At 60.1% G+C, this 56,892-nt stretch carries 55 protein-coding genes (2 of these 55 only partly in view); 31 read left to right on the top strand and 24 right to left on the bottom strand.

Annotation, left to right across the window (positions count from 1 at the left end; genetic code table 11):
- The 7 genes from hisH to coaA all read left to right on the top strand — a co-directional run.
- Positions 1–303, top strand: partial view of an imidazole glycerol phosphate synthase subunit HisH gene (gene hisH, locus RlegSU303_RS22855; RefSeq protein WP_131719633.1) — the final stretch only. 348 nt of this gene lie to the left of the window's left edge; only the last 303 of its 651 coding nucleotides appear in the window; its start codon lies beyond the left edge, outside the window; the stop codon is at positions 301–303.
- Positions 304–556: 253 nt separating this feature from the next.
- Positions 557–739 carry a hypothetical protein gene (locus RlegSU303_RS22850; protein ID WP_003544173.1) on the top strand — a complete coding sequence of 61 codons (183 nt, stop codon included), beginning with the start codon at positions 557–559 and terminating at the stop codon, positions 737–739.
- Positions 736–1,293 carry a hypothetical protein gene (locus RlegSU303_RS22845; protein WP_017962662.1) on the top strand — a complete coding sequence of 186 codons (558 nt, stop codon included), beginning with the start codon at positions 736–738 and terminating at the stop codon, positions 1,291–1,293. The genes RlegSU303_RS22850 and RlegSU303_RS22845 overlap by 4 nt, the downstream gene beginning before the upstream one ends.
- A 6-nt stretch (positions 1,294–1,299) precedes the next feature.
- The gene (gene hisA / locus RlegSU303_RS22840) at positions 1,300–2,046 is read left to right on the top strand and encodes a 1-(5-phosphoribosyl)-5-[(5-phosphoribosylamino)methylideneamino]imidazole-4-carboxamide isomerase (RefSeq protein WP_062939989.1); all 747 of its coding nucleotides are present in this window, start codon (positions 1,300–1,302) and stop codon (positions 2,044–2,046) included.
- Positions 2,047–2,835: an imidazole glycerol phosphate synthase subunit HisF gene (hisF, locus tag RlegSU303_RS22835; RefSeq protein WP_017962660.1), complete on the top strand. Its 789-nt coding sequence runs from the start codon at positions 2,047–2,049 to the stop codon at positions 2,833–2,835.
- A gap of 17 nt (positions 2,836–2,852) precedes the next feature.
- Complete coding sequence (locus RlegSU303_RS22830) at positions 2,853–3,176, top strand: phosphoribosyl-ATP diphosphatase (RefSeq protein ID WP_017962659.1); 324 nt, start codon at positions 2,853–2,855, stop codon at positions 3,174–3,176.
- The gene (coaA, locus tag RlegSU303_RS22825; protein WP_017962658.1) at positions 3,173–4,168 is read left to right on the top strand and encodes a type I pantothenate kinase; all 996 of its coding nucleotides are present in this window, start codon (positions 3,173–3,175) and stop codon (positions 4,166–4,168) included. The genes RlegSU303_RS22830 and coaA overlap by 4 nt, the downstream gene beginning before the upstream one ends.
- Before the next feature lie 115 nt (positions 4,169–4,283).
- Here the strand turns inward: coaA and RlegSU303_RS22820 are convergent, their stop codons facing one another.
- From RlegSU303_RS22820 to RlegSU303_RS22810, 3 genes are all read right to left on the bottom strand, one after another.
- A complete protein-coding gene (locus RlegSU303_RS22820) occupies positions 4,284–4,895 on the bottom strand; it encodes an alpha-ketoglutarate-dependent dioxygenase AlkB family protein (RefSeq protein ID WP_131708565.1) in 612 nt (203 codons plus the stop codon).
- Between the two features lies 1 nt (position 4,896).
- The gene (gene arfB / locus RlegSU303_RS22815) at positions 4,897–5,337 is read right to left on the bottom strand and encodes an alternative ribosome rescue aminoacyl-tRNA hydrolase ArfB (protein ID WP_017962656.1); all 441 of its coding nucleotides are present in this window, start codon (positions 5,335–5,337) and stop codon (positions 4,897–4,899) included.
- Positions 5,338–5,445: 108 nt separating this feature from the next.
- On the bottom strand, positions 5,446–7,056 hold the full coding sequence (locus RlegSU303_RS22810) for a phosphoenolpyruvate carboxykinase (RefSeq protein ID WP_131719632.1): 1,611 nt from the start codon (positions 7,054–7,056) through the stop codon (positions 5,446–5,448).
- Between the two features lie 338 nt (positions 7,057–7,394).
- Here RlegSU303_RS22810 and RlegSU303_RS22805 point away from each other — a divergent pair, with 338 nt between their 5' ends.
- The 12 genes from RlegSU303_RS22805 (at position 7,395) to trxA (ending at position 25,131) form a co-directional block, all read left to right on the top strand.
- On the top strand, positions 7,395–8,129 hold the full coding sequence (locus RlegSU303_RS22805; RefSeq protein WP_198293334.1) for a response regulator transcription factor: 735 nt from the start codon (positions 7,395–7,397) through the stop codon (positions 8,127–8,129).
- A 184-nt stretch (positions 8,130–8,313) separates the two neighbouring features.
- On the top strand, positions 8,314–10,104 hold the full coding sequence (locus RlegSU303_RS22800; RefSeq protein ID WP_027667952.1) for a sensor histidine kinase: 1,791 nt from the start codon (positions 8,314–8,316) through the stop codon (positions 10,102–10,104).
- A complete protein-coding gene (locus RlegSU303_RS22795; protein ID WP_131719631.1) occupies positions 10,101–10,553 on the top strand; it encodes an HPr kinase/phosphorylase in 453 nt (150 codons plus the stop codon). Before RlegSU303_RS22800 ends, RlegSU303_RS22795 begins: the two co-directional genes overlap by 4 nt.
- Positions 10,554–10,703: 150 nt before the next feature.
- Complete coding sequence (locus tag RlegSU303_RS22790) at positions 10,704–11,105, top strand: PTS sugar transporter subunit IIA (protein ID WP_003544139.1); 402 nt, start codon at positions 10,704–10,706, stop codon at positions 11,103–11,105.
- 9 nt (positions 11,106–11,114) lie between these two features.
- Complete coding sequence (locus RlegSU303_RS22785; RefSeq protein WP_003544133.1) at positions 11,115–11,390, top strand: HPr family phosphocarrier protein; 276 nt, start codon at positions 11,115–11,117, stop codon at positions 11,388–11,390.
- A gap of 157 nt (positions 11,391–11,547) precedes the next feature.
- Entirely contained in the window at positions 11,548–12,948 is a 1,401-nt protein-coding gene (gene ahcY / locus RlegSU303_RS22780; protein WP_131719630.1) for an adenosylhomocysteinase, read from the top strand.
- Between the two features lie 203 nt (positions 12,949–13,151).
- Positions 13,152–15,737, top strand: a complete 2,586-nt coding sequence (locus tag RlegSU303_RS22775; RefSeq protein WP_017962650.1) for a sensor histidine kinase — start codon at positions 13,152–13,154, stop codon at positions 15,735–15,737.
- Positions 15,734–17,251 carry a tRNA (adenosine(37)-N6)-threonylcarbamoyltransferase complex ATPase subunit type 1 TsaE gene (gene tsaE, locus RlegSU303_RS22770; protein WP_131719629.1) on the top strand — a complete coding sequence of 506 codons (1,518 nt, stop codon included), beginning with the start codon at positions 15,734–15,736 and terminating at the stop codon, positions 17,249–17,251. The genes RlegSU303_RS22775 and tsaE overlap by 4 nt, the downstream gene beginning before the upstream one ends.
- 13 nt (positions 17,252–17,264) lie before the next feature.
- On the top strand, positions 17,265–17,996 hold the full coding sequence (locus RlegSU303_RS22765; protein WP_131620098.1) for a nucleotidyltransferase family protein: 732 nt from the start codon (positions 17,265–17,267) through the stop codon (positions 17,994–17,996).
- A 3-nt stretch (positions 17,997–17,999) separates the two neighbouring features.
- Positions 18,000–21,191 (top strand): double-strand break repair protein AddB, encoded by a 3,192-nt coding sequence (addB, locus tag RlegSU303_RS22760; RefSeq protein ID WP_131719628.1) that lies wholly within the window; start codon positions 18,000–18,002, stop codon positions 21,189–21,191.
- Positions 21,184–24,735 carry a double-strand break repair helicase AddA gene (gene addA, locus RlegSU303_RS22755; protein WP_131719627.1) on the top strand — a complete coding sequence of 1,184 codons (3,552 nt, stop codon included), beginning with the start codon at positions 21,184–21,186 and terminating at the stop codon, positions 24,733–24,735. Before addB ends, addA begins: the two co-directional genes overlap by 8 nt.
- Before the next feature lie 75 nt (positions 24,736–24,810).
- Positions 24,811–25,131, top strand: coding sequence for a thioredoxin (gene trxA, locus RlegSU303_RS22750; protein ID WP_003544118.1), 321 nt, complete (start codon positions 24,811–24,813; stop codon positions 25,129–25,131).
- Positions 25,132–25,203: 72 nt separating this feature from the next.
- Here the strand turns inward: trxA and RlegSU303_RS22745 are convergent, their stop codons facing one another.
- The 10 genes from RlegSU303_RS22745 to RlegSU303_RS22700 form a co-directional block, all read right to left on the bottom strand.
- Positions 25,204–26,556: a bifunctional folylpolyglutamate synthase/dihydrofolate synthase gene (locus RlegSU303_RS22745; RefSeq protein ID WP_017962645.1), complete on the bottom strand. Its 1,353-nt coding sequence runs from the start codon at positions 26,554–26,556 to the stop codon at positions 25,204–25,206.
- Positions 26,557–26,583: 27 nt separating this feature from the next.
- Positions 26,584–27,489: an acetyl-CoA carboxylase, carboxyltransferase subunit beta gene (gene accD / locus RlegSU303_RS22740; RefSeq protein WP_131719626.1), complete on the bottom strand. Its 906-nt coding sequence runs from the start codon at positions 27,487–27,489 to the stop codon at positions 26,584–26,586.
- A gap of 139 nt (positions 27,490–27,628) precedes the next feature.
- On the bottom strand, positions 27,629–28,468 hold the full coding sequence (gene trpA, locus RlegSU303_RS22735; RefSeq protein ID WP_017962643.1) for a tryptophan synthase subunit alpha: 840 nt from the start codon (positions 28,466–28,468) through the stop codon (positions 27,629–27,631).
- A gap of 3 nt (positions 28,469–28,471) precedes the next feature.
- Complete coding sequence (gene trpB, locus RlegSU303_RS22730) at positions 28,472–29,692, bottom strand: tryptophan synthase subunit beta (RefSeq protein WP_131620094.1); 1,221 nt, start codon at positions 29,690–29,692, stop codon at positions 28,472–28,474.
- Positions 29,693–29,694: 2 nt separating this feature from the next.
- On the bottom strand, positions 29,695–30,363 hold the full coding sequence (locus RlegSU303_RS22725) for a phosphoribosylanthranilate isomerase (RefSeq protein ID WP_131719625.1): 669 nt from the start codon (positions 30,361–30,363) through the stop codon (positions 29,695–29,697).
- Between the two features lie 168 nt (positions 30,364–30,531).
- Positions 30,532–31,290 carry a M48 family metallopeptidase gene (locus RlegSU303_RS22720; RefSeq protein WP_017962640.1) on the bottom strand — a complete coding sequence of 253 codons (759 nt, stop codon included), beginning with the start codon at positions 31,288–31,290 and terminating at the stop codon, positions 30,532–30,534.
- 107 nt (positions 31,291–31,397) lie between these two features.
- Positions 31,398–31,832 (bottom strand): DUF2852 domain-containing protein, encoded by a 435-nt coding sequence (locus tag RlegSU303_RS22715; protein WP_017962639.1) that lies wholly within the window; start codon positions 31,830–31,832, stop codon positions 31,398–31,400.
- Between the two features lie 145 nt (positions 31,833–31,977).
- Entirely contained in the window at positions 31,978–33,255 is a 1,278-nt protein-coding gene (locus RlegSU303_RS22710) for a polyhydroxyalkanoate depolymerase (RefSeq protein WP_131719624.1), read from the bottom strand.
- 205 nt (positions 33,256–33,460) lie between these two features.
- Positions 33,461–34,303 (bottom strand): fumarylacetoacetate hydrolase family protein, encoded by an 843-nt coding sequence (locus RlegSU303_RS22705; RefSeq protein WP_131719623.1) that lies wholly within the window; start codon positions 34,301–34,303, stop codon positions 33,461–33,463.
- Between the two features lie 150 nt (positions 34,304–34,453).
- Complete coding sequence (locus RlegSU303_RS22700) at positions 34,454–35,407, bottom strand: glutathione S-transferase family protein (protein WP_131719622.1); 954 nt, start codon at positions 35,405–35,407, stop codon at positions 34,454–34,456.
- A 170-nt stretch (positions 35,408–35,577) separates the two neighbouring features.
- Here RlegSU303_RS22700 and RlegSU303_RS22695 point away from each other — a divergent pair, with 170 nt between their 5' ends.
- Positions 35,578–35,862 (top strand): DUF2218 domain-containing protein, encoded by a 285-nt coding sequence (locus RlegSU303_RS22695; protein ID WP_131719621.1) that lies wholly within the window; start codon positions 35,578–35,580, stop codon positions 35,860–35,862.
- Positions 35,863–35,903: 41 nt separating this feature from the next.
- Positions 35,904–36,503 (top strand): nitroreductase family protein, encoded by a 600-nt coding sequence (locus tag RlegSU303_RS22690; RefSeq protein ID WP_131719620.1) that lies wholly within the window; start codon positions 35,904–35,906, stop codon positions 36,501–36,503.
- A gap of 80 nt (positions 36,504–36,583) precedes the next feature.
- On the opposite strand, the gene gyrB is transcribed toward RlegSU303_RS22690, so the two are convergent.
- The 5 genes from gyrB to RlegSU303_RS22665 form a co-directional block, all read right to left on the bottom strand.
- Complete coding sequence (gyrB, locus tag RlegSU303_RS22685) at positions 36,584–39,019, bottom strand: DNA topoisomerase (ATP-hydrolyzing) subunit B (RefSeq protein WP_065282600.1); 2,436 nt, start codon at positions 39,017–39,019, stop codon at positions 36,584–36,586.
- 135 nt (positions 39,020–39,154) lie between these two features.
- Positions 39,155–39,532, bottom strand: a complete 378-nt coding sequence (locus RlegSU303_RS22680; RefSeq protein WP_017962632.1) for a helix-turn-helix domain-containing protein — start codon at positions 39,530–39,532, stop codon at positions 39,155–39,157.
- Positions 39,529–40,095: a Smr/MutS family protein gene (locus RlegSU303_RS22675; protein ID WP_017962631.1), complete on the bottom strand. Its 567-nt coding sequence runs from the start codon at positions 40,093–40,095 to the stop codon at positions 39,529–39,531. Before RlegSU303_RS22675 ends, RlegSU303_RS22680 begins: the two co-directional genes overlap by 4 nt.
- Entirely contained in the window at positions 40,095–41,213 is a 1,119-nt protein-coding gene (gene mltA / locus RlegSU303_RS22670; protein WP_222373494.1) for a murein transglycosylase A, read from the bottom strand. The genes RlegSU303_RS22675 and mltA overlap by 1 nt, the downstream gene beginning before the upstream one ends.
- Complete coding sequence (locus RlegSU303_RS22665) at positions 41,206–41,910, bottom strand: Tim44/TimA family putative adaptor protein (protein ID WP_231283333.1); 705 nt, start codon at positions 41,908–41,910, stop codon at positions 41,206–41,208. The genes mltA and RlegSU303_RS22665 overlap by 8 nt, the downstream gene beginning before the upstream one ends.
- A gap of 131 nt (positions 41,911–42,041) precedes the next feature.
- On the opposite strand from RlegSU303_RS22665, the gene RlegSU303_RS22660 reads away from it, so the two are divergent.
- Positions 42,042–42,548, top strand: a complete 507-nt coding sequence (locus RlegSU303_RS22660) for an FxsA family protein (protein ID WP_065282599.1) — start codon at positions 42,042–42,044, stop codon at positions 42,546–42,548.
- Positions 42,549–42,649: 101 nt separating this feature from the next.
- The gene (gene secB, locus RlegSU303_RS22655) at positions 42,650–43,132 is read left to right on the top strand and encodes a protein-export chaperone SecB (RefSeq protein WP_003544086.1); all 483 of its coding nucleotides are present in this window, start codon (positions 42,650–42,652) and stop codon (positions 43,130–43,132) included.
- A gap of 66 nt (positions 43,133–43,198) precedes the next feature.
- Here secB and dnaQ read toward each other — a convergent pair whose 3' ends face one another.
- The 5 genes from dnaQ to RlegSU303_RS22630 are packed head-to-tail and all read right to left on the bottom strand — an operon-like array spanning position 43,199 to position 46,829.
- Entirely contained in the window at positions 43,199–43,921 is a 723-nt protein-coding gene (gene dnaQ / locus RlegSU303_RS22650) for a DNA polymerase III subunit epsilon (protein ID WP_131628214.1), read from the bottom strand.
- The gene (coaE, locus tag RlegSU303_RS22645; RefSeq protein WP_029874609.1) at positions 43,914–44,525 is read right to left on the bottom strand and encodes a dephospho-CoA kinase; all 612 of its coding nucleotides are present in this window, start codon (positions 44,523–44,525) and stop codon (positions 43,914–43,916) included. The genes dnaQ and coaE overlap by 8 nt, the downstream gene beginning before the upstream one ends.
- Positions 44,525–45,382, bottom strand: a complete 858-nt coding sequence (locus RlegSU303_RS22640; RefSeq protein WP_231283332.1) for a shikimate dehydrogenase — start codon at positions 45,380–45,382, stop codon at positions 44,525–44,527. Before RlegSU303_RS22640 ends, coaE begins: the two co-directional genes overlap by 1 nt.
- Complete coding sequence (locus tag RlegSU303_RS22635; protein ID WP_131620085.1) at positions 45,375–45,974, bottom strand: Maf-like protein; 600 nt, start codon at positions 45,972–45,974, stop codon at positions 45,375–45,377. Before RlegSU303_RS22635 ends, RlegSU303_RS22640 begins: the two co-directional genes overlap by 8 nt.
- A gap of 33 nt (positions 45,975–46,007) precedes the next feature.
- Entirely contained in the window at positions 46,008–46,829 is an 822-nt protein-coding gene (locus RlegSU303_RS22630; protein ID WP_011649834.1) for a pyruvate, water dikinase regulatory protein, read from the bottom strand.
- A gap of 401 nt (positions 46,830–47,230) precedes the next feature.
- Between RlegSU303_RS22630 and hemE the strand changes: the two genes are divergently transcribed.
- From hemE to RlegSU303_RS22590, 8 genes are all read left to right on the top strand, one after another.
- Positions 47,231–48,262: a uroporphyrinogen decarboxylase gene (gene hemE / locus RlegSU303_RS22625; protein WP_131708582.1), complete on the top strand. Its 1,032-nt coding sequence runs from the start codon at positions 47,231–47,233 to the stop codon at positions 48,260–48,262.
- Between the two features lie 2 nt (positions 48,263–48,264).
- Positions 48,265–48,801 (top strand): protoporphyrinogen oxidase HemJ, encoded by a 537-nt coding sequence (gene hemJ / locus RlegSU303_RS22620; RefSeq protein WP_043294616.1) that lies wholly within the window; start codon positions 48,265–48,267, stop codon positions 48,799–48,801.
- Positions 48,802–48,998: 197 nt separating this feature from the next.
- Entirely contained in the window at positions 48,999–50,264 is a 1,266-nt protein-coding gene (gene rho / locus RlegSU303_RS22615) for a transcription termination factor Rho (RefSeq protein WP_012759538.1), read from the top strand.
- Between the two features lie 104 nt (positions 50,265–50,368).
- Positions 50,369–51,688 carry a tRNA uridine-5-carboxymethylaminomethyl(34) synthesis GTPase MnmE gene (mnmE, locus tag RlegSU303_RS22610; RefSeq protein ID WP_231283331.1) on the top strand — a complete coding sequence of 440 codons (1,320 nt, stop codon included), beginning with the start codon at positions 50,369–50,371 and terminating at the stop codon, positions 51,686–51,688.
- Between the two features lie 73 nt (positions 51,689–51,761).
- A complete protein-coding gene (gene mnmG, locus RlegSU303_RS22605) occupies positions 51,762–53,639 on the top strand; it encodes a tRNA uridine-5-carboxymethylaminomethyl(34) synthesis enzyme MnmG (protein WP_231283833.1) in 1,878 nt (625 codons plus the stop codon).
- A 25-nt stretch (positions 53,640–53,664) separates the two neighbouring features.
- A complete protein-coding gene (gene rsmG / locus RlegSU303_RS22600) occupies positions 53,665–54,282 on the top strand; it encodes a 16S rRNA (guanine(527)-N(7))-methyltransferase RsmG (RefSeq protein ID WP_131719608.1) in 618 nt (205 codons plus the stop codon).
- Positions 54,283–54,301: 19 nt separating this feature from the next.
- Positions 54,302–55,096 carry a ParA family protein gene (locus RlegSU303_RS22595; protein ID WP_011654065.1) on the top strand — a complete coding sequence of 265 codons (795 nt, stop codon included), beginning with the start codon at positions 54,302–54,304 and terminating at the stop codon, positions 55,094–55,096.
- A 32-nt stretch (positions 55,097–55,128) separates the two neighbouring features.
- Entirely contained in the window at positions 55,129–56,010 is an 882-nt protein-coding gene (locus tag RlegSU303_RS22590) for a ParB/RepB/Spo0J family partition protein (RefSeq protein ID WP_017962618.1), read from the top strand.
- 194 nt (positions 56,011–56,204) lie between these two features.
- Here RlegSU303_RS22590 and holA read toward each other — a convergent pair whose 3' ends face one another.
- Positions 56,205–56,892, bottom strand: the 3' portion of a protein-coding gene (gene holA, locus RlegSU303_RS22585) for a DNA polymerase III subunit delta (protein ID WP_231283330.1). It continues 353 nt past the right edge of the window; only the last 688 of its 1,041 coding nucleotides appear in the window; its start codon lies off the right edge, out of view — the gene reads right to left on this strand; its stop codon occupies positions 56,205–56,207.

The raw sequence follows: 56,892 nt of genomic DNA, 5'->3' as shown, positions 1-56,892 counted from the left end.
ATGACGCCGGATGATCCGGCCCTCAAGATCCCGCAGATCGGCTGGAACACGCTCGACCTGAAGCGCGAACATCCGCTCTTCGAAGGAATTCCGACGGGGTCGCAGGGACTGCACGCCTATTTTGTGCATTCCTACCATCTTGCCGCCGAAAACGCCGAGGATGTTATTGCGACGGCCGACTATGGCGGTCCGATGACCGCTTTCGTCGGGCGCGACAACATGGTCGGAGCACAGTTTCACCCGGAAAAGAGCCAGAAGCTCGGTCTGGCCCTGATCGCCAATTTTCTGCGCTGGAACCCGTAGAGCCCGAACCCGTCAAGCATTGTTCACGCAATCCCGAAGCAAAACGCTACACGGTTTTGCTGGAATTTTTCCAAGGGCTGGCTTTTAATACAGCCGCCTTATTTCCCTAGAGCATGATGCCGAACAGTGTGAGCGGTTTTCGGACGACATCATGCTCTGACTGTATAATGTAGAACAGGATTCAGATTTTAGGCCGACCCGGCCTAAAATCATCCTGTTCTAGTATGGAAACGGCGGAACAGGAGTGCGCTCGATGCCGGCTTCACGGAAATCAGGCAAGGTGTTCTACACGTTGCGGCCCTCCAGGGAAGGCTTGCCCCCCTTTTCTGATATCAAGCTTCCCGGCGGCACGGTCATCCGCCGTGTCGATGAAGCCATCCACAGGAAGGCGCTTTCCAATGCAGCCAAGGCGCTGAAAGAAAGGCTGGACCGATGATCCATGACTCTTTCCCCGCAAACGACGGTTCGAGCCGGCGGCAAAACGGGGTCAGCGCCGGCGATATCGCCGAGGCCGTGCTGGAATTCTATATCGAAGGTGAGGACGATCTGATCGGCCTGCTCGCCTACGCACTCTACGAGCGGCAAAAGCGCGATTTCGTTCTCAGCCATCGCAAGCGAAATGCCGGCCGTTCGCCCGATGAGGCCGAGCTTGCCGCCGTCAACAGCAATTATCTCTCGACCGACCTGCGCAACACGCTACGCGACCGCGCCTCGCAGATCCTTTCGAGTTATGCCGAAACCTATGTCGAGGCAATGGAGCCGCAGATCCGGCTGACCGCCGTCAACAGCGATGCGTTGCGCCAGGTGCGAAACATCGAGAAATCGATCAAGAGGCGCCTGGGCTTCTGGCGTCAGGTCCGGGCCGGCTTTGCCGTCACCCTGCTCCTCCTTTTGCTTTTCGGCGCGGCTGCCATTGCCGCTGTCTTTTTCCGATCGGATATCGTAGATGCGTGGAATGCGCTGATGGTACCGACCACTCTACGGACGTAAGACGACATGATCCTTTTTCCCGCGATCGACCTGAAAGGCGGCCAATGCGTCCGCCTGAAGCTCGGCGACATGCAGCAGGCGACGGTCTACAACACCGATCCGGCCGCCCAGGCGAGATCCTTCGAAGATCAGGGTTTCGAATGGCTGCATGTGGTCGATCTCGACGGCGCCTTTGCGGGACATTCAGCCAATGGCGATGCCGTCGAAGCGATCTTGAAGGCAACGGACAATCCCGTGCAGCTCGGCGGCGGCATTCGCACGCTCGATCATATCGAGGCCTGGCTGTCGCGCGGGCTGCGGCGCGTCATTCTCGGCACCGTCGCGGTCAGAAATCCGGCGTTGGTCATCGAGGCCTGCCGGAAATTTCCTGGTCATGTCGCCGTCGGCATCGATGCCAAGGGCGGCAAGGTGGCCGTCGAGGGTTGGGCGGAAGCCTCCGAACTCGGTATCATCGAGCTCGCCAAGAAATTCGAGGGCGCCGGCGTCGCCGCGATCATCTACACCGATATCGACCGTGACGGCATCCTGGCCGGCATCAATTGGACTTCGACGCTGGAACTTGCCGACGCCGTTTCCATTCCCGTCATCGCCTCGGGCGGCCTTGCCTCTCTCGACGATGTCAGGCGCATGCTGGAGCCCGATGCGCGAAAGCTGGAAGGGGCGATTTCAGGTCGTGCGCTTTATGATGGCCGTATCGATCCCAAGGAAGCGCTGGCGCTGATCAAGGCGGCCCGGACCAAGGAGACCGTGTAAATGACTCTCAAGGCCCGTGTTATCCCCTGCCTCGACGTCAAGGACGGGCGTGTCGTCAAGGGCGTCAACTTTCTCAATCTCGTCGATGCCGGCGATCCCGTCGAAGCCGCGAAGGCTTATGATGCGGCCGGCGCCGACGAACTCTGCTTCCTCGACATAACCGCTTCCTCGGACAATCGCGAGACGATCTTCGATGTCGTATCGCGCACCGCCGACCAATGCTTCATGCCGCTGACGGTCGGCGGCGGGGTGCGCACCATCGCCGATATCCGCAAGCTGTTGCTGTGCGGTGCCGACAAGGTCTCGATCAATTCGGCAGCGGTCAGCAATCCCGACTTCGTCACCGAGGCGGCCGACAAGTTCGGCGACCAGTGCATCGTCGTTTCGATCGACGCCAAGCGCCGGCGCACGCAGGCGGTCGGCGGCGACAATCTCAGCGCCTGGGAGATCTACACCCATGGTGGCCGCAACGCGACCGGCATCGATGCCGTCGAATTCGCGGAGAAGATGGTGGCGCGCGGCGCCGGCGAGCTGCTGGTCACCTCGATGGACCGCGACGGCACCAAGGTCGGCTACGATCTGGAGCTGACGCGGGCGATCGCCGATGCGGTGCGTGTGCCCGTCATCGCGTCCGGCGGCGTCGGCGATCTCGACGATCTCGTCGCCGGGGTGAAGGAGGGTCATGCCAATGCCGTTCTCGCCGCGTCGATCTTCCACTTCGGAACCTATTCCGTCAGCGAGGCGAAGCACTATATGTCGAAGTGCGGCATCGACATGCGTCTCGACTGAACCTTGAAAGCGGACCTATGAGCGGATTTTCCCTTTCCGATCTCGAAAGCATCGTCGCAGAGCGATCGAAAGCCTCGCCCGAGCAATCCTGGACGGCCAAGCTCGTGGCCGCCGGTCAGCCGAAAGCGGCAAAGAAGCTCGGCGAAGAGGCGATTGAAGCCGTGATGGCGGCGGTGACCGGCGACCGCGACAATCTGACCTATGAGGCCGCCGATGTGCTCTATCACCTATTGGTCGTATTGAAGATTGCTGAAATACCGTTAGAGAATGTCATGGCCGAGCTCGAGCGCAGAACCGCGCAGTCCGGCCTCAAGGAAAAGGCCAGCCGGCAGAGTTCATGAGTATCGCGACTGAGATTATCGGGGTGCCGGAAACGTTGGATCATTTCCAGTCTGAATCCTATTCGCCCTACCACTTCTTCTCTTCCGAACAATGGGCGAAATTCCGCGCCGACACGCCGTTGACGCTGGCGAGCGACGAGGTCAAACGGCTGCGTTCGATGGGCGATCCGATCGATCTCGACGAGGTCCGGCGCATCTATCTGTCGCTGTCGCGGCTGCTGTCAGCACATGTCGAATCCTCGCAGATGCTGTTTGAACAGCGCAACCGCTTCCTCAGCCTGTCTGATGTGACGAAGACACCCTTCGTCATCGGCATCGCCGGCTCGGTCGCTGTCGGAAAATCGACCACCGCCCGTATCCTCAAGGAGCTCCTGGGGCGTTGGCCTTCCAGCCCGAAGGTCGATCTCGTCACCACCGACGGCTTCCTGCATCCGAACGCCGTGCTGCAGCGGGAAAAGCTGATGCAGCGCAAGGGCTTTCCGGAAAGCTACGACACGGGTGCGATCCTGCGCTTCCTCTCGGCGATCAAGGCCGGGCGGCCGGATGTGAAGGCGCCCAGCTATTCGCACCTCGTCTATGACGTGCTGCCGGACGAATACAAGATCGTCGACCGGCCCGACATCCTGATCTTCGAGGGCATCAATGTGCTGCAATCGCGCGACCTGCCGGCCGGCGGCAAGATCGTGCCGATGGTCTCCGACTTCTTCGACTTCTCGATCTATATCGATGCCGCCGAAGACGAGATCCACAACTGGTATGTCACGCGCTTCATGCGGCTGCGCGAGACCGCCTTCCGCGATCCGAATTCCTATTTCCATCGCTATGCCTCGATCAGCGACGCGGAAGCGCTCGAAATCGCCGAGGATCTCTGGGCAAACATCAACCTGAAGAACCTGCGGCAGAACATTCTACCGACGCGTCCACGCGCCGATCTCATCCTGAAAAAGGGCAAGGATCACCTGATCGAACAGGTCGCGCTGCGAAAACTATAGCGACGGTCGTTAGAGCCTTTCCGTTTTTCTCCGAATCACGGAAACGCTCTATCGCTTTGTTTTTACGCAATTCCGGACGCAAAACCGCTGCGCACTTTTGCTGGAATTGCTCTAGTCAGGGATTGACGCGGCGGAGCGTCAGATTGATGCGGCCGCCATTCTTCAGCAGCGTCGATGTCGCCGGATGGATACGGTCGACGCCGTGGAAACAAAGCCTCCCCTCGCCGCCCAGCACGACCAGGTCACCGCTCGAAAGCTTGAAAGATAGCGTGCGATCATTGCGGCTGAGACCGCCGACGCGAAAGAGGCAGCTGTTGCCGAGCGAGATCGAAACGACCGGGGCTTTGAGATCCTGTTCGTCCTTGTCCTGATGCAAGCCCATGCGCGCTTCGTCGGAGTAGAAATTGACGAGGCAGGCTTCCGGCGGCTTGTCGTAACCCGAAACGTCATTCCAGATATCGAGCAATTGCTGCGGCATATCAGGCCAGGGTCTGCCGGTTGCCGGGTGTGTCGGCTGGTAGCGATAGCCGCACTCTTTGTCTGTCACCCAGCCGAGCGGCCCACAATTGGTCATGCGCACGGACATCGGCTTGCCGGTGTCGGGCATGGCGGGCACATAAAGCGGCGCTTCGGCGACGACGGTGCGGATCACCTCGACCAATGCCTCCTGACGCGCTCGGTCGAGATAACCGGGGAGATGGCGGATGCCGTTCAAGAGCTCCGGCATGTCACTCGCCACTGCCGCCGGGGCGGCCGCGCATTTTCTTGACTTCCGAGCGACCGGATTTTTCCTTCAGGCGGCGTTCGACCGAACCCTTGGTCGGCCTGGTCTTCTTGCGCGGCGGCGGCGGCGGCTTGGCGGCCTCGAGGATCAGTTCCTTCAGCCGGTCACGCGCATCCTCGCGGTTGCGGTCCTGGCTGCGAAACCGGCTGGCCTCGATCATCAGCACGCCATCCTTCGACAAACGCCGGCCGGCGAGCTTGATCGCATTGGTTTTGACGCGATCATTGAGGGACGGTGAATTCGCGATGTTGAAGAACAGCTGAACCGCGGTCGAGACCTTGTTGACATTCTGCCCGCCGGGACCGCCCGCCAGAACGAACTGTTCCGTCAGCTCCCATCCCGCGATGGTGATCCTGTCATCGATATAGAGCGCGTCGCTGGCCATGCGGCGTTCTATCTCACATCGGCGGCGAATTGAAAATATCGACTGTGACATGGAAAACCCGGCGATCTTGCGATGCCGGGTTTCACGTGAGTCAGAGGTTTGATCTGCTTATTCGGCAGCGACCTTTACGCCGGGGGCCGCATCACGGACGCCGCCGTCGACATGATTTTCGAACTTGGCGAAGTTCGCGATGAACATCGAGACCAGCTTTTCAGCCTGCGCGTCATAGGCTGCCTTGTCGGCCCAGGTCGAGCGCGGATCGAGAATGCCGCCATCGACGCCGTCGACGGAGACCGGCACGGCGAAGCCGAAGTTCGTGTCAGCACGGAATTCCGCCTGTCCAAGTTCGCCGCTCAGGGCGGCAGCGAGAAGCGCACGCGTCGCCTTGATCGGCATGCGCTTGCCGGTGCCGTAGGCGCCGCCGGTCCAGCCAGTATTGACAAGCCAGCATTGGACGCCATGACGGCCGATCAACTCCTTGAGCAGATTGCCATATTCGGCCGGATGCCGCGGCATGAAAGGAGCGCCGAAGCAGGTGGAGAAGGTCGCTTCCGGCTCGACGACACCCTTTTCGGTGCCAGCCACCTTGGCGGTGTAGCCGGAGAGGAAGTGATACATCGCCTGATCAGGCGTCAATCGGGCGATTGGCGGCATGACGCCAAAGGCATCGGCGGTCAGCATGATGATCGTCTTCGGATGCCCGGCACGGCCCGTTTCCGAAGCATTCGGGATGAAGTCCATCGGATAGGCGCAACGGGTGTTCTCGGTCAGCGACCCGTCGTCGAAATCCGGCTCGCGGCTTTCGTTCAGCACGACGTTTTCCAGGACCGTGCCGAAGCGCTGCGTCGTCGCGTAGATTTCCGGCTCGGCTTCGGCCGAAAGGCGGATAGTCTTGGCATAGCAGCCGCCTTCGAAGTTGAAGATGCCGTTCTCGCTCCAGCCGTGTTCGTCATCGCCGATCAGCGTCCGGGCCGGATCGGCCGAAAGCGTCGTCTTGCCGGTGCCGGAAAGGCCGAAGAAGACCGCCGCGTCACCGTCCGGGCCGACATTGGCCGAGCAGTGCATCGGCATCACGCCCTTGGCCGGCAGCAGGTAGTTCAGCACGGTGAAGACCGACTTCTTCATTTCGCCGGCATAGGAAGTGCCGCCGATGAGGACGAGACCGTTGGTGAGATCGCAGGCGATCACCGTTTCCGAACGGCAGCCGTGGCGCGCCGGATCGGCCTTGAAGCTCGGCAGATCGATGATTGTCAGCTTCGGCACGAAGCTCGAGAGCGCTGCGGTGTCGGGGCGGATCAGCAGATTGCGGATGAACAGCGAATGCCAGGCGAATTCGGTCACGACGCGGGTCGGCAGGGCATGGCCTTCCTCGGCGCCGCCGACGAGATCCTGGACGAAAAGCTCCTTGCCCGCGGCATGCGCCAGCATATCGTCGCGCAGCACGGCGAAATGCTCCGGCGAGATCGGCTTGTTATTGTCCCACCAGATTTCGCCATCGGTATTGATATCGCGAACGACGAACTTGTCGCGCGGCGAACGGCCCGTGTGCTGGCCGGTGAGAGCCCGCAGCGCACCCTGAGCGGTCAGTTCGGCTTCGCCCCGGCGGATCGCTTCTTCATAGAGCGCGGCGGCGGAAAAGTTGTAGCGAACGCTTGCTGCGCCGCCCAATCCACCCGTTGCCAGCTCTATTGCCGGGTTATGAACTCCGAACATTTCCATGGCTAGTTCCCTTCACTCAGGCTCGTTGCCGATTAAAACTAATCGCGAAAATACGGGTAGAAATTTTAAAACACAAGATGGAAAACTTGAGAAAATGCAGTGATATCAAACAATTAATCGATTTAAATTTATCGTCTTAATTTTAAATCGTTTGAATAGATCGCGTTTAAAGATTCGGACGCACTACCTAAAATTGCTCGCGCATTTTACGACAATCTTCCCCTTTATCTTTGCCACAATTTGTTCCACCTTTATCCTCCATAAGCGCATCCGGTCACTGAGACCGCCTGGGGAGAGCAAATCCGGGAGATTGCGCACTGATGACGGAGACCAACACCATGCCGACAATCGCGCTCGTTGATGACGACCGCAACATCCTCACCTCGGTGTCGATCGCACTGGAGGCCGAAGGATATAAGGTCGAGACGTATACGGACGGTGCTTCGGCGCTCGACGGCCTGCTGGCGCGACCGCCGCAGCTGGCGATCTTCGACATCAAGATGCCGCGCATGGACGGCATGGAACTGCTGCGCCGCCTGCGGCAGAAGTCGGATATTCCCGTCATCTTCCTCACCTCCAAGGATGAGGAGATCGATGAACTCTTCGGCCTGAAGATGGGTGCCGATGATTTTATCACCAAACCTTTTTCGCAACGTCTGCTGGTGGAACGCGTGCGCGCCGTCCTGCGCCGCGCGTCAAGCCGCGAAGCCGCCGCCGCCGGCACCGGCCCCAGCGGCGCGCCGAAGACCGGTGCGGTGCAGCAGGCCCGCTCGCTGGAGCGCGGGCAGCTGGTCATGGACCAGGAACGCCATACCTGCACCTGGAAAGGCGAGGCCGTGACGCTGACGGTGACCGAATTCCTGATCCTGCATTCGCTGGCGCAGCGCCCCGGCGTCGTCAAAAGCCGCGACGCGCTGATGGACGCAGCCTATGACGAACAGGTCTATGTCGACGACCGGACCATCGACAGCCACATCAAGCGGCTGCGCAAGAAATTCAAGATGGTCGACACCGACTTTGATATGATTGAAACACTCTACGGAGTGGGATACCGCTTCCGCGAAGCAGCCTGAGCCCCGAGCGGCGCAGCGCGCTCCTGCATAATCGCCTAAGTCGGCATCGATTTAAGGATCAAATTATGCAGCAGTTCAAAATGTCACAGCGTCCTTTGCGCGTCTGAAAAGACGCGCGGCGCTGTTAGAAATGTTGAGGGCTGCGGGCCGGTCCATCCGGCTCCGCCCTTCGAAAGGGCTGTTATTGGCACAGTTGGTGCAGGAAAGGGATCTCGACGATGCGGAGGGCGTGAGCACCCGTCGCGTCCGAGGCCGCCGTTGGTCGCATCCCTTCACGCTGATCCGCCGCATCTTCGGCAATGCCGTCTTTTCGAGCCTGACGCGGCGCATCCTGTTCTTCAATCTCGTCGCGCTGGTGGTGCTCGTCGGCGGCATCCTCTATCTTAACCAGTTCCGCGAGGGATTGATCGACGCCCGCGCCGAAAGCCTGTTGACGCAGGGCGAAATCATCGCCGGCGCCGTTTCGGCCTCCGCGTCGGTCGATACGAACTCGATTACCATCGATCCGCAGAAGCTGCTCGAGCTGCAGGCCGGCCAGAGCATCACCCCGGTGCCGAACGACGAGGATCTTGAATTCCCGATCGATCCCGAAAAGGTCGCGCCGGTTCTGCGCCGGCTGATCTCTCCGACGCGCACGCGCGCCCGCATCTTCGATGCCGATGCCAACCTGCTGCTCGATTCGCGCCATCTCTATTCGCGCGGCCAGGTGCTGCGCTTTGACCTGCCGCCGGTGGAGGAAGAGAAACAGACCTGGAGCGAGTGGTTCGCCACCCTATTCAACAAGGCGTTACAGCCCGGCAATCTACCGCTCTATAAGGAGGCGCCGGGCGGCGACGGCTCGATCTATCCCGAAGTGATGAATGCGCTCACCGGCGTGCGCGGCGCAGTCGTGCGCACCACCGAAAAAGGTGAGCTCATCGTTTCCGTCGCCGTGCCGATCCAGCGTTTCCGCGCCGTGCTCGGCGTGCTGTTGTTGTCGACACAGGCGGGCGACATCGACAATATCGTTCATGCCGAGCGGCTTGCCATCATGCGCGTCTTCGGCGTGGCGACACTCGTCAACGTGCTGCTTTCGCTGGTGCTGTCGTCGACCATCGCTAACCCGCTGCGCCGTCTTTCGGCAGCGGCCATCCGCGTCCGCCGCGGCGCCAAGACGCGTGAGGAAATTCCCGACTTCTCTGCCCGCCAGGATGAAATCGGCAACCTTTCCATCGCATTGCGCGAGATGACGACGGCGCTCTACGACCGCATCGATGCGATCGAGAGTTTCGCGGCCGATGTCAGCCACGAGCTCAAGAACCCGCTGACCTCGCTGCGCAGCGCCGTCGAAACGCTGCCGCTTGCCAAATCCGACGATTCCAAGAAGCGGCTGATGGACGTCATCCAGCACGATGTCCGCCGCCTCGACCGGCTGATCAGCGATATTTCCGACGCCTCCCGTCTCGACGCCGAACTCGCACGCGTCGATGCCGGCTCCGTCGACATGGAGGTGCTGCTGCGCGACCTCATCGAGGTTTCGCGTCAGGTCAGGAGCACCAAGAAGCAGGTGGAAATCGAATATGCGATCGAACGCAAGCCGAACGTCAAGACCCGCTTCGTCGTCAACGGCCACGATCTACGCATCGGCCAGATCATCGCCAACCTGATCGAGAATGCCCGCTCTTTCGTGCCGGAAAAGGGCGGCAAGATTACTGTGCGGCTGGTGCGGACACGCTCGCGCTGCGTCACCACGATCGAAGACAACGGCCCCGGCATCCAGGCGGAAAATATCGACCGTATCTTCGAGCGCTTCTATACGGACCGGCCGGAGGCGGAAGGCTTCGGCCAGAATTCGGGGCTCGGCCTTTCGATCAGCCGCCAGATCGCCGAAGCGCATGGCGGTTCGCTGAGAGCCGAAAACATCACCGATGCCGAGAGCGGGCATATACTCGGCGCGCGCTTCATCCTCTCGTTGCCAATCGGCGCCGCAGCATGACCGAGGCAGGTTTCAACGTCCATGCGACGGCGATCGTCGTCGGCAAGACCGGGCTGCTGTTCAGCGGCCCCTCCGGCTGGGGAAAATCGATGCTGGCCTTCACCTGCATGACCGAGGCGCGCCGGCTCGGGCTTTTCACGGCGCTGGTCGCGGACGATCAAGTTCTTCTCTCAGCAGAGGCCGGCGCGGTGATCGCCACGTGCCCGCCGTCAATCACCGGGCTGATCGAACTTCGCGGCACCGGGATCGTTCGTCAGGACCATATTCCCAAGGCGACCATGCATTATGCCGTGCTTCCGGGCAGCGCCACCGGTGAAAACCGGGTGCCTCCCGAGGGCGAAGTGGTGAGCCTTGCCGCCGGTTTTTCGCTTCCCGCATTGCGGTTGCTCACAGACGTTTCCTCACCCCTTGCGATCCTGATGGCGAAAGTGCCGGATATCGGGCGCTGAGGCCTTCCGGATTGGTCAATCTGCCTTATATATTCGCATTTTTATCTTGCACTTCGGCTTTTCATAGCCAAGATGTGCCCCCACCGGTGGACGTAATTGCTGCATTGCGATATTGGGGCCACCGTTTGCGTATATGGGAGCAGTAATATCATGATCGGACTTGTGCTTGTCACTCATGGCAAGCTGGCTGAAGAGTTTCGTCATGCTGTCGAGCACGTCGTCGGTCCTCAGAAATTCATCGAGACGGTCTGTATTGGCCCCGAAGACGACATGGACCAGAGACGGCAGGACATTCTGGAAGCCGTTTCCGGTGCCGATGATGGCCACGGCGTCGTCATTCTGACCGACATGTTCGGCGGCACACCGTCCAATCTCGCCATATCAGTCATGAGCAGCGGCCATACCGAGGTCATTGCCGGCGTCAACCTGCCGATGTTGATCAAGCTTGCCGGGGTGCGCGGCGAGAACAACATGGAGAAGGCACTGGTGGAAGCCTCCGAAGCCGGGCGGAAATATATCAATGTCGCGAGCCGTGTGCTCAGCGGAAAATAACGGGCATTCATGACATCGCTCTCCCGGGAACTCCTTATCATCAACAAGCGCGGTCTTCATGCGCGCGCTTCCGCCAAATTCGTGCAGATGGTCGAGACCTTCGATGCCGCCATTACCGTTTCCAAGGATGGAATGACGGTCGGCGGAACCTCCATCATGGGCCTGATGATGCTTGCGGCAAGCCCCGGTTCGAGCGTCGTCGTTTCGGCGAGCGGAAGCCAGGCCGAGGAAGCGCTGGAGGCGCTGGACCAGCTGATCCAGAACAGGTTCGGCGAGGAGATGTGAGCTCCGATCGCGTTCATATAAACATATAAAGACTTCTTTATATCCTTATTGCCATCACCGGCGAAGCCTGCTAAACGGCGGACATGCCGTGCGCTTGCACGTGGGTTATCTTCGCGCCTGCGCCAATTTTGAGACGTTTTTCAGCCTGGAGGCCTCTATGAGCACTGAAAAAGATTATGTCGTCGCCGATATCGGGCTTGCGGATTTCGGCCGCAAGGAAATTACGATCGCCGAAACCGAAATGCCGGGGCTGATGTCCTGCCGCACCGAATTCGGCCAGACAAAGCCGCTGAAGGGCGCGCGCATCACCGGCTCGCTGCACATGACTATCCAGACGGCCGTGCTCATCGAAACGCTGGTCGCGCTCGGCGCCGAAGTCCGCTGGGCCTCGTGCAACATCTTCTCGACGCAGGATCATGCCGCTGCCGCGATCGCCGCTTCCGGCGTACCTGTCTTCGCCATCAAGGGCGAATCGCTCGAGGATTACTGGGTCTACACCGACAAGATCTTCCAGTGGGCCGATGGCGGCCTTTCCAACATGATCCTCGATGACGGCGGCGACGCCACCATGTACATCCTGCTTGGCGCCCGCGCAGAAGCCGGCGAGGACGTGCTGTCTCATCCGCATTCCGAAGAAGAGGAAATCCTCTTCGCCCAGATCAAGAAGCGCCTTGCCGCTTCGCCTGGCTGGTTCACCAAGCAGCGCGACGCGATCAAGGGCGTCACCGAGGAAACGACGACCGGCGTCAACCGCCTTTACCAGCTCAGCCAGAAGGGCCTGCTGCCCTTCCCGGCGATCAACGTCAACGACTCGGTCACCAAGTCGAAATTCGACAACAAGTATGGCTGCAAGGAATCGCTGGTCGACGGCATCCGTCGCGGCACCGACGTCATGATGGCCGGCAAGGTTGCCGTCGTCTGCGGATACGGCGACGTCGGCAAGGGTTCTGCCGCTTCGCTCTCCGGCGCCGGCGCCCGCGTCAAGGTGACCGAAGCCGATCCGATCTGCGCATTGCAGGCTGCGATGGACGGTTATGAAGTCGTTCTGCTCGAGGACGTCGTTTCCTCGGCCGATATCTTCATCACCACCACCGGCAACAAGGACGTCATCCGCATCGACCATATGCGGACGATGAAGGATATGGCGATCGTCGGCAACATCGGTCACTTCGACAACGAGATCGAAGTCGCTGCATTGCGCAATCTCAAGTGGACCAACGTAAAGCCGCAGGTCGACCTGATCGAATTTCCCAAGGGCAACCGCATCATCCTTCTTTCGGAGGGCCGTCTGCTCAACCTCGGCAACGCCACCGGCCATCCGTCCTTCGTGATGTCGGCTTCGTTCACCAACCAGACGCTGGCGCAGATCGAGCTCTTCACCAAGCCCGACCAGTATTCCAACCAGGTCTATATCCTGCCGAAGCATCTCGACGAGAAGGTCGCACGCCTGCATCTCGACAAGCTCGGCGTGAAGCTGACTGAGCTTTCTGAGGAACAGGCTGCCTATATCGGCGTCTCGCCGAAGGGCCCGTTCAAGTCCGACCACTACAGATATTGATTTGATCGTTAATATCCACAAGATGTAGAAGCCGCGGCATTGACAAATGCCGCGGCTTATTTTTTGGACGCTCCCTTCCCGCAGATTCCCTTCCGAAGTATTGTTTTAAGACTTGATTCGTGGCGCCGGACCCTGTCCGACCGCTGCGAAAATGGGATGTCTTGTCGTAATGCGGCACATTGAAGGACGGAGACATACCGCGGATGTCGGAAATAAGAAGCAGCCTGCCCGGTCAGGCGGATGATGGCGTTCGCGCCGATCGCCGCCCGCTCATGGCAGGCCGAGGATATAAATCTGCAACGGCACACGAGGCCGCAAAGCAAGAGCACGGACCACTGGCGCGCTTCCTGAAAAGCTGCGCCGCCGGCACGGCGCTTGCCGCGCTGGCGCGGCCGGCTCTGGCACAGGCGGAGCAGCAGGCGGCGGCCTCGGCTCACCTCTTCACATCCTCGCAGGTGATCGGTGTTTCCGTCGTCATCGGCGTCATATCGGCAGCGCTGCTGTCGACGCTGTGGCTGGTGCGTCAGCGCGGCAATCTGGAAAACGAGAGCCGGGAAATCCGCTCGGCGCTCTCCGATGCCCAGCAGCGCATTTCGCAATACCAGGCTCTGATCGCCGACAAGAACCGGCGGATCGTCATCTGGGACGGCAATGCGCGCCCCGAACTGCTCGGCCAGCTTCCGCCCGAGACCGGCGCGCCGCAGGACGGCGAATTCCTGGCCTTCGGCCTGTGGCTGAAGTCACGTTCGGCTTCCGAGCTGGAAAAGGCGATTGACCGGTTGCGCGACGAGGCGCAGAGCTTCGACATGGTGGTCGAAACCATCCGCGACGAAATCCTCGAGGCGCAGGGCCGGGTTTCCGGCGGGCGCGCGTTCGTCCGTTTCGTGGCGCTCAACAATCTGCGCGCCGAGCTCGCAGAGCTCAGGATCGAGCGCGACCGGCTGATGACCTCGATCTCTGCCTTCCAGACCATGCTCGACGCGATCGACATGCCGGCCTGGCAGCGCGATCCGGTGGGCCGCCTGACCTGGGTCAACCAGGCTTATGGCGAGGCGGTCGAAGCGCGATCGCCGCAGCAGGCGATCAATGAAGGCCGCGAGATGCTGACGACCGTCGCGCGCGAACGAATTCGTGCCACGACGACGCCGGAATCGCCCTTCCACGACAAGATCTCGACCGTCGTGCGCGGCAATCGGACATTCTTCGACGTCGTCGACGTCAGGGTTCCCGGCGGTTCGGCTGGCATCGCGATCGATGTATCCGACATAGAGGCAGTGCGCGCCGAGCTGGAACGGACGCTGAAGAGCCATGCCGAAACGCTCGACCATCTCGCCACGCCGGTTGCCATCTTCGACGGCGAGCGGCGGCTGCAATTCTACAATCAGGCCTTCGTCGCGCTCTGGGAACTGGATATCGCCTTCCTCGAAGGCCGGCCGGACAATAGCGAGTTGCTCGAGCGGCTGCGCGCAGCCAAGAAGTTGCCGGACCAACTCAACTGGAAAAGCTGGAAGGAAGCCGCGCTTTCCGTTTATCGCGCGCTCGACACGCAAACGGATCTTTGGCACCTGCCCAACGGACAGACGTTGCGGGTCTTCGCCACCGCTCATCCGCAGGGCGGCGCCACCTGGGTGTTCGAAAATCTGACCGAGCAGGTCGATCTCGAAACGCGCTACAACACGCTGGTCAAGGTGCAGGGCGAAACGATCGACCACCTTTCCGAAGGGGTGGCGGTTTTCGGTCCTGATGGACGCATCCGACTTTCCAACCCGGCCTTCCGTGCGCTCTGGGGGATCACCGAAACCGAAGCCAAGCCCGGCACCCATATCCGTGCGCTGGGCGAGGCCTGCGCGCCGTCCTATGACCGGCCGGACGGCTGGAAGACCTTCGCGGAACTGATCACCAGCTTCGACGACGAACGCCGCTCGGGCCAGGGAACGCTGGAGCTCTTCTCCGGCCTCGTGCTCGACTATGCCGTCATTCCGCTGCCGAACGCGCAGACCATGCTGACCTTCGTCAACATGACGGACAGCGTGCGTGCCGAGCGCGCGCTGACCGAGAAGAACGAAGCACTGCGCAAGGCCGACGAGCTGAAGAACGACTTCGTCCAGCACGTTTCCTATGAACTGCGTTCGCCACTGACCAACATCATCGGCTTCACCGATCTCCTGCGCACGCCGGGCGTCGGGCCGCTTACCGAACGGCAGGCCGAATATATCGACCACATCTCGACCTCGTCCTCGGTTCTGTTGACGCTCGTCAACGATATTCTCGACCTTGCGACCGTCGATGCCGGCATTATGCGCCTCAATTATGCGGATATCGATCTCAACGATCTGCTCGACGACGTCTCGATGCAGATCGCCGATCGCCTCCACGAAAGCGGCGTGGCGCTTGAAATTACCGCGCCCGCCTATCTCGGCTCGATCGTTGCCGATCCGCAGCGGCTGAAACAGATCCTTCTGAAGCTTCTGTCCAATGCGGCGAATTTCTCGCCCGAGGGCACGTCGATCTCGCTGGAATGCCACCGCGAAGGCACGGATTTCGTTTTCTCCGTCAGCGATCGCGGCCCCGGCATCTCACCTGACATGATCGCGACCGTCTTCGACCGTTTTGCCACGGGAGCGAAAAGCGGCAAACGCGGCGGCGCCGGCCTCGGCCTCTCGATCGTCGACAGCTTCGTCAGTCTGCATCATGGCGATGTGACGATCGACAGCGAGCCGGGCAAGGGCACGACCGTCGTCTGCCGTATCCCCTCGGTCGATGTACCGCATTCCGCCGCCGCCGAATGACGACCAGTGATGCGATCTCGCTTTTCCTGAAAGACGAGGCGGCCACCATCCGCCTCGGTGAAGACCTGGCGCTGGCCCTGAAGGCCGGCGATTGCCTTGCCCTTTCCGGCGATCTCGGCGCGGGGAAATCCTCGCTCGCCCGCGCGATCCTGCGCGCCATGGCCGATGACGAGGGGCTCGAGGTCCCGAGCCCGACCTTCACGCTGGTGCAATCCTACGATCTGCGCATCGCGGTTTCGCATTTCGATCTCTACCGGCTCGGTGATCCGGCCGAACTGACGGAGCTTGGCTTCGACGAGGCCTTGCAGAACGGTATCTGTCTCGTCGAATGGCCTGAGATGGCGCAGAGCGAACTGCCCGCGCAGCGCATCGCGCTGACGCTAGCGCATGAAGGCAGCGGCCGCCGGGCAACAATCGAAGCCGCCGGCGCGCAAAATACACGCATCCGCCGCGTCCTGGCGATCCGCGATTTCCTCGATACCGCCGGTTACCCCGCAGCGAAACGCCGATTCCTGACCGGTGATGCCTCGCTGCGCGCCTATGAGGCGATCTATCCGCAAGCCGGGAACCGACGCATCATCCTGATGGACTGGCCGCCGCTTGCTGAAGGCCCGCCAGTTCTCGACGGCAAACCCTATCCCAAAGTCGCGCATCTTGCCGAAAACGCTTATCCCTTCGTGGCGATCGCCGATACGCTGCGCAAGGACGGTTTTGCGGCGCCCGAAGTCTACAAGGTGGATTATAACAAGGGTATCCTGCTGATCGAAGATCTCGGCAGCGAAGGCGTGCTGGATGCCCACGGACAGCCGGTTATCGAACGCTATCGCGAAAGCGTTGCCTGCCTGGCCAGGCTGCACGCCCTGAAATTTCAGCGGGACATCCCCGTTGGAAAGGGCCATATCCACCATATTCCTGATTTCGACCGCACGGCGATGAAGATGGAGGTGCGGCTGGTGCTCGACTGGCACCTGCCCTGGAAGCGTCAGGGCGCACCCGCAACGGAAGCCGAACGCGCGGATTATCTGGCGATCTGGGATGCGCTCATCGACGAGCTCGCAACGGCCGAGAAGAACCTGCTGCTGCGCGACTTCCATTCGCCGAACATCATCTGGCGCGAACATGAAAGCGGTATTCGCAAGATCGGCCTCATCGACTTCCAGGACGCGATGATCGGCCCCACGGCTTATGACCTTGCCTCGATCGTCCAGGATGCGCGCGTAACGATCGAGCCGGATCTCTTTCGGCAGCTGATGGACGATTATCTGACGCTTCGCCGCGCGCAAGGCGGTTTCGACGAAGCCGGATTTATGAAAGCCTGGGCAATCATGTCTGCGCAGCGCAACTGCAAGCTTGCCGGCCTCTGGGTGCGCCTGTTGCAGCGCGACGGCAAGCCGGGCTATCTGAAACATATGCCGCGCACGCTTTCCTATCTGAACGTCGCGCTCGAGCATGAAACGCTTGCCCCCTTGCGCGATTGGTGCGCAAGGGCTGGAATAGGCCAGAGCGAATCATAAGTTCCGGATCAGAATGACCATCAGACAAGCCATGGTACTGGCCGCGGGTCTCGGAACCCGCATGCGCCCGATCACCGACAAGATCCCGAAGCCGCTGGTGAAGATCGACGGCAAGCCGATGATCGACTACGCTCTGGATTCGCTGGTGGCGGCCGGCATCGAACGCGCCGTTGTCAACATTCACCACCACGCCGACCAGATGCTCGAACATCTCGGGAATTATCACGGCCTCGATATCGTCATATCAGACGAACGGGACGCACTGATGAATTCCGGCGGCGGACTGGCGAAGGGGCTGAGACTGCTTGGCCGCGACGATATCTTCGTCATGAACGCCGATCTGTTCTGGATCGGCGAACAGCAGGGGCGGCCGACAAACCTGGAACGCTTAGCCGGGTTCTTCGATGCCGAACGCATGGATATGGCGCTGCTTTGCGTTGGGATCGAGCATACGACGGGTCACAATGGCAAGAACGACTTCAGTCTCGCGGCCGATGGCCGGCTGACACGTTATCGAGACGATCCTTCCAACCCCGTCGTCTATGCCGGTGCGATCGCCATGAACCCGTCACTGTTCGATGATGCACCGAAGGATGCCTTCAACCTCAATATCTATTTCGACAGGGCGATCGCGCGCCGACGGCTTTTCGGCATGGTGCTCGAAGGCCACTGGCTGACGGTCGGTACGCCCGACGCGATCGGCGAGGCGGAGGAAACGATCCGGCGATTGCGGACGTTTGCGTAAGCCATGGCGGAGCGGCACCAGCTACGCATCCTGACGATCCCGGCGGGCCTCTCCTTCCTGAAAACGCTGGCGACGACACTTTGCGACGGCCGATTGACGCCGATTTTCCGGCACGACGCCAATGATCCACTATCGCTTGCCAAAGTGACGATCTACCTGCCGACCCGGCGGGCCGTGCGCGTGCTGCGCTCCGAATTCGTCGACCTGCTCGGCGGCCGTTCGGCGATCCTGCCGGTGATCCGTCCGCTCGGCGAAACCGATGACGATAGCGGCTATTTCGACGAGGCGCTGCCGGCAACGATCGATCTCGTCCAGCCGCTGTCGAATACCGCCCGTCTGCTGGAGCTTGCGCGTCTGATCCTTGCTTGGCGGAACAAGCTGCCGGAGATCGTCCGCCACATCCATTCGGACTCGCCGCTCGTCGCGCCGGCAAGCCCGGCGGATGCGATCTGGCTCGCCCGCAATCTTGCCGAGCTGATCGATTCCATCGAGACCGAGGATCTCGACTGGTCGGAGCTGTCGAAACTCGATACCGGCGATTATGCCGCCTGGTGGCAGTTGACGGCGGAGTTCCTGCAGATCGCCAGCGCCTTCTGGCCCGAGCGGCTGTCCGAACTCGGCAAATCCTCGCCGGCGCGGCACAGAAACGCCATTCTTCGGGCGGAAGCAAGCCGGCTTTCGGCAACGAAACCCGCCGGGCCGATCATCATAGCCGGTTCGACGGGTTCCGTTCCCGCCACCGCCGATCTCATTGCCGCCGTCGCCCATCTGCCGGAAGGCGTAATCGTGCTTCCGGGTCTGGATCTCTCCATGCCCGAAAGGCACTGGCAGATGGTCGCGCCGGAACCGGCGCCAGGCCAACATGCCAATCCGGCAAGCCGGAGCCATCCGCAATATGGTCTGTCGTCGCTGCTCAAGCGGCTGAAGCTGACGCGGGCCGACGTCACGCTCCTCGACAGACCGGAGGCCGATCGTGAGCGGCGTGCCGAAATCCTGTCGCGGGCCCTTGCCCCGGCGGAGGCGACCAGCGAATGGGGAGCTTGGAAAAACGACCTGCCGGCAGGCGCACTGTCTTCGGCCTTCTCTGACATCTCGCTGATTGAAGCCGCCAATGAGCGCGAGGAAGCAACCGCAATTGCCATCGCGCTTCGGCTGGCGCTGGAAAGACCGGGACAGGACAGCGAGAGCCGGGCAGCACTCATCACTCCGGACCGCAATCTCGCGCGGCGGGTGATGGCCGAGCTTTCCCGCTTCGGCATCCTCGCCGACGATTCGGCGGGCACACCGCTTTCGGCCATGCCGCAGGGCACCTTGCTGCAATTGCTGCTGGAGGCAGCGCTGCGGCCGGGCGATCCGGTGGCGATCGTCTCACTGCTCAAACATCCGCTCGCCCGCTTCGGCCTGGAGCGCGCTGCATTGATTTCTACCACCGAGGCGCTCGAGTTGCTGGCACTGCGCGGCGGCGTGGCAGAGGTGGATATCAGCACGCTGGGACCGCTTCTCGCTCACCAACTTGCCGAACAGGCCCTGGACAGGCACACGCCGCAATGGCGAAAAGCGCTTTCCCGTGAGGCCGCCGACGCCGCATACGACCTTGCCCGACGGGTCACACAAGCGACCGAGCCTCTGGCTTCGGCGCTGATGCGGGAGCGGCCGGAAGATCGGGGAAGAACGGTGCGCTTCACATTGTCCGAGTGGGCGGAACGCACCGGCCGTTCGCTTGAAGCTGTCGCGGTCGATCCGCAAGGCAATCTCGCCGATCTCTGGTCGAACGAAGCGGGAGATGCCCTCGCCGCCCTGCTCAGTGAAGTGATCGACACGGACGGCCAGATGGAGGCCGACGGACCGCAATGGATCGACATCATGGCAGCCCTCGCCGCCGGTCATGCGGTGAAGCCACGGGCGCTCAGCCATCCGAGGCTCTTCATCTTCGGCACGCTGGAAGCCCGCCTGCAGAGCGTCGATACGCTGATCCTCGGCGGCCTGAACGAAGGCACCTGGCCGGGACAGACCGCCAACAATCCCTTCATTCCGCGAATGATGAAGACGGAAATCGGCCTCGAGCCGCCTGAACGGCGCATCGGCCAGCTGGCACATGATTTCGAGATGGCAAACGGCACACGCCATCTGATCTATTCGCGCGCGCTGCGCCAGGGCTCGACGCCGACCGTTGCCTCGCGTTGGCTGCAGCGGCTGCTGGCGCTCGGCGGAGAGGCGTTCGAAGCGGAATTGAGGGGTCGCGGCAATCGGTTTCTCCAATGGGCCGCTCTTATCGATCGAGGAGAGGGCCAAGCGCCGGCGCAACGCCCCTCGCCGAAACCGCCGCTGGCGCTGCAGCCGAAATCCTATTCCTTCAGCGAAGTCGGCCGGCTGCGCCGAGATCCCTATGCCATCTATGCCCGGCGCATCCTGCGGCTCGACCCCGTCGACCCGTTCAATCGCGATCCAGGGGCGGCCGAACGCGGGACGCTCTACCACAAGATCATCGACCGGTTCATCCGCGAAGCCCATATCGCCGGCACGCCGGATGGGGCAGCGGCGATGGAGCACGTCCTTTCCGAGCTTTTCGACATGGAAAAGTTGCCGCCGCATATCGATGCCGTGTGGCGGCCGCGCTTTCGCGCGGTGGCCCGCGCCTTCCTCGAATGGGAAGCTGGACGCCGGCATGGCATCCTGAAAACGCTGACGGAGGTGCGGGGCGGCATGGAGCTGGAGCCGATCAATATCCGGCTCACCGGCGTCGCAGACCGGATTGACATAACGGGACCAAACTCGGCCGATATCATCGACTACAAGACTGGCTACAATCCCTCGCCGGCGCAGGCACGCGTGCTTCTCGATCCGCAGCTGGCACTCGAAGCGGCGGCGTTGAGCGCCGGCGCTTTTCGCGATACCGGCAGCCTCGTGCCGCAGGATCTTCTCTATGTGCGTCTGCGTCCGGGAAGCCGCTTTCAAGTCGATACCGTCAACAACGAGAGCTCGGCGCGCAGCGACAAGGCGAAATCGGCGATGGATCTCGCCGCCGAATCGATCGACCAGCTGGTCAAATTCGTGGGCTTGCTGCAATCCAGCAAAAGAGGCTTTACCTCGCGGCTGATCCCGGCCCAGCAATTCGACTTCGGCGGCGACTACGATCATCTTGCCCGCGTCTCCGAATGGTCGACGGCCGAAGCCGAAGAGGGCGGCGATGAGTGATGTGACCGCCCTTCCCAACGACGACGATCCGGGCGCCTGGATCGGCTGGACGACGATCCAGCAGGCGATTGCCTCCGATCCGCTGCGTTCAGCATGGGTCTCGGCCAATGCCGGTTCCGGCAAGACGCATGTGCTGACACAGCGCGTCATCCGGCTGCTGCTATCAGGTGCGCGGCCTTCCGCCATTTTATGCCTCACCTACACCAAGGCTGCGGCGTCGGAAATGTCGAACCGCGTCTTCGAACGGCTGGCGGAATGGGTAGTGCTTGACGATGAAGACCTCCGCCGTCGCATCATACAGATCGAAGGTATGGCTCCCGACGGACTGAAGCTTGCCGAGGCTCGCCGGCTGTTTGCCAAGGCGCTGGAAACGCCCGGCGGACTGAAGATCCAGACGATCCATGCCTTTTGCGAGGCACTGCTGCACCAGTTCCCGCTGGAAGCCAACGTTGCCGGACATTTCTCGGTTCTCGACGATCGCGCGGCGGTGGCGTTGCTTTCCGATGCGCGCCGGGCGCTGCTGACGGCAACGGCGCCTGACGAAGACAGCGCCCTTGCCGAGGCATTCGCCTACGTGCTCAATCTCGGCGACGAATCCGGACTGGAGAACCTGCTTGGCGACATCGTCGCCAACCGCAATGCCATTCGTCGTTTCACCGCGACGGCCGAACAGCAGGGCGGCGTGGACAAGGTTCTGCGCAAAAGGCTCGGCCTTGCCGTCGGCGACACGGAAGACAGGATCGCGGCGCAATATTGGCCTTTGCCGGAGCTTTCGGGCAGCACACTGGAGCTCTATCTCTCGCTTGCCGACCAGAAGGGCGGCACGAAGGCGCAGGAAGTTGCTTACGGCCTCAGGCTCGCCGGGCGGGAGCGCGATGACGCAAGGCGCGCGCAATTTCTCGAGAAAATCTTTCTGACCGTGAAGGGCGAGCCGAAGGCGGACTCGCAATTTTTCGTCAAGGCCATGCTTGCCGAGGCGCCGCAGCTTGCGGAGGCCATCGCCATTGCCCGCGCACATGTCGAAGCAAGCCGCGACCGGCTGAAACTGATGCGGATGTACGGCGCCACGCATGCAGCGCTCGTGCTCGCCGATCGGCTGAATCACGACTATGAGGAGTTGAAGAAGCAGCGCAGCCAGCTCGATTTCGAGGACCTGATCACCCGCACTGCCGACCTGCTGACGAAAAGTGGGGTCGGCCCCTGGATCCACTACAAGCTCGATCGGGGTATCGATCATATCCTCGTCGACGAGGCGCAGGATACCAGCCCGATCCAGTGGAGCGTCATCCAGTCGCTCGCCGAAGATTTCTTCTCCGGCGAAAGCGCCCGGCCGACCGTGCGCACGCTGTTTGCCGTCGGCGACGAAAAGCAGTCGATCTACTCCTTCCAGGGGGCGCGGCCCGAGCGTTTTTCCGAGGAGAGCGACCGGACGCGGCGGCGCGTTTCCGACAGCGGCCAGAGTTTTTCCTCCGTGCGGCTGCCACTGTCGTTCCGCTCGACCTCAGACGTGCTCGAGGCGGTCGACCATATTTTCAAGACACCCGAGAATGCGCGCGGCCTCAGCGCGCTCGGCGAACCGGTCGTGCATCGTTCCAGCCGCATCGGACATCCCGGCGCCGTCGATCTCTGGGAGATGGTTGCGCCGGAAGCGGTGGTGAAGGAGGAGGACTGGACGGCGCCCTTCGATGCGACGCCGGAAAGCGCGCCGGCCGCAATCCTCGCGCGGCGGATCGCCCATTCGATCGGCACGCTCGTCGGCCGCGAAACGATCGTCGACAAAGGCAAGGAGCGCCTGATCGAGGCGGGCGACATCCTGGTGCTGGTGCGCAAGCGCGACGCCTTCGTCAATGCGTTGACGCGCGCGTTGAAGCGCCGCGGCGATATTCCCGTCGCCGGTGCGGACAGGTTGGTGCTGACCAGCCATATCGCCGTGCAGGATCTGCTGGCGCTCGGCCGTTTCCTGCTTCTGCCGGAAGACGATCTTTCGCTCACCGCCGTGCTCAAGAGCCCGCTTTTCGATCTCTCCGAGGACGACATCTTTGCGATCGCCGCGTTGCGCGGCGACAATGAAAGCGTCTGGAGCCATCTCAAAAGCTTCGCCGCCGACGGCACCGAGCGTTTCCGCGCTGCCGTCGAGAGACTGGAGCTGTTTCTCCGGCAGTCCAGGAGCCTGTCGGTCCATGATTTCTATGCGCGCGTGCTGGGCAGCTATGGCGGGCGGCGGCAATTCCTTGCCCGTCTCGGCACCGAGGTCAGCGATATTCTCGACGAATTCCTGACCTTCACGCTCGACCATGAGAACTCCGGCCTTCCCGGGCTGCAATCCTTCATCTCGACGCTGGAGCTCGAAGCCCCTGTGATGAAGCGCGAGCAGGACAAGGGGCGCAACGAGGTGCGGATCATGACGGTGCATGCCTCCAAGGGTCTTGAAGCACCGATCGTTTTCCTTGTCGACGGCGGTTCGAAGGCCTTCACCCATACCCATCTGCCGAAGCTTCGCCTGATCGAGACCGGCCCCGACGAGCCGCCGATGCCCGTCTGGGTTCCTGTCTCCGATCTCGCCAATTCGCTGACCCAGGACGATGCCGCACGTATCCAGATGCTAGCGGAAGAGGAATACCGCCGGTTGCTCTATGTCGCCATGACGCGCGCCGCCGACCGGCTGGTCGTCTGCGGCTATCGTGGCGTGCGTGTGAATAACGACACCTGGCATATGATGATTTCGACGGCACTGCGCGACGACCATCCGCATGTGGAGGCGACCGCATTCTCCGGTCCCGATGGGGAATGGCCGGGCGTCAAATGGCGCGTGCCGCGGGTGGAACGACGCTTCGAGCGTATCGATAGCACCAAAGAACGCGGCAGCGAGGAGACCTTGCCCGACGGTCTGTTGCGGCCGTTGCCGCCGCAGGCTGAGCTGCCCCGGCCGCTCAGTCCTTCCGGCGCCGGGACGATCATCGATGAAGACGAGGGCGGTCTGCTGGTCGTCTCGCCGCTGTTCGGCGAGAAGGAACGCAGCGATCGTTCGCTGGAAAAGGGCAGGCTGATCCATCGCATGCTGCAGGCGCTTCCCGAAATTCCACTTGGCGAACGGCCTGACGCGGCGAGCCGTTATGCCGACAGGGCGGCTCGATTCTGGCCGGAAGCCGAACGGCGCAAGCTTGTCGATTCGGTTCTGAAACTATTGGACGAGGAAGGTCTGCAGGCTGTTCTCGGTGCGCAGGCCCAGCCCGAAGTCTCGATCATGGGGACATTGACGCTCGAAGACCGGCGCTATGCCGTCTCCGGCCGCATCGACCGGCTTGCCGTTCTTGCCGATCGCGTCGTCATTCTCGACTACAAGACCAATCGGGTACCGCCGGCAACAGAAGAAGCTATCCCCTTCGCGCACCGGGCACAGCTGGCGATCTATCGCGAGATCCTCGCGCCGCTCTATCCTGATAAGCGTATCGATTGCATGCTTGTCTATACCGAGAACGCTTCGCTCTACACGCTGAGCGAAAAGGCGCTCGGTTTGGCGCTTGCAGCGGTCAAGACAAAGTGAAATACCGGACATTGAAAGTTCGGCACCGCACCATCACATGTGGTTCAACACCCAATTCCGTTAAAGGAGCAGCCCATGGCTACCGTGAAAGTCGATATCAATAACTTCCAGTCGGAAGTTCTGGAATCCGCAGAACCCGTCGTCGTCGATTTCTGGGCCGAATGGTGCGGCCCGTGCAAGATGATTGCACCGAGCCTCGAAGAAATCGCCGTCGAGATGGAAGGCAAGGTCAAGGTCGCCAAGCTGAATATCGATGAGAACCCGGAACTCGCTGCACAGTTCGGTGTGCGCTCCATTCCGACCCTTGCAATCTTCAAGGGCGGCGAAGTTGCCGATATCTCGGTCGGCGCAAAGCCGAAGACGGCTCTTTCGAACTGGATTTCGAGCGCTGCCTGATTAATATCGACGAATTTATATCACATTGACGAAAAAGCCCGGCTCGACCGGGCTTTTTTCATTTCGCAGCCTTCATTTTGGCGGCGTGCCGTTGTCGGCAAGCACGTCGCCGACAAGATAGAGAGAGCCGCCGACCAGGATGCGCGGCGGCAATGCCTCCGGATCGGCGACGGCTTTTATCGCTTCCAGCGCATCGCCGACCGTCGACATCGGTTCGGCAACCAAGCCGGCATCATAAGCGGCATTCGACAATATCACCGGGTCGACCATCGCTTCGCTGCCGCGGATCGGCACGCAGAAAACCTTCTCGACTAAGCCGGCAAAGGCCTTGAAATAACCGACCGGATCCTTGGTGTTGATCATGCCGATAATTAGAAAAAGCGGCCGAGACTGGCGCTCCTCGAAAGTGGCCATGGCTTCGGCGATCACTTCGCCGGCACCGGGATTATGCCCGCCATCGATCCAGATCTCGGCGCCGGCGGGTGCATGCGGCAGCAGCCGGCCCTCGCTCAGGCGCTGCAGCCGGCCCGGCCATTCGACCGAACTCATCGCCTTTTCCATCATCGTCTCGGTGACAGTGAAACCCGCCGCCTTGACGGCACGAATGGCAGCGGCGGCATTGGCATATTGATGGCGGCCGGGAAGGCGCGGTAGCGGCAGGTCGGCAAGGCCGAACTCGTCCTGGTAGACGAGCCGGCCATATTCCTCATGCGCCATGAAATCCTGCCCGAAGACGGCGCTCGGGCAATGCAGCCGTTCGGCCGTCGACATCAGCACGTCGAGCGCTGCGTCATATTCCTGATGGCCGATGACGACGGGAAATCCCGGCTTCATGATGCCGGCCTTTTCGGCCGCGATCAGCTCGACCCTGTCGCCGAGATAGGGTTGGTGATCCAGCGAGATCGGCATGATCACCGAGACGGCCGGATCAGAAATGACATTGGTCGCATCGAACCGGCCGCCGAGACCGACTTCGATGATCGCGGCATCGGCCGGATGTTCGGAAAACAGGATGAAGGTGACCGCCGTCAGGATTTCGAAGACGGTAATGTGCTGTCCTGCATTGGCATCGGCCACGCGACGCACGGCCCCGGCAAAGACGGCGTCGTCGACAAGCTGTCCGCGTCCGCCCTTGACGCCAATGCGGTAACGCTCGTGCCAATTGACGAGATGCGGCGAGGTGTGCACGTGAGCGCTGTAGCCGCCGGCTTCGAGCAGGGCGCGGCAAAAGGCGGTGACCGACCCCTTGCCGTTGGTGCCGGCGACATGGATCACCGGCGGCAGTTTCCTGTGCGGATTGCCGAGTTGATCGAGAAGACGAGTGATGCGATCGAGAGACAGATCAAAACCCTTGGGATGCAATCCCATGAGCTTGTCGATCTCCTGTGCTGCCTCGCTCACCGCGGTTTGGCCTCTGGGTATCAATTCGGCACCCCGCCTGTTTGTCGGTTATCAGGCGCTCGCCGCCAGGGCGATCGCGCCGCCATTCATGTCGTTCGCCGCCGAAACCGGCTTCTTCGTCAGGATCTTCAGGAGACGCGCCAGCGTTTCCGGAATATCGTGGCGCTTGACGACCATATCGACCATACCATGCTCCAGCAGGTATTCGGCGGTCTGGAAGCCTTCGGGCAGTTTTTCACGCAGGGTCTGCTCGATCACGCGCTTGCCGGCAAAGCCGATTTCGGCGCCGGGCTCGGCCAGATGAATATCGCCAAGCATGGCATAGGAGGCCGTGACGCCACCTGTCGTCGGGTTGGTCAGCACGACGATATAGGGCTGGCCGGATTCCTTCAGCATGTCGACGGCAACCGTCGTGCGCGGCAGCTGCATCAGCGACAGGATGCCTTCCTGCATGCGCGCACCGCCGGAAGCGGGGAACATCACCAGCGGGCACTGCTCAGACGTCGCGCGCTCGAAAGCCTTGACGATCGCCTCGCCGGCGGCCATGCCGAGCGAACCGCCGATAAAGTTGAATTCGTGCACGACGGCCACGAGTTTCAGTCCTTGCACCTTTCCGACACCGGCGAGGATCGTATCCTCCTGTTCGGTCTTCAGGCGGCTGTCGCGCAGGCGATCGCTATATTTCTTCGAATCGCGAAACTTCAGCGGGTCCTGCGCGACCTTCGGCTGCGGCAGCGATTCGAACTCGCCATTATCGAAAAGATCGATTAAGCGCGCCTTGGCCGGCATCTTCATGTGATAACCGGACGCCGGAATGACCCATTTGTTGCCTTCCAGGTCCTTGTGGAAGACCATCTCGCCCGTTTCCGGGCACTTGATCCAGAGGTTCTCCGGCACTTCGCGACGGCCCAGCATGGAATTGATCCGCGGGCGAACGTAGTTGGTGATCCAGTTCAACTCGAATACTCCTGATAGTCTAAAGCGCGTCGCGATCTTTCAGATTCGCTGAACGCCTTAGGTCCTAGTTTCCCGCATGTCGTTGCCGCAAAACCGCTGCACACTTTGCGCGACATGCTTTATTGCCAATGTGGGCAAACTATTCGGCAGCAACAAGGCGCGCCGAACGTGTTCCCGTGGAAAGGCCGCGCACCAGCGTGGCAACCGCCTGAACCGTGTCCGCCGTTGCCTTTCCGTCATGCGTCAAGCTGGTCGCAACCTGATTGACGATCGCGGTGCCGACGACGACGCCGTCGGCCGAACCGCCGATGACCTTTGCATGTTCCGCCGTCTTGACGCCGAAGCCGACGCAGACGGGCAGCTTGGTGTGCTGCTTGATGCGCTCGACCGCGCCCGAAACCAGCGACGGATCGGGCAGCGCCGAACCGGTGATGCCATTCATCGAGACGTAGTAGACGAAGCCGGAGGTGTTCTTCAGGACCTTCGGCAGGCGCTTCTCATCGGTCGTCGGCGTCGCCAGGCGGATGAAATTGATGCCTTTGCGGATGGCCGGAATGCAGAGCTCGTCATCCATCTCGGGCGGCAGGTCGACGACGATCAGGCCGTCGATACCGGCGGCAAGCGCGTCATCGAGGAATTTCTCGACGCCGTAAATATAGATCGGGTTGTAGTAACCCATCATCACGATCGGCGTCGCATCGTTGGTCTTGCGGAAATCGGCCGCCAGTTGCAGCGTCTTCTTCAGCGTCTGGCCGCCTTTCAGCGCCCGCTGACCGGCCAGCTGGATCGCCGGGCCGTCGGCCATCGGATCGGAAAAGGGCATACCGAGCTCGATGATGTCGGAGCCTGCCTCCGGCAGCGCCTTCATGATGCCGAGCGAGGTGTGGTAATCGGGATCGCCGCCCATGAAATAGGTCACAAGCGCCGGACGGCCCTCGGCCTTCAGCTCGGCAAAGCGTTTGTCCATGCGTGCGGTCATCTCTTACAGTCCCATTCCCAGAATCTTGCCGACGGTGAAGATATCCTTGTCGCCGCGGCCGGAGAGGTTCATCAGGATGATCTCGTCCTTGCCCATCGTCGGTGCGCGTTTGATCACCTCGGCAATCGCATGCGAGGGCTCGAGCGCCGGGATGATGCCTTCGAGGCGGGTCAGGGTCTGGAAAGCCTCGAGCGCTTCGTGATCCATGATCGGCACATAGTCGACGCGGCCGGTATCGTTCAGCCAGGAATGTTCGGGGCCGATGCCGGGATAATCGAGACCGGCCGAAATCGAATGGCCTTCCTTGATCTGACCGTCACCATCCTGCAGCAGGTAGGTGCGGTTGCCATGCAGCACGCCCGGCGAACCGGCGGTGATCGAGGCGCAATGTTCGTCGCCCTGCAGACCCTTGCCGCCGGCTTCGACGCCGACGATCTTGACAGAGGGATCATCCAGGAAAGGATGGAAAATGCCGATGGCGTTCGAGCCGCCGCCGACGGCAGCGATGACGAGATCCGGCAAGCGGCCTTCGGCTGCCAGCATCTGCTCTTTCGCCTCGATGCCGATCACCGACTGGAAATCGCGGACCATCTCCGGATAGGGATGCGGACCGGCTGCCGTTCCGATCAGGTAATAGGTATCCTCGACATTGGTGACCCAGTCGCGAAGTGCCTCGTTCATGGCGTCCTTCAGCGTGCCGCTGCCTGCCGTGACCGGCTTGACTTCCGCGCCGAGCAGCTTCATGCGGAAAACGTTCGGCGCTTGACGCTCGACGTCGGTGGCGCCCATATAGACGACGCAGGGAAGGCCAAAGCGGGCTGCAACGGTCGCGGAGGCGACGCCGTGCTGGCCGGCACCGGTTTCGGCAATGATGCGGGTCTTGCCCATGCGCTTGGCGAGCAGGATCTGGCCGATGCAGTTGTTGATCTTGTGCGAGCCGGTATGGTTCAGCTCCTCGCGCTTGAAATAGATCTTTGCGCCACCGAGTTCGGCCGTCAGCCGCTCGGCGAAATAGAGCGGGCTCGGGCGGCCGATATAATGCGCGCCGAGATGCTTCAATTCGGCCTGGAATGCCGGATCGCTCTTTGCCCTGTTCCACTCGTCCTGCAGGTCGAGGATCAGCGGCATCAGCGTTTCGGCGACGAAACGACCGCCATAAATGCCAAAACGGCCATCCTCATCGGGGCCGGAACGGAAGGAATTCGGTTTAGGCGTCTCGTTCACTCTCAACTCCCTGAGGCCATCAGCGGCGCATTCGCCTTTTCGACCGCGTCAAAAAATTCATCGATCTTCGCGACGCTTTTCACGCCAGGCGCAGTTTCGACTCCCGAGGAGACGTCGATACCCGGTGCCTTGGTGACGAAAAGCGCCTCGGCGACATTGTCCTTGTTCAGCCCGCCGGAAAGCATGTAGTCGACGCTGCCGTCAAGCCAGCTGAGAAGGCCCCAATCGAAGGAAACACCATTGCCGCCAGGCAGTTCCGAACCCTTCGGCGCTTTGGCGTCGAAGAGGAAACGGTCGGCGATACCTATATAGGCCTCGACGCGCTTCAGGTCGTCTGCCGTGCGGACCGAAAAGGCCTTCATCACAGGCAGACCATAGACCGCCTTTATGGTCAGCACATGTTCGGGGCTCTCGTTGCCATGAAGCTGGAGCATATCCGGCTTCAACAAAGATACGATCTCGTCGAGTTCGTCATTGGTCGGATCGACGACGACGGCGACGATCTTCGCCTTGCCGCGCGCAGGTTCGGCCAGTTTTGCCGCCAGGTCCGGCTCAATATAGCGCGGGCTCTTTTCGAAGAAGATAAAACCGATATGGGTCGCACCGCGTTTCAGCGCGCGATCGACAGCGTCAGGCGACTTCAAGCCACAGATCTTGATATCCGGTCTCATGGCAGCGAAGTGACACGAAATGCGGAAAGAGTCGAGCCAATTTGCGACGGACGCTGAATTTAGCGCGGCTCTCGGCTGGAGCGCCGCGCGTCCAAAGGACGCTCTAACACTTTAAATCTGCGCATAATCCTTTCCGAAAAACCGATTCCGATTTTCGGGGTTTATGCGCTAGTCGAAATCGATGGCATGCAACTGGCTGCCATGCCGCTTGAGCCAGGATTTCGCCTCGTCCATGCCGGGGCAAAGTTTGCCACAGAGGGCCCAGAAGTGCGGGCCGTGATTCATTTCCTTGAGGTGGGCGACCTCATGGGCGGCGAGATAATCGATCACCGACGGCGGCGCCATGACGATACGCCACGAAAAGCTCAGATTTCCTTCAGACGAACAGGAGCCCCAGCGGCTACGGGTATCCTTCATCGAGATCGAACGGATCGGCGCCCGGATCGTTGCGGCATGCATCGTCGCCAGTCTTGCGAGATCGGCGCGGGCCTCCTTCTTGAGAAAGGCAGCAATGCGCCGTCCGACATGTTCCGGCATGCCGCTGACGCGCAGCACCGGCCTGCCGTCTATGGAAACCACCTCCGTCAGCCCGCGCAAGCTGCCGCTATGCTGGATGCGGTGAGAAACGCCGCGAAGGAGGATTTCGCCGCCGTCACGCAGGCCGGTATCGGTCGAAAACTTGGCAAGCTTGGTGAGCAGCCAACCCTGGTGACGATCGAGGAAGGCATTGACCTCGCGCGTGGCAAGGCCTTTCGGCACCGTCATCTTCAAGGCGCGGCCACCCGGCTCGATGCGCAGCGTGATGCGTGTCGCCCGGTCATGCTGCTTGATCGTCAGCGGCATGAGCCGGCCGGCAACGTCGAGCGTGCGCATTTCGGGCGGAGCCGGCTTTCGCGCCTTCGACCTTGTTTTCAGAAGCGAGAACATGCGTGTTTTCTATACGATTCGCCGGCAAATCTAAATGATCGCCGGAAGGGCAGACATGGAAAAACCGGCATCGCGAGATGCCGGTCATCAATTCATCGTTCAGGCGTTTACGGCGTCTGATATTCAGCCACCGGGCCGTTGTCATCGCGCTTGGCGTTCCTGCGGTCGCGCATGAAGCGGTCGAACTCTTCCTGATCCTTGGCGCGGCGGAGCTCGCGGAGATAGGAGTCGAATTCCTCGCGCATTTCGTCAAGCTTGCGGCGCTCTTCCTCCATCCGGTCGAGTTCGGCCTTGCGCCAGTCGTCAAAGGCGACGTTGCCGGTCGAAAAATGCGGGCGGTGACGGCCATGCGGTCGGCGGCAGGAGGCAAAGAAGCCATCGGTCGCCTGGTTGACGTCACGCTTGAAGCCGCGCAGACGGTCGCCGAAGATGATGTAGGCAAGCATGGCAAGACCCAGAGGCCAGAAAACCATGAAGCCGAGAATCATCAGGGCAATGGTAGCCGGAGTCCAATCCGGTCGAAGCAATGCTGACTGGTTCATCGTGCGGGTATCCCTCGCTTTCCGCGCCCGGCAGAATACCGAACGCTGAAATCGATGTGGTTACCGCAATAACCGCCTTCAAGACGATTGCCCGCGAAATCGGACAAGACCTTGAATCCGTTTTGCTAATTCAGCTATCCCTGATTCAGCCCGTCCGGCCGCCCTTGATGACACGCGGGATCGGAGGCTTGACGGCGGAACGTGAATGCTGGCGGACGAAATTGATGATGCGCGGCGCGATCTCGCGGCGGAAACGCGAGCCGTTGAAAACACCATAATGGCCGACATCCGGCTGAAGATAGTGCATGCGCATATCTTCGGGAATGTTCACGCAGATGGTCTGCGCCGCCATTGTCTGGCCAACCCCGGAGATATCGTCATTCTCACCTTCGACGGTCAGCAGCGCCACATTGCGAATTGCCGCCGGATCGACGCGTTTGCCGCGATGCATCAGTTCGCCCTTCGGCAGCGAATGCTTGATGAAGACCTCCTCCACCGTCTGTAGATAAAATTCGGCGGTCAGATCCATGACCGCGAGATATTCGTCGTAGAAATCGCGATGTCTTTCCGGCTCGCCGTCGTTCTTCACGAGATGCATGAAGAACTCCTTGTGCGCGACGAGATGGCGATCAAGATTCATGGACATGAAGCCCGAAAGCTGCAGGAATCCTGGATAGACCGGACGCATGAAGCCCGGCTGCGGCCAGGGCACGTTCATGATGACATTGTCGGAGAACCACTGCAGCGACCGCTCCTGAGCGAGCTTGTTGACCGCCGTCGGGTTGATGCGCGTGTCGATCGGGCCGCCCATCAGCGTCATCGATGCCGGCGAAAGCGGATCCCTGGCTTCTTCCATCACGGCAGCGGCTGCCAGCACGGGAACGGAAGGCTGACAGACGGCGACGACATGCGTGTCGTGACCGAGGAAATGCAGCATCTCGATGACGTAGTCGACGTAATCGTCGAAATCGAAGGTGCCTTCCGTCATCGGCACCATGCGGGCGTCGATCCAGTCGGTAATGTAGATATCGGCGCTCGGCAACAGCGCCTCGACCGTGCCGCGCAATAGCGTGGCATAGTGGCCGGACATCGGCGCGACGATCAGAATACGCGGATCATTGCCGCGGGCGGCTGGAACACTGCGGGCGAAATGCAGGAGATTGCAGAAGGGCCGCGACCAGACCACCTCTTCGCGGACGGAAACCGTCTTGTCACCGATCGTCGTCTGCTTCAGTCCGAATTCCGGTTTCCCGTAGCGGCGCGTCGTACGTTCGAACATTTCGAGACTTGCCGCCATCGTCCGACCCAATGGCGTGTGGGAGAACGGGTTCAGCGGATTGGCATAGGCAAATCGCATGATATCGGCCGCGGCGCGAAACGGCGCCATGGCGGCATGGTTCAATTCATAAAGCTGATAAAACATTGGAAGGCGCCACCTTTCTCTGTCGAAAAGATGACACCGATTGAGAGGCATCGACTCTTTTCGTAACGCGGGCACGTCGCGCAGACTAACAGGTTTTTGTTGCACAGCAACATTGACGCACCAGACCCACACAAGAAATGCCGGAGAATTGATCCCCGGCATCATAATCGACCTGAAAACTTAAGTTTCTCAACAGGAAGCGTCGTTAACGATCCGCTACGAAGGTCTGCTTCTGCGTGCCGAGACCTTCGATGCCGAGTTCGACCACGTCGCCGGCCTTGAGATAACGCGGCGGCTTGAGGCCCATGCCGACGCCCGGAGGCGTGCCGGTCGAGATTACGTCACCGGGATGCAGCGACATGAACTGGCTGAGATAGGAGACGAGGAACGCAACCCCGTAAACCATCGTTTTCGATGAACCGTTCTGCATCTTCTGGCCGTTGACCGTCAGCCACATGCCGAGGTTCTGCGGTTCGGCAATTTCATCCTTGGTCACAAGCCAGGGGCCGATCGGGCCAAAGGTGTCGCAGGACTTGCCCTTGGTCCACTGACCGGAACGCTCGGTCTGGAAAGCGCGCTCGGAAACGTCATTGGAAACGCAATAACCGGCGACATAATCCAGCGCTTCGGCTTCCGTCACATATTTGGCGGTTTTGCCGATGACGACGCCGAGCTCGACTTCCCAATCGGTCTTTTCCGAACCGCGCGGGATGATGACGTTGTCGTTCGGTCCAACGATTGCGGATGTTGCTTTCATGAAGATGATCGGCTCGGGCGGCACGGTCGCACCGGTTTCGGCAGCATGATCCGAATAATTCAAGCCAATGCAGATGAACTTGCCAGTGCCCGCGACGCAGGCGCCGATGCGACCGGGTGCGATTTCCGGAAGGCTCTTCTGATCGATCGCCGCAATCTTTGCAAGGCCTGCCGGGCTGATCGCTTCGCCGCCGATATCGGCGACATGACCGGAAAGATCGCGAATTTTGCCATCGGCATCGAGAAGCGCTGGTTTTTCACTGCCTGCTTCGCCAACACGCATCAGCTTCATGGAATTCCTCCTCATTGAAAACGGATTTGCAGCCACCTATGAACGAATTATTCATCGGTGTCATTACGGCTTTGCCGGGAAGCGGTACGGCTTCGCCGCGATTCGGATGATTTTCTGCCGAAAGCCGCCCGTACCCGCCGGCATCATGCTCTAAAAAATTTCCGCCAGATCCGGGCCGGAGGGAATGATCTTCGTTGGATTGAGGCTTTCGATCGAATAGTAGCCGCGCTTGATATGATCGAGATTCACCGTTTCACCGATGCCCGGCCAATCCAGCATTCGGCGACAGAAGGCGCGCAGATTGGCATAGTCGGAAAGCCGGCGCAGATTGCATTTGAAGATGCCGTGATAGGCGACGTCGAAGCGCACCAGCGTTACAAAAAGCCGGATATCGGTCTCGGTGGGGTGATCGGCAAAGAGAAAAGACCGGCCCTCGAACTGCTGCTCGGCCCAGTCGAGGCAGGAAAACACGTCGGCAAAGGCTTCTTCGTAGGCGATCTGCGTGGTGGCGAAACCGGCGCGGTAGACACCGTTGTTGAGGGCAGGATAGATGCGATCGTTGAAAGCATCGATCTCGGTGCGCCTCTCCGCTGGATAAAGATCGATCGGATTTTTTGCCAGACCGCCGAAGCCGCTGTTCAGCATACGCAGAATATCGGCGGATTCATTGTTGACGATGGTCTTTTTCTGCTTGTCCCAGAGAACCGGTACGGTGGCCCGGCCGGTGAAATCGGGTGCTGCCCTGGTATAGATTTCATGCATATAGGTTACGCCGTTGACGTGATCCTCCGTCGCGCCGGGATAGTCACCGAAGCGCCAGCCCTGCTTGCCCAGCAGCGGCTCGACGACCGAGACCGAGATGATATCTTCCAGGCCCTTGAGCTTGCGGCCGATCAGGGTGCGCGAGGCCCAGGGGCAGATATAGGCGACATAGAGATGGTAACGGCCGGCGCTGGCTTCAAAGCCGCCTTCGCCGGTCGGCCCGGCGCTACCATCCGGGGTCACCCAATTGCGGAAACTCGAGGTCTGGCGGACGAAGCCGCCCTTTTCGTCCTTTGCCTGAACGGGCTGCCAGTCTTCCGTCCATTTTCCGTTCACCAGCATGCACAACTCCCCGATCGATTGACGAACTGGTTCATTACCCCGCTTCGACGCCGGCGTGAGGCCGCTTTTATGAAGACAGTCTGTACACCCAAACTGCGACGATGCTGCGCTTGCCAAGCCGGTGAAGCAGGAAATATGTCTCTGCTTTACAAGATGACGTGGAGCTTGAAATGCATCTCTCGAAAGCCGTCGTGCAGACCGAACATGCGAGCCGCTACCTGCAGCAGCTCTGCAAACACTGGAGCCATAAATTCAGCGTCGAATTCGATCCTCAGAAGGGCCGGGTGCCGTTCAGCGATACGGCCGAGGTGACATTTGCGGCCGACGATGCGGCGCTGACCATGACACTTTCCGTCGCCGATCCCTCGCAACAGGAAAGGATGCAGCACGTCATCGACGATCATCTGAAGCGCTTCGCCTTCCGCGAAGAACTCGACATCGTCTGGACGAACTAAGCCGACCCGATCCAAATTCTTCCCCAAGCCATGGAACAAGCATGACGAAGAGCAATAGCCGCGAATCGGACTATCCCATCGATTCGATCTTTCTCGACCGCTGGTCGCCGCGCGCCTTCACCGGCGAAATCATTGAGGAAAAGCAGCTGCTCAGTCTGCTCGACGCCGCCCATTGGGCGCCGTCCTCTTCCAACCAGCAGCCCTGGCGCTTCATCTATGGCCTCAAGGGATCGGAGCATTGGGAGAAATTCGTCGCCTTGCTCAACGATTCCAACCAGGAGTGGGCCAGGCATGCATCAGCGCTGATCTTCGTCGTGTCGCGCGCCTTCACTGGGGCTGCCGGCTCGGCTGAGGAAAAGCCGAGCTACACCCATTCCTTCGATGCGGGTGCGGCCTGGGGATACTTGGCGCTGCAGGCGCGCCTCTCCGGTTTTTATGCCCATGGCATGGGCGGCATCAAGCATGAGGAGATCAGGCAGGCTTTCGCCATTCCCGAGGGATACCGGGTCGAAGCAGGCGTCGCCGTCGGCCGCCTGGCCGACAAGAGCGTTCTTTCCGAACGCAATCAGGCGCGCGAATTCCCCAGCCAGCGCAAGCCGCTCTCCGAGGTCGCCTTCAACGGGCGCTTCGTCGCGAATTGAGCGAAGCCAAGGCAGATATCGGGCAAACGAAAGCCCCGCCATCCTAAAGATAGCGGGGCCATTTATTTCTGCAATATCAACTAGATATCGAGGTTTGCAACGCTCAGCGCATTCTCCTGGATGAATTCGCGCCGCGGCTCGACTTCGTCACCCATCAGGCGGGCGAAGAGACCATCGGCGTCGGTGGCGTCGTTGACCCTGACCTGCAGCAGCGAGCGAACATTCGGATCAAGCGTCGTTTCCCAGAGCTGCTCGGCATTCATCTCGCCAAGACCCTTGTAGCGCTGCATGGTGAGGCCCTTGCGGCCGCTTGCGAAGATCGCATCCAGCAAGGCGCGCGGGCCAGAGATTTCGACGTCGCCTTCGCGGCGATGCAGCGACGGCGGCGTCTGATAGATTTCCTTGAGGCGTGCCGTCAGCTGGTCGATGTGACGGGCATCCGAGGAACCGATCAGCGCCATGTCGAGCACGACGAGTTCCCTGACACCGCGGACCATGCGCTCGAGGCGCAGGCCGCCATCACTTGTCAGATCGCCCCGCCAGCCGCGCTCGGTTTCCTCGGCGATGATGTCGAGGCGTCCAGCCACTTCGTTTGCCAGCGCCAGCGCTCTCCCCGGGTCGCTGGCGAGCTCGGCGTTGAGGGCGCCAGCAATCGCCGCTTGTTCGACGGCGGAACGATTGTAGCGCGAATGGAGATTGTCGAGCAGCGTGCGCATACGCAGAGCATCGAGGATGACCTCGCGCAGATCCTGGCCGGCGCGAACTTCGCCGCTACCAAGCCTCAGCGAAGCATCTTCCAGGCCCTGGCTGATGAGATATTCTTCGAGCGCCTTCTCATCCTTCAGATACTGCACCGACTTGCCGCGCGAGACCTTATAGAGCGGCGGCTGGGCGATATAGAGATGACCGCGCTCGATCAGTTGCGGCATCTGGCGGAAGAAAAAGGTCAGCAGCAGGGTGCGAATATGGGCGCCGTCGACGTCAGCGTCGGTCATGATGATGATCTTGTGGTAGCGCAGCTTTTCGACATTGAACTCGTCTTTGCCGATGCCGGTACCGAGCGCAGTGATCAATGTGCCGATTTCCTGGCTCGACAGCATCTTGTCGAAACGGGCGCGTTCGACGTTCAGGATCTTGCCGCGCAGCGGCAGGATCGCCTGGTTCTCGCGCGAGCGGCCCTGCTTGGCCGAGCCGCCGGCAGAATCGCCCTCGACGAGGAAGACTTCGGATTTTGTCGGATCACGCTCGGAGCAGTCGGCGAGCTTGCCCGGCAGCGAAGCGATATCGAGTGCGCCCTTGCGGCGTGTCAACTCGCGGGCCTTGCGGGCGGCTTCGCGTGCGGCGGCTGCCTCGACGACCTTGCCGACGAGGATTTTGGCTTCGCTCGGATGTTCTTCGAACCAGGTGTTGAGCGCCTCGTTGACGAGACTTTCGACAACAGGACGGACTTCCGAGGAAACCAGCTTATCCTTGGTCTGCGAGGAGAATTTCGGATCCGGCACCTTGACCGACAGAACCGCCGTCAGGCCTTCGCGGCAATCTTCGCCCTGCAGCGTTACCTTTTCCCTTTTGGTGATGCCGGAACTGTCGGCATAGGAAACGACCTGGCGCGTCAGCGCCGCCCGGAAGCCGGCCATATGCGTGCCGCCATCGCGCTGGGGAATGTTGTTGGTGAAGCAGAGCACGTTCTCATGATAGCTGTCGTTCCACCACATCGCGACCTCGACGGTGATGCCGTCCTTTTCGCCGCGGATGGCGACAGGCTTGTCGACAAGCGACTTCTTGGCGCGGTCCAGATAGGCGACGAAAGCCTCGAGACCGCCGTCATAACGCAGTTCTTCCTGCTTGATATCGGAATGGCGCTTATCGGTCAGCAGGATGCGAACGCCTGAATTCAGGAAGGCAAGTTCGCGAAGGCGATGCTCCAGCGTGCCGTAGTCGAACTCTGTCATGGTGAAGGTGTCGGTGCTCGGCATGAAAGTTACTTCCGTGCCGGTCTCATTCGGCGCGTCGCCCGTAACCTTCAGCGGAGCATCGGCCACACCATGGGTGAAGCTCATTTCGTGAATCTTGTCGTGACGGCGGATCTTCAGCTTCAACCAGACGGACAGGGCGTTGACGACGGAGACGCCGACGCCATGCAGGCCGCCGGAAACCTTGTAGGAATTCTGGTCGAACTTACCGCCGGCATGAAGCTGCGTCATGATGACTTCGGCCGCCGACACGCCTTCACCGGTGTGAATGTCCGTCGGGATGCCACGACCGTTGTCGGTGACGGTCACCGAACCATCCGGATTGAGAGTGACGGTGACGACGTCGGCATGGCCGGCAAGCGCTTCGTCGATCGCGTTGTCGACGACTTCATAAACCATATGATGAAGGCCGGAGCCGTCGTCTGTATCGCCGATATACATGCCGGGGCGTTTGCGCACGGCATCGAGGCCCTTCAGAACCTTGATGGAATCTGCGCCATATTCGGTGCTTACGCCGTTTTCCGTCGCGGATGTATCGCTCATTCTGTCGAGATTTTCCCTGTTGTCGTAAAGCTGCGCCGCGCCTTGCGAATCACCGGCTTTCTTCACTCTCGTATATAGGTTTTTTGAACCCACTTCCCAATGGCAAGCCCCTAAAACAAGGCATAAAACAGGGGATTATGACGCTTTTCCGTCGCCTTTGCCGCCTTTTTCGAGAAGAGCCGATAACCGGCCTATCTCTGCACTGTCAAGGTTGCGAATCCGCCGAGCCAGCCGGTTGGCAAATTCGGTATATTCCGGCGGCAGGCCGGAGGTGTCGATCACGACGCGCGGGTCCGAGGAGCGGGCGAGCAGGAACAGTTCCTCGGCCTCATCCCAGATGATGTTGAAGTAACCGGCGATGCGCTGCAGCAGATCGAATGTCGGCAAACCACGCTTTCCATGTTCGAGCGCCGAAAGATAGGCAGGAGAGACATTCAGCGCTTCCGCCATCTCCTTCTGCGAGACGCCCTTGCGCGCCCGCAACCTGCGAACCGCCTCTCCGAAGGGTGTCATGGCCTTTCCCCATGCCGTCGCGACAGGCGAATGTAGAGCGCGCCCTCACCGCCATGATGCTGTGCGGCCGACTCATAGGAGGAGATCAGGTAGCGAAATTCCGGCTTCGAGAACCAGAGAGGCACTGCCCGCTTAAGCGCGCCGTCGCTGCCCATCGAGCTGCCCTTGCCCGTGATCACAAGCACATGGCGCATGCCGCGCTCGTGGGCGCGGATCAGAAAATCGAGAAGGATGGCATGGGCCTCGCTCTGCACCAGCCCGTGCAGGTCGATCCGCGCTTCGAGCGCCAGCCGACCCTTGGCGATCTTCCGCTTGACCGGCTTTTCCAGCGGATGATGCACCCCGGCCGATGGCTTTGCCATTGACGGTGCTGTCGGCTGCAGCGGCGTAGGTGTCGCGGGCGTCTGCTTTTCCTGTTCCCGTTCGGCCGCCGCTTCGGCTTCGGCAAGAAAGGCATCGAGTTCGGTCAACGCCCCCGCCTTGCCGGGCATCGGCCGCGTGCTGCGGGCGACCTTGCCCCAGAGGATCCTCTCATCCGCGCTGAGCTTGCGATCCCTGGCCATCAGTCGAATCGTCCAGCGGCGGCATTGGGAATGAGGATGACGAAATCGGCCTCGTTGCGGACGGTGCCGGCACTTTCCCCGGCGATATCCCCCGAACCGGTAAAGATATCACCCCGCGCCGGCCCGACGATCGCCGAACCGGTATCGAGCGCCAGCATCAGCCTGCGGAACGACCGGCCCTGGTCGAGATGGGTGAGGCTGTCGGCGCGAATGAAAAAGGGAAAGCCGAAGGTATGGATCATCCGGTCGACCGCAAGCGCGCGCCCAGCGAGAAGCGGCACCTTGGCGGCCGCGATCGGACCTGCCTGCGGATCGGCAACCGGTGCATCACGGAAAAAAATATAAGAGCGGTTATGCCATAACACTTCATCGACGCGCTCGGGATTGCGCGCCAGCCAGGCCCGGATCGCCTGCATCGAAATCTCGGCCCGATCGATCTCGCCGCGCTCGATCAGCAGCTTGCCGATCGCCGAGAAAGCATGGCCGGCCTTCGCCGCATAGGTGATGCGGCCGATACGACCATCCTCATAGCGTAGGCGGGCAGCACCTTGCACATGCACGAAGAAGACATCGACCTTCGACTTCGCCCAGGCGATTTCGAGGCCGCGGCCCTCGAGAAATCCCTGATCGATGGCGCGGCGGTCCGGATAGGCAGTGACGTGTCCCCCATGCAGACGCCCGAAAGCATAGGCCTTGTCGAGCCCGGCGGGCCGATTGGCGTCGTCGAGATCGATCAGATCGTCCGGACGCCGGTAGAAAGGAAAACGGAAAATTTCGTCCGGCCGATCCGACACGTCGATATCAGGTTCGTAGAAGGCGGTGACGAAACCGGAATTGCCGTCCTTGCGGCGAATCAGAAAGGGCCGGCAGTGCGTCTCGAAAAAGGCGCGCGCCGATTCCGGAGATGACGGCGTGAATTCTTCGGCGGCGGCGAGAAGCGGAAGGAGGTCTTCCGAGCTCAGGCCCAGCGATCCGGTGCGGTACGGTTTGACATCGGTGATCTGCCGCCGGCAGCTTCGCATGACTTCAAAAAGGCCGGAGGGATCATCATCCTTCCAGCCTTCCAGAGTGTCGAAGCTTATGGCCTGCAGGACGAAGTCCGATGCGTGGTCACTCATGTTCCGATTCGGTCGCCACGAGTTTCCAGTTCGGATCGCGCGAGCGGGTGTCGCGAGCAAAGGTCCAGACGTCGTTGACCTCGGCGACGTTTTCGGCTTCGCCTTCGATCAGCACATCCGCCTTGTCGTAGGTGGCCGATATCAGCTGGCTGGCGATGCGCACGGTGATCTGCGCTTCGCTGCCCTTCGTCTCCGCATGGGTGATTTCGGCCTTATCGATGCCGACGAAAGTGGACTTCACCTTCTCGCCCCGAGCTTCGCGCTCGCCGATCGCCGCATCGAAGCCGTCATAGACTTCGCGCGACAGCAAGTTCTTCAGCGTTTTCCGGTCGCCATCGGCATAGGCGATGACGATCATCTCGTAAGCCATGCGGGCGCCGTTCAGAAACTCCTTCGGGCTGAAGGCGGGGTCGGCCTTGTTCAGCGCACGCAGCGATTCGTTGAGCGGCGTTCCGGGCGCCGCGAAAGCATCGATGGCGGCGAAGCGATCTTCATCCTCCGTCGTCGCATCGCGCCGCGGCAGCGTCACGACCTTGCCGGCATCGGCGGCTTCGGCCGGAGCAGCATCCCGCGGTGTATAGAGATCGCGCGGCGGCTTCTCATTTCCTGTACGGCGCCCGAGCACGGAGCGGAGCTGAAAGAAAATCAGCACAGCCGCTACCAGGAAAAATAATGTGATGAAGTCGTTCGAACTCATATCGTATCGCAGCCGCCGTTAACATCTCTGATTTGTACTCCCATATAGTCTGCCTATACAGATGATTCAAATGATGGCTGGCATCTTCGCCGGCGCCAAGAGGAGACCGGCGAGCCCGGGACATGACGGACATGCGTTTTTCGATCCTGCCGGCCTTCATTCTGCTGCTGCCGTTCGCCGAAATTGCCGGTTTCGTCGTCGTCGGCCAGGCTATCGGATTGTGGCTGACGCTTGTTCTCGTCATGCTGGGTTTCGTTCTCGGCGTGGTTCTGCTGCGCCGGCAGGGCATCGGTATTTTGCGCCGCATGTCGAGCGAAGGACGAAATGGGATGATGCCGGGCCGCGACCTGCTGCGGCCGGCGATGAACGTTATCGCCTCGCTGCTCCTGATCATTCCCGGCTTCCTCACGGATATCATCGCGATCCTCATTCTCATTCCGCCGGTGCGCGATCTCGTCTGGCGGGCGATCGCCAAACGCTTCGTCGTCGTCAATGCCAAGGGCGGCTCTTCCTCCGGTCCGCAATCCGATTTCCGCGACCGCAAGCCGAACTCGAAGGTGGTCGATCTCGACGAGGAGGACTATCATAGGGAGCCGGATCGCAACTCGCCGTGGTCCGGCAAGCATCTTAGCGATTGAGGCACTGCGGCTGATCAACCGAGCCAAGCGCCCAGGGTTGTAAGCCCTTCCCTGAAATGTTAGATGGCGGCACCATTCCCATGCCCCTCGAGGAAAAGCCAATGGCAGACGATAACAACAGCAACGGTGCGGCCAACCCCACCCTTTCGATCCTTGCGCAATATACCAAGGATCTGTCCTTCGAAAATCCCGGTGCGCCGCGTTCGCTGCAGGCCCGCGACAAGGCGCCGACGATCAACATTAATGTGAACGTCAACGCCAACCCGCTTTCCGATACGGATTTCGATGTCGTGCTGTCGCTGAATGCCGAAGCCAAGGACGGCGACAAGACGGTTTTCCATGCCGAACTCACCTATGGCGGCGTTTTCCGCGTTGCCGGTTTCCCGCAGGAACACATGCTGCCGGTTCTCTTCATCGAGTGCCCGCGCATGCTCTTCCCCTTCGCTCGTCAGATCATCGCCGACGTCACCCGCAATGGTGGTTTCCCGCCGCTGATGATCGACCCAATCGACTTCACGCAAATGTTCGCTCAGCGCGTTGCCGAAGAACAGGCCCGCGCCAAGGTTCAGGCCGTTCCGAACTGACCGGCTCTTTCTTGTCTGAGACGCGGATGCCCGGGCTGGTCCCGGGCATTTTCAATTGAGGACGGTTTAATCGAGGTTGGCGTATTTCGCCCAGACGCTTTTTTCGCCGAGCTTGGCGACGAGCGCCTCATGCGCCTGCTCCTCGATTTGGCTGAGGCGCGGGGCGAGCGGCCGCGGCCGCTCGAGCACTGAAGCAATCACCACGTCGTCTTCCATTGCCGTTTCGCCGTGGCGAGCCTGGCCCGATGTTCCTGATATGCTCAGGCCAAAGGCCGCCTGCCGGCCGCCGATCATCTCGATATAGACTTCGGCAAGCAGTTCGGAGTCGAGCAGCGCGCCGTGTTTGGTGCGGTGCGAATTATCGATGCCGTAGCGCCGGCAAAGCGCATCGAGCGAATTCGGCCCCATCGGGTGTTTGCGCCGCGCCATCGACAGCGTGTCGAGCACCCGTTCCGGCAGGATTGGCGGCAAACCGATCCGCGCGAATTCGGCGTTGATGAAGCCCATATCGAAGGTGGCGTTATGGGCAATCCACTTCGCATCGCCGAAGAAGGCGAGGATTTCTTCGGCAACGTCCGCGAAAGGCTGCTTGTCCTTCAGGAATTCATCGGTAATGCCGTGCACGGCGAGCGCATCCGGATGAACCTTCTGATCTCCAGGATTGATGAAGATATGAATCGTGTTGCCCGTGGGGAAATGATTGAAGAGCTCGATGCCGCCGATTTCGATGATGCGGTCGGCGCGGTTGTCGAGGCCGGTTGTTTCCGTATCGAAGATGATCTCACGCATTCCGGAAATCTCCCTTGGCAATCCGCGTTTTCAGGTCGGCGACGATCTCGAACACCCGTTCCCTCGTCGTCGCGATACTGTGACTGGTGTCGATCAGATAATCGGCCCGCCGCCGTTTTTCCGTGTCCGGTGTCTGGCGTGAAAGAATCATGTCGAATTTTTCCTCGGTCATGCCTTCGCGCGCAAGCACCCTTTGGCGCTGAATCTGTGGATCAGTGCTGACGACGACGATGACATCCACTCTTGCCTCGGCGCCGGTTTCGAAAAGTAATGGAATATCGAGCAATACCATGTCGGCGCCGGCGGCACGTTGCCGCTTCAGAAATTCCGTCTCGCGTTTGCGAACCAGCGGATGGACGATCGCTTCCAGGCGTTTGAAGCCGTCAGGATCAAGAGCGAGCTGGCGGCCGAGTTCACGCCGGTCGACTGCTCCATCCTTCATCGTGCCGGGGAAAGCGGCATTCACCAGGGGCGCAGCCTCGCCGGCATAGAGATCGTGGACTACGGCATCCGAATCATTCACCGGGATTCCGGCGTCGGCGAAGAGCTTTGCCGCTGTCGATTTTCCCATTCCGATGGAGCCGGTGAGGCCGATCTTCAGCATCAGTGTGCTTCCATATCCGCGATGATGAGCGCGCGCAGCGCCGCGTCGACGATGGGACGCTGGCCGAACCATTTCTCGAATCCGGGCACGGCCTGGTGCAAGAGCATGCCGAGACCATCGACGATGGGAAATCCTTGCTCTTCGGCCTGCGTCAGGATCGGCGTCTTCAAGGGCACATAGACGATATCGGTGACAACGGCATCGGCTGCAAGAGGCGAGAAGTCGAGTTGCGGCGCCGGCTCGCCGTCCATGCCGAGCGAGGTGGTATTGATGAAGAGGCCGGCCCCTTTCATGACTTCGGCAAGCGCCCCGGCCGGATGGGCCTGGACACGCGGGCCAAAACGATCCGCGAGCTCATGCGCGCGTTCGACGGTGCGGTTGACGACGTGGATTTCCTTGAAACCGCGATCACGGACCGCCTGGATAATCGCCCGGCTGGCGCCGCCGGCGCCAAAGACGACGGCCGTGGAATGCCGGTCCCAGCCCGGATGGCGTTCGTCGAGATTGGCGATGAAGCCCTGACCGTCGGTATTCGTCGCATGCAGGGCGCCATCCTCCCGCCAGAGTGTGTTCGAGGCGCCGAGTTCGGACGATAGCGCGTCCGGCTTGTCGGCGAGCCGGAACGCCAGTTCCTTGTGAGGAATGGTGACATTGCCTCCGGTAAAACCGGAACTACCATCCTTCAACGAGTGAATGAAATCAGCAAAGGCCTCGGGTGCCACTTCATGAGCGCGGTAGCTGCCCGGCAGGCCGAGCGTCTTCAACCAATATCCGTGGATCAATGGCGAGCGCGAATGCTTGATGGGAAAGCCGGCGACAAAGGCCCTCGGCCCCAATGTTTCACGTGAATCACCCATCGATCGCTCCGAGTTCTCGCAATTTTTTTAAGAGCGGCAGCATCGGCAGGCCGAGAATGGTGAAATAATCACCCTCGATCTTTTCGAAGAGCTGGATGCCCTCCCCCTCCAATTGATAGGCGCCGACGCTGGAAAGCGCGCTTTCGCCAACCCGCGCCAGATGTCTGGCGATGAACTCCACCGTCAGCGGCCGCATCGTCAATTCCGCATGCGCAAGATGTTCCCACAAGACCACGCCGTGGCTTACGATCGCTACGGCGCTGTTCAATCGGTGGGTTACGCCGGAAAGAGCTTGAAGATGGCTAGCCGCGTCGGCCATGTCTTTCGGCTTGTGGAAGACGCTGTCACCGAGCGACATTGTTTGATCCGAACCGATGACCAGGCTATCCGGAAAACGGCTGCTGACTTCTTCGGCCTTGGCCCTGGCCAGCACGAGGGCCACGGCATCAGGCTTAGCGCCGGCTTTTTCCAGCGGCGCTTCGACGGCCCGTTCATCGATCCTTGCGGCATGCGCCTCGAAGGACAGACCGGCATTTTCCATCAGCATCCGGCGAAAGGGGCTCGACGATGCAAGGATGAGTTTCGGCGTCATGGGTTCCTCGGCGTGCCGGCTTTTCGTCAGCGCTTAGCGCAGCTTCGGCCGCAGGGCAACGATTGCCGCGGCTGTTTCCTCGATTGAGCGGCGGGTGACGTCGATCAACGGCCAGTTATGACGGGCGCAAAGCGAGCGGGCATATTTCAGCTCCTCCGAAATCGCAGCGCGATCGGTGTAGTGTTCGCGATCGAAGCCCTGCGTCACCCCGAGCACACGATTTTCCCGCACCTGGGAAATACGGTCGGTGGTGGCGATCAGGCAGACGATCAGCGGTTTGCTCGCCACGAAGAGGCTCTCGGGCAATGGCACGCCATAAACGATCGGAATGTTCGCCGTCTTGATGCCTCGGTTGGCAAGATAGATGCTGGTCGGTGTTTTCGACGTACGGCTGATGCCGATGATCACGACATCGGCATCGTTGTAATCGTCGGGCATTTGGCCGTCGTCGTGATCCATCGTGAAATTAAGCGCTTCAATGCGCGCAAAGTAGCCGGCATTCATCACATGCTGGGCCCCGACACGACGGCGAGACGGGGCGCCGAGATAGATCTGGAAGGCATTCATCACCGGCTCCAGCACATTCACCGAGGCGACTCCCATCTCGATGCAGCGCTCATCGATGAGGCTTGCAAGCTCCCGGTCGACGATGGTGTAGAGCACGATGCCGGGTGCGTCATCGATCGCTTGGAGTACCGGCAGCAGCTGCTTGCGATTGCGGATCAGCGGATAGACATGTTCGATCGGCTGCGCCGATCTGAACTGCGCCGACGCGGCGCGCCCGGCGGAGATCAGAGTCTCTCCCGTTGAGTCAGAAATCAGATGCAGATGAAAGAAGTTCGTTCTGTTCTCCACGCTATTTTCCGCTGCCTGTTGAAAACACTGGATGAAACAGAGCTACGGCCACGAGGCAGTCTCGGGCAAGGGAAAACATGCCTCCTTATCCACATTTCGGATTCTGCGGATCGGTTTCGATTGGCCCTGTGGAAGATGGGGAAGAGATCTATTTCCTTAAAGCTCGTCCACAGCCTATCCACAGCTATGAGAAAAGGGGCCGATCCGGAAGGATCTGGAATCACTTTCAGATTCGGCTTCTACCCGAAATTCGGGCGAGATGGACAAATTCTTCCGATGTTGTTTTGCCGGCGCGCGACAAATGGCATCGGCAGTGGATGGATTTTAATCCTTGATAGTCACCGACTCTAAGAAATAGAAACCTTTTAAAATATCTTTGTTTTATTATAGGGAAGAAGCGCTTGAGCGATATGCGCCGAAAGATCATGAGGGTTTTGAGTGGCGAGAGCCTCTCCCCTCCTCCTCTCTGGCTGATGAGACAGGCAGGACGTTATCTCCCGGAATATCGGGAGACGCGGGCAAAGGCAGGGAGTTTTCTTGATCTCTGCTACACGCCTGAGCACGCCGTCGAAGTGACATTGCAGCCTATCCGTCGCTATGGCTTCGATGCGGCCATTCTGTTTTCCGACATCCTGGTCATTCCGGATGCAATGAAGCGGAATGTACGGTTCACCGAGGGTCGTGGCCCGGAGATGGATCCGATCGATGAAGCGGGTATCGGCAGTTTGAACGGCGAAGAGGTTGTCGACTATCTCAGGCCGGTTCTGGAGACGGTGCGGCGGCTACGTGAAGAACTGCCAGTGGAGACGACGCTGCTCGGCTTCTGCGGCGCGCCATGGACGGTAGCGACCTACATGATCGCCGGTCACGGCACGCCAGATCAGGCCCCTGCCCGTCTCTTCGCCTACAAGCATCCCCGCGCTTTCGAGCATCTGCTGATGCTGCTTGCCGACGTATCGGCCGATTATCTCGTCGCACAGATCGATGCCGGCGCCGATGCCGTGCAGATCTTTGATTCCTGGGCAGGTGTTCTCGGCGAGAAGGAGTTTGAAGCATTCGCGATCAGGCCGGTTGCGCGGATGATCGCTTCGGTCAAATCACAACGGCCACATGCTCGCATCATCGCTTTTGCCAAGGGCGCCGGCTACCAGCTGAAAACCTATCGCCAGAAGACGGGCGCAGATGCAATCGGCCTCGACTGGTCGGTTCCGCTGGCCTTTGCAGCCGAACTTCAGAAAGACGGACCGGTTCAAGGCAACCTCGATCCGATGCGCGTCGTTGCCGGCGGCCGGGCGCTGGAGGAAGGCATCGACGATATTCTGCAGCATCTCGGCAATGGTCCGCTGATCTTCAATCTCGGTCACGGCATTACACCGCAGGCCGATCCCGAGCATGTGCGTCTGCTGGTGGATCGTGTGCGAGGCGGGGCGTGACGATGGAAAAGCAGACCGATCGAAGGTCTGGCGCTTACGCCCGGCGTCGGGCTCATTTTGCGCTGGCCTTCTTCGCGCTGATGGCGGTCGGACTTTTCGCCTGGAATCCCGATAATCTCTACCTCTGGATCAAGGCGCTGCATATCATCGCGGTCATTTCCTGGATGGCCGGGCTGTTCTATATGCCGCGGCTGTTCATCTATCACACCGATGCGGAGCCCGGCTCGGTGCAATCAGAAACCTTCAAGGTGATGGAGCGCCGGCTGCTTCGAATCATCATGACGCCGGCGATGATGTTGACGTGGATTTTCGGCCTCTATCTCGCCTGGTCGGTTTATGGATTCCAGGGCGGCTGGCTGCATGCCAAGATCGGTCTCGTCGTATTGCTGACCGCTGTTCATATGTTCTTCAGCCGCGCCGCCGGAGCGTTTGAGCGGGATGAAAACCGCCGCTCGGCGCGTTATTGGCGGTTCATGAACGAGGCCCCGACAGTGCTGATGATCCTGATCGTCATCCTCGTCGTGGTGAAGCCGTTCTGAGGAAGATCGTCCTCAGGTTAAATTTGCTTCATTTTAAGCAGCCCTCTTGCGGCAGCGATTGCGAGTCGCTATTTTCCGCGCATCTCATCTACGTGGCATGTGTGTAGAGTTCAGTCGTCTGCGAGCCCTTTCGCGGTACCGAATACGACCCAACATCGCCTTTCCCCTTTGAAATTAAAAAGAGTATTGGTCACTTCATGGCTGAAATGAAGCTTCAGGAACTTAAGAGTAAATCCCCGACGGATCTGCTGGCATTTGCCGAATCGCTCGAGGTCGAGAACGCAAGCACGATGCGCAAGCAGGAACTGATGTTTGCGATCCTCAAGATGCTTGCCAGCCAGGATGTCGAAATCATCGGCGAAGGTGTCGTCGAAGTACTGCAGGACGGTTTCGGCTTCCTGCGGTCGCCCAATGCAAACTACCTACCGGGCCCGGATGATATTTATATCTCCCCCTCGCAGATCCGCCGTTTCTCGCTGAAAACCGGCGATACCGTCGAAGGCCCGATCCGTGGACCAAAGGAAGGCGAGCGCTATTTCGCGCTGCTCAAGGTCAACACCATCAATTTCGACGATCCCGAACAGATCCGGCACAAGGTCCATTTCGACAATTTGACGCCGCTCTATCCGAACGAGCGCTTCAAGATGGAACTCGATATTCCGACGACCAAGGATCTGTCGCCACGTGTGATCGACCTCGTGGCGCCGCTCGGCAAGGGCCAGCGTGGATTGATCGTCGCGCCGCCGCGTACCGGTAAAACCGTGTTGTTGCAGAACATTGCGCATTCGATCACAGCCAATCATCCGGAGTGCTATCTGATCGTCCTGCTGATCGATGAGCGCCCCGAAGAAGTGACCGACATGCAGCGCTCGGTTCGCGGCGAGGTTATCTCCTCGACCTTCGACGAACCAGCCGTCCGTCACGTGCAGGTGGCTGAGATGGTCATCGAGAAAGCCAAGCGCCTTGTCGAACACGGACGCGACGTTGTCATCCTGCTCGATTCGATCACCCGCTTGGGCCGTGCCTATAACACGGTCGTTCCCTCCTCAGGCAAGGTCCTGACTGGCGGTGTGGACGCCAACGCTCTGCAGCGGCCGAAGCGCTTCTTCGGCGCGGCGCGTAACATCGAGGAAGGCGGCTCTTTGACGATCATCGCGACGGCGCTGATCGATACCGGCAGTCGCATGGACGAAGTGATCTTCGAAGAATTCAAGGGCACGGGCAACTCCGAAATCGTCCTCGATCGCAAGGTCGCCGATAAGCGCATCTTCCCGGCGATGGACATCCTGAAGTCCGGTACGCGCAAGGAGGACCTTCTGGTTCCGCGCCAGGATCTGCAGAAGATTTTCGTGCTCCGCCGCATCCTTGCTCCGATGGGCACGACCGATGCGGTCGAATTCCTGATCGACAAGCTCAAGCAGACGAAGAACAATTCCGACTTCTTCGAATCGATGAACACATAATCCTTAGCCGGATTCACCCCTTAAAGCTGGAGGCATCTCGCGATGCCGCCAGCTTTTCTATTTGAGAGGAATCGATTTCGATTCCAACCGATGAACGAGGCGATATGGCCATGTTGAACGATACCATATATGCACTATCGAGCGGCGCCCTGCCTTCGGGTGTTTCTGTCGTTCGAATCAGCGGCCCGCTGACCAGAGACATATTGGTGAAGCTCGTCGGATCCGTTCCGGCAGCCCGGTATGCGTCTTACCGAACGATTCGGACTCGTAACAATAAGCCGATCGATAGCGGCCTGGTGCTGTTTTTTCCTGCTCCGAATTCGTTTACCGGCGAGGATGTTGCCGAGCTGCAGATCCACGGCAGCAGAGCCGTGCTAGCGGCGCTGTTTCAGGCCCTTGGCGATATTCCGGGCGTGCGGATGGCGGTCGAGGGTGAGTTCTCCCGCCGGGCTTTCGAGAACGGCAAACTTGATCTGGTCGAGGTGGAAGGGCTGGCCGATCTCATTGGCGCCGAGACCGAAATGCAAAGACGCCTTGCGGTCGAACATAGCGCAGGCGGGCTTTCCGCAATTTACGATTCGTGGGCGGAACGATTGACGCGCGCCCGCGCGCTGATCGAGGCGGAACTTGATTTCCCCGACGAGGATGACGTTCCAGGGTCGGTATCGGATGCGGTCTGGGCCGATATGGCGAAGCTTCGCAGCGATATCGAGGATCACCTGGCGGCAGCTTCGGCCGGCGAGATTATCCGAGACGGCTTCAAGGTGGTCATCGCCGGTGCTCCGAACGCTGGAAAATCGAGCCTGTTGAACGCTTTGGCGCGTCGAGACGTCGCAATCGTGACGGAGATTGCCGGAACCACCCGCGATGTCCTGCAGGTTGATCTCGACATTGATGGTTACCTGATCAAGCTCTATGACACTGCGGGTCTTCGCGAGGCGGACGACAAAGTCGAAATGGAAGGTGTGCGGCGCGCGCGCGTGGCACTACGTGATGCCGATCTTGTCCTGCTGCTCATCGACATGACGAAACCTCTGATTCCCGACGACTTGGAGCAGTCCTCTCTGCATGTTACTGTCGGGACAAAGAAGGATCTGACCGAAATCGCTTCGGGTCGGTATGATCTGCAGATTTCGACCGCGACGGGTGACGGTCTGCCGGAATTGCGGCGGTTGATCGGCGATATCGTTGAGAGACGTTTTGCCGGCCTGTCTATGGCAATTCCCAGCCGGCAGCGGCATAAGGATTCGCTCACGAAATGTTTGGCGGCGCTTGATGCGGCCACATCGCAGCCGGATGTGAATCTTGAACTGCGGACCGAGCAGCTGCGAATTGCCGCGGAGTATTTGGGTAGAATTACCGGACGAGTGGATGTCGAACAATTGCTCGGGGTGATCTTCTCGGAGTTTTGTATTGGCAAATGATTCACGTGAAACCTTTGGAGCCAAAGGCCTGCACGGTTTCACCTCAAACGCCTGCCGGATATGGAGTCTTGAATTGACGGATAATGTCTTCGACGTGATTGTGATCGGTGGCGGCCATGCGGGGTCGGAGGCTGCCAGCGCAGCTGCGCGCCTCGGGGCAAAAACCGCTCTGATTACGCATAGGCGGGACACGATCGGGGTCATGTCCTGTAATCCGGCGATTGGCGGGCTGGGCAAGGGCCATCTTGTTCGGGAGATCGATGCGATGGACGGCCTTATGGGTTGGGTCGCCGACGTTGCAGGCATTCAATTCAGGATGCTCAACAAGAAGAAAGGCGCGGCTGTCCGAGGACCGCGGACGCAGGCTGATCGAAAGCTCTATCGCCTGGCGATGCTGGCGGCGATCGAAGCGACGCCGAACTTGGATATCATCGAGGCCGATGCGTTTGATCTGGACGTTGTCGATGGTTGCGTTGCCGGCGTGATCATGAAGGATGGTCAGGCCCTGAAAGCGCCGGCGGTGGTTTTGACCACTGGAACGTTTCTGCGCGGTCTTATTCATATCGGGTCGGAAAAGACACCGGCCGGGCGTGTCGGTGAGGCGCCGTCGATCGGATTGTCTGCGACTCTCGCCCGCCTTGGGCTGCGGCTGGGACGTCTGAAGACCGGCACACCCGCCCGGCTGGACGGAAAGACGATCGACTGGCAATCCATCGGTCGACAGGGGGCTGACGAGGAGCTTGTCCCCTTTTCCTTTATGACAGACACGATTACCACGCCACAAATCGAATGCGGGGTCACCAGGACGACCGAAGCGACCCACCGCATCATTGTCGACAACATCATGCGCTCGGCAATGTATTCTGGGCAGATCGAAGGCGTCGGGCCTCGTTATTGCCCGTCAATCGAAGACAAGCTGGTGAAATTCGGAGAGCGGGATGGACATCAGGTCTTTCTCGAACCCGAGGGACTGGACGATGACACGGTCTATCCGAACGGGATTTCGACCTCCTTGCCGGCGGAGGTGCAGGCCGACTTCATCAAAACCATTCCCGGCCTCGAAGCGGCAAGAATACTGCAACCGGGCTATGCGATCGAATATGATCATGTCGATCCGAGAGAGCTGACTCCATCGCTGGAGGTCAAACGGCTGAGAGGCTTGTTTCTGGCAGGCCAGATCAACGGCACCACCGGATATGAAGAGGCGGCCGCGCAGGGGCTGGCAGCGGGGCTGAATGCCGCATTGCGAAGCAGCGATTCGGATCCGTTCCATTTTAGCCGGACGAGTTCTTATATTGGCGTCATGATCGACGATCTCACGTCGCGAGGCGTTACGGAGCCGTATCGAATGTTTACATCGCGTGCGGAGTATCGGCTGAGTTTGCGGGCTGACAACGCCGATATGCGCTTGACGCCGCTGGCCATGCGGCTTGGCTGCGTCAGTGACGCGCGCATACAGCGATTCACATCCTATCAAGCAGAGATCGAAACCAGTCGGGCGCTGTTGCAGTCGCTGGCGGTTACACCGAATGAGGCGCGTCGCGCGGGCTTGAATATCAATCTCGATGGGCAGCGCCGAACCGCGTATGATTTATTGTCCTATCCGAATTATGATTTCGCCGCGCTCCGGCATGTTTGGCCGGAGAAGCTCGACATGATTGGACGGAAAGTTGCGGAGGCGCTGGAAATCGAGGCAGGCTATTCGGTTTATCTCGATCGACAAGCCTCGGCGATTGCCGATCAGCAACGCGACGAGGAGCGGCAGATACCGCTTGATTTCAGCTATGACGCACTGTCCGGTCTCTCGAACGAGCTGAAGGTCAAACTCAGTGCTGCTCGCCCCTTCAATATCGCCCAGGCTGCAATCGTTGAAGGGATGACACCGGCGGCAATCGCGTTGCTGCTCGTGCACTTGCGTCGACTATCCTCTGCCGAGCGCCATAGCGCTTGATTACAAGATTTGAGAGTCTTTCAGAATGGAATTAAACGGTTTGCGTGTTTCACGTGAAACACAGGAACGGTTGCAACACTTTGCAGCGCTGTTTCAGAAGTGGGCAAAAGCAATCAATCTGGTGGCGCCGTCGACACTGGATGATCTGTGGCACCGGCACATCGCTGATAGCAGCCAGGTCTTTCAGATTCATCCTCAACCGATTACCTGGGTTGACCTCGGCAGTGGGGGCGGCTTTCCCGGCATTATTACGGCGATTTTTTTGGCCGAGCTGCAAGGTGGATGGGTCCATCTGGTCGAAAGCAACCATAAAAAGGCAGCGTTTCTGCGGACAGCGCTGCGGGAGACACATGCGCGCGGCAGCGTCCATAGCATTCGAATCGAAGATGCTTATACGGAGGTTGGTGAATGTGGTGCGATTTCAGCGCGCGCCCTTGCGGATCTTGATGGGCTCATCGGTTATTCATCCCCCTGGATGCTTGGTAAGGAAAATTGTCGTGGCTTCTTTCACAAAGGCCGGGATTACCTCAGGGAAATTGACAAAGCACGTGGTCGGTGGGAATTCGATCTGTTAGAACATAAGAGCGCCGTCGAGCAGGAATCTGTCATTTTGGAAATATCAAATCTCCGGCGCTTGGTTTAACAGATCGGATATTGCGGCAATGGCTGGCGAACGACATCGGATTATCACCATCGCAAATCAGAAAGGTGGCGTTGGCAAGACGACCACAGCAATCAATCTGGCAACGGCACTTGCTGCTATCGGCGAGCGCGTCCTGATCGTCGATCTCGACCCGCAGGGCAATGCCAGCACAGGCCTCGGTATCGATCGTCGTGATCGCAAGCTTTCCTCCTACGATCTGATGGTCGGTGATCGCGGGATTCCCGAAGTGACTCTCGAAACGGCGGTTCCCAATCTGTTTATCGTCCCGTCGACGATGGATCTTCTTGGCATCGAGATGGAAATCTCGCAGCAGAGCGATCGGGTGTTTAAATTGCGGAAAGCGCTGTCGTCGCCCGAAGCCATGGCGTTTTCTTATATTCTTCTGGATTGCCCGCCGTCGTTCAATCTGCTGACGATGAATGCTATGGCGGCGGCGCATTCGGTCTTGGTGCCGCTGCAATGTGAATTTTTTGCGCTGGAGGGGTTGAGCCAGCTGCTTGAGACCGTCAGCCAGGTTCGGCGGACGGTGAACCCGCGTCTGGATATTCAGGGTATTGTCTTGACGATGTTCGATGCGCGCAACAATCTTGCCCAGCAGGTTGTCAATGACGTGCGTACGCATCTCGGGGACAAGGTTTACCACACGTTAATTCCGCGCAACGTCCGGGTTTCCGAGGCTCCGTCCTACGGAAAGCCGGCTATTCTCTATGACTTGAAGTGCGCGGGCAGTCAGGCCTATCTGCAGCTGGCCTCCGAGGTCATCCAGCGAGAACGGCAAAGACTGGCCGCGTGATGTCATTTTAGGGGTGTAGGTGAGTGTAGATCATGAATGACGATGTATCAAAGAGGCGATTGGGCCGCGGCCTTGCGGCGCTGATTGGTGAAATGGATCAGCCTGTCCCGGTGGAAGCCGAGCGGACTATCAGCGCCGACAGAATGATCCCGATCGAGTTCGTCAGCCGCAACCCCCGCAATCCCCGTCGGTTCTTCGATGACTCGGAGCTGCACGATCTCGCAAGCTCCATTCGTCAACACGGTATCGTTCAGCCGATTGTTGTGCGGACGATGTCGCGGGATCGATATGAGATCATCGCCGGCGAACGACGCTGGCGCGCAGCGCAGCTTGCCGGGCTGATCGAGATTCCGGTCATTATCCGTGATGTGGATGATAAGACGGCGTTGGAAATCGCCATTGTTGAAAACGTGCAGCGCGCGGATCTCAATGCCCTCGAAGAGGCCTTGGGCTATGAGCAGCTGATCGCGGAATACGGCTACACCCAGAACGACCTCGGCGAAATTATCGGTAAAAGCCGCAGCCATGTTGCCAACTCGTTGCGCCTGTTGAAATTGCCTGATCCGGTTCGCGATCTGCTTGCTGCCGGCAGTCTATCGGCTGGCCACGCGCGCGCACTGGTTTCGACATCCGATCCGGCAAGTCTTGCCCGTACGATCGTTGCCAAGGGCATGTCGGTGCGTGATGCGGAAAAGCTGGCGCAAAACAATATCAAGGCCCAATCGGAGCCGCAGCAGGCGGCCTTGCGGCGAGATCAGAAAGATTCAGACACGCTGGCGCTGGAACGGACACTTTCCGATGCGCTCGGCCTTGATGTTGCGATCAATCACAAGGCAAGCGGCGGTCAGATCAAAATTTCCTATAAGTCGCTAGAGCAGCTCGAGGAAATCTGCCGCTTGCTCGAGAGGCGCTAGAACAGGATGATTTTAGGCCGGGTCGGCCTAAAATCTGAATCCTGTTCTACATTATACAGTCAGAGCATGATGTCGTCCGAAAACCGCTCACACTTTTCGGCATCATGCTCTAGAGCACCGACGCTTTAACTCCTTGAAACAACGCATCGTGTTTCCGAAAATCGGTTATGATTTTTTGGGCCGACGTGCGCTGGTCAGGCGGATTTCCGGCCTGATTGAAGGGTGGTGGACAGAAGCGTTTGCATCGCCACGCTGTCTTCCAGCACCTGCCGCCGTCTGGTTTGCAGAATAGCGGCCTGTAGCCGATTGGATTCACGGGCGATGCTTTCCGCGGTCCACTGGCGCAGCGCCTGTTCGATGATCGGCTTGCGGCGGAAATGCAGATGCCGCCCCATTGTCTGCATGATTTGAGGCGGCTGCAGCCGTTTTTCATCCATTTCGGCGCGCATCGAATCCAGAAGCTGGAACTGCTTCAGGCATGCCTGCAGCACGAGAAAGATCGCGGTTTTCGAGCTGCTGATTTTTTGCATGGCGTGCAGAAAAGCGTTGAGATCACCGCCGAGGATGGCATCGACGGCGTCGTCAACCGAGATGGCGCTGGCATCGCCGATTATTTCGGTAACGTGATGTTCTTCGACCGTATCGAAGCCTCGGCAGTAAAGGGCAAGCTTGCGCACCTCGTTTCGGGAAGCGATCCTGTCGCCGCCGATCAACGCGATCAGCGCTTGTCGCGCGGGCGGCGTAATGCCGAGCTTCTCTGCACCGAGCTCCGTGTCGATCAATGCATTCAGGGCGCGGCTGTCATCGGCGTAGGAGGGGATCGTCATGACGGATCGGGCGGCTTCCGCGGTCTTGCGCAGCAGGGAACCCTTCTTGAGGTCA

This window comes from Rhizobium sp. SU303 (genome assembly GCF_021052345.1).
Classification (GTDB): domain Bacteria; phylum Pseudomonadota; class Alphaproteobacteria; order Rhizobiales; family Rhizobiaceae; genus Rhizobium; species Rhizobium laguerreae.
Note: the sequence above shows the minus strand (reverse complement) of the source record. Positions and strands in the feature narration are given on the sequence as shown.

Bases quoted from the DNA above. Each gene is read 5' to 3' on its own strand.
- RlegSU303_RS22850 (WP_003544173.1), top strand. From the start codon at position 557: ATGCCGGCTTCACGGAAATCAGGCAAGGTGTTCTACACGTTGCGGCCC.
- RlegSU303_RS22845 (WP_017962662.1), top strand. From the start codon at position 736: ATGATCCATGACTCTTTCCCCGCAAACGACGGTTCGAGCCGGCGGCAA.
- hisA (WP_062939989.1), top strand. From the start codon at position 1,300: ATGATCCTTTTTCCCGCGATCGACCTGAAAGGCGGCCAATGCGTCCGC.
- hisF (WP_017962660.1), top strand. From the start codon at position 2,047: ATGACTCTCAAGGCCCGTGTTATCCCCTGCCTCGACGTCAAGGACGGG.
- RlegSU303_RS22830 (WP_017962659.1), top strand. From the start codon at position 2,853: ATGAGCGGATTTTCCCTTTCCGATCTCGAAAGCATCGTCGCAGAGCGA.
- coaA (WP_017962658.1), top strand. From the start codon at position 3,173: ATGAGTATCGCGACTGAGATTATCGGGGTGCCGGAAACGTTGGATCAT.
- RlegSU303_RS22820 (WP_131708565.1), bottom strand. From the start codon at position 4,895: ATGCCGGAGCTCTTGAACGGCATCCGCCATCTCCCCGGTTATCTCGAC.
- arfB (WP_017962656.1), bottom strand. From the start codon at position 5,337: ATGGCCAGCGACGCGCTCTATATCGATGACAGGATCACCATCGCGGGA.
- RlegSU303_RS22810 (WP_131719632.1), bottom strand. From the start codon at position 7,056: ATGGAAATGTTCGGAGTTCATAACCCGGCAATAGAGCTGGCAACGGGT.
- RlegSU303_RS22805 (WP_198293334.1), top strand. From the start codon at position 7,395: ATGCCGACAATCGCGCTCGTTGATGACGACCGCAACATCCTCACCTCG.
- RlegSU303_RS22795 (WP_131719631.1), top strand. From the start codon at position 10,101: ATGACCGAGGCAGGTTTCAACGTCCATGCGACGGCGATCGTCGTCGGC.
- RlegSU303_RS22790 (WP_003544139.1), top strand. From the start codon at position 10,704: ATGATCGGACTTGTGCTTGTCACTCATGGCAAGCTGGCTGAAGAGTTT.
- RlegSU303_RS22785 (WP_003544133.1), top strand. From the start codon at position 11,115: ATGACATCGCTCTCCCGGGAACTCCTTATCATCAACAAGCGCGGTCTT.
- ahcY (WP_131719630.1), top strand. From the start codon at position 11,548: ATGAGCACTGAAAAAGATTATGTCGTCGCCGATATCGGGCTTGCGGAT.
- RlegSU303_RS22775 (WP_017962650.1), top strand. From the start codon at position 13,152: ATGTCGGAAATAAGAAGCAGCCTGCCCGGTCAGGCGGATGATGGCGTT.
- tsaE (WP_131719629.1), top strand. From the start codon at position 15,734: ATGACGACCAGTGATGCGATCTCGCTTTTCCTGAAAGACGAGGCGGCC.
- RlegSU303_RS22765 (WP_131620098.1), top strand. From the start codon at position 17,265: ATGACCATCAGACAAGCCATGGTACTGGCCGCGGGTCTCGGAACCCGC.
- addB (WP_131719628.1), top strand. From the start codon at position 18,000: ATGGCGGAGCGGCACCAGCTACGCATCCTGACGATCCCGGCGGGCCTC.
- addA (WP_131719627.1), top strand. From the start codon at position 21,184: ATGAGTGATGTGACCGCCCTTCCCAACGACGACGATCCGGGCGCCTGG.
- trxA (WP_003544118.1), top strand. From the start codon at position 24,811: ATGGCTACCGTGAAAGTCGATATCAATAACTTCCAGTCGGAAGTTCTG.
- trpA (WP_017962643.1), bottom strand. From the start codon at position 28,468: ATGACCGCACGCATGGACAAACGCTTTGCCGAGCTGAAGGCCGAGGGC.
- RlegSU303_RS22725 (WP_131719625.1), bottom strand. From the start codon at position 30,363: ATGAGACCGGATATCAAGATCTGTGGCTTGAAGTCGCCTGACGCTGTC.
- RlegSU303_RS22720 (WP_017962640.1), bottom strand. From the start codon at position 31,290: ATGTTCTCGCTTCTGAAAACAAGGTCGAAGGCGCGAAAGCCGGCTCCG.
- RlegSU303_RS22715 (WP_017962639.1), bottom strand. From the start codon at position 31,832: ATGAACCAGTCAGCATTGCTTCGACCGGATTGGACTCCGGCTACCATT.
- RlegSU303_RS22710 (WP_131719624.1), bottom strand. From the start codon at position 33,255: ATGTTTTATCAGCTTTATGAATTGAACCATGCCGCCATGGCGCCGTTT.
- RlegSU303_RS22705 (WP_131719623.1), bottom strand. From the start codon at position 34,303: ATGAAGCTGATGCGTGTTGGCGAAGCAGGCAGTGAAAAACCAGCGCTT.
- RlegSU303_RS22700 (WP_131719622.1), bottom strand. From the start codon at position 35,407: ATGCTGGTGAACGGAAAATGGACGGAAGACTGGCAGCCCGTTCAGGCA.
- RlegSU303_RS22695 (WP_131719621.1), top strand. From the start codon at position 35,578: ATGCATCTCTCGAAAGCCGTCGTGCAGACCGAACATGCGAGCCGCTAC.
- RlegSU303_RS22690 (WP_131719620.1), top strand. From the start codon at position 35,904: ATGACGAAGAGCAATAGCCGCGAATCGGACTATCCCATCGATTCGATC.
- gyrB (WP_065282600.1), bottom strand. From the start codon at position 39,019: ATGAGCGATACATCCGCGACGGAAAACGGCGTAAGCACCGAATATGGC.
- RlegSU303_RS22680 (WP_017962632.1), bottom strand. From the start codon at position 39,532: ATGACACCCTTCGGAGAGGCGGTTCGCAGGTTGCGGGCGCGCAAGGGC.
- RlegSU303_RS22675 (WP_017962631.1), bottom strand. From the start codon at position 40,095: ATGGCCAGGGATCGCAAGCTCAGCGCGGATGAGAGGATCCTCTGGGGC.
- mltA (WP_222373494.1), bottom strand. From the start codon at position 41,213: ATGAGTGACCACGCATCGGACTTCGTCCTGCAGGCCATAAGCTTCGAC.
- RlegSU303_RS22665 (WP_231283333.1), bottom strand. From the start codon at position 41,910: ATGAGTTCGAACGACTTCATCACATTATTTTTCCTGGTAGCGGCTGTG.
- RlegSU303_RS22660 (WP_065282599.1), top strand. From the start codon at position 42,042: ATGCGTTTTTCGATCCTGCCGGCCTTCATTCTGCTGCTGCCGTTCGCC.
- secB (WP_003544086.1), top strand. From the start codon at position 42,650: ATGGCAGACGATAACAACAGCAACGGTGCGGCCAACCCCACCCTTTCG.
- dnaQ (WP_131628214.1), bottom strand. From the start codon at position 43,921: ATGCGTGAGATCATCTTCGATACGGAAACAACCGGCCTCGACAACCGC.
- coaE (WP_029874609.1), bottom strand. From the start codon at position 44,525: ATGCTGAAGATCGGCCTCACCGGCTCCATCGGAATGGGAAAATCGACA.
- RlegSU303_RS22640 (WP_231283332.1), bottom strand. From the start codon at position 45,382: ATGGGTGATTCACGTGAAACATTGGGGCCGAGGGCCTTTGTCGCCGGC.
- RlegSU303_RS22635 (WP_131620085.1), bottom strand. From the start codon at position 45,974: ATGACGCCGAAACTCATCCTTGCATCGTCGAGCCCCTTTCGCCGGATG.
- hemJ (WP_043294616.1), top strand. From the start codon at position 48,265: ATGGAAAAGCAGACCGATCGAAGGTCTGGCGCTTACGCCCGGCGTCGG.
- rho (WP_012759538.1), top strand. From the start codon at position 48,999: ATGGCTGAAATGAAGCTTCAGGAACTTAAGAGTAAATCCCCGACGGAT.
- mnmE (WP_231283331.1), top strand. From the start codon at position 50,369: ATGGCCATGTTGAACGATACCATATATGCACTATCGAGCGGCGCCCTG.
- rsmG (WP_131719608.1), top strand. From the start codon at position 53,665: ATGGAATTAAACGGTTTGCGTGTTTCACGTGAAACACAGGAACGGTTG.
- RlegSU303_RS22595 (WP_011654065.1), top strand. From the start codon at position 54,302: ATGGCTGGCGAACGACATCGGATTATCACCATCGCAAATCAGAAAGGT.
- RlegSU303_RS22590 (WP_017962618.1), top strand. From the start codon at position 55,129: ATGAATGACGATGTATCAAAGAGGCGATTGGGCCGCGGCCTTGCGGCG.